This is a genomic window from Dactylosporangium sp. NPDC051541, from assembly GCF_044454505.1.
In the GTDB taxonomy this organism is placed as follows: Bacteria; Actinomycetota; Actinomycetes; order Mycobacteriales; family Micromonosporaceae; genus Dactylosporangium.
Map to the genome: position 1 here is coordinate 409,163 of NZ_JBITDU010000003.1, position 57,671 is coordinate 466,833.

Here is a 57,671-nt window from a genome sequence, read left to right on the forward strand (position 1 = left end):
GTTCGGCTTCGGTCCGCGCAGGTGGCTGTGCGTGTGTGAACGATCGTGCCCGTCGCATCATCGCGGCGGGCACGTACCGACTGAGAGGCAGTACCGATGAGTGACCTGTCCCGGTTCTCGTTGAACCAGGCCACGACCAAACGCTGGCCCATGGAGGAGACCGTTGCCGGGTGTGTGGCTGCGGGGGTACCCGGGATCGGGCTCTGGCGGGACCAGGTCGACGAGCTCGGGGTGGAGCGGACGGCGGCGCTCGTGCGGGCGGCCGGGCTGCGGGTGACCACGCTGTGCCGCGGCGGGTTCTTCACCGTGGACGGGTGGTTCGACGACAACCGGCGGGCGATCGACGAGGCGGTGGCGCTCGGGGCACCGGTGCTCGTGCTCGTGAGCGGGGGGCTGCCGGCCGGGAGCCGGGACGTCGACGGGGCGCGGCGGATCGTTGCCGACGCCATCGGGGAACTCGTGCCGTATGCGCGGGCGGCGGGAGTACAACTGGCGATTGAGCCTTTGCATCCGATGTTCGCGTCGGACCGTTGTGTGATCGCCACGCTCGGTAATGCTCTGGACATCGCGGAGGAGTTCCCGGCGGCGGCGGTCGGCGTCGCGATCGACACGTATCACCTCTGGTGGGACGACCAGGTGTGGGTGCAGTTGGCGCGGGCCGGTGCGGCCGGGCGGATCGCGTGTTTCCAGGTGGCGGACTGGATCACGCCGCTGCCGGAGGGGGTGCTGCTGGGGCGGGGGCTGCCGGGCACCGGGTGTGTGGAGCTGCGGCGGTTCCGGGAGGCGGTGGATGCGGCCGGTTACAGCGGGCCGATCGAGGTCGAGGTGTTCCACGAGGACGTGTGGTCGAGGCCCGGCGCGGACGTCCTTGCGGACAGCATCAAGGGGTACCTCGAGCACGTCGTCTGAAATGGCCCGTCCTGCACACGGCCGGCGAGAACCGCGCGCGACACGGGCCATCGATAAACCGGCGTGACGTTGCTCGCCACGCCGGCGGTCGGCCGAAAAGTGGCCGGCCGTTACGGGACCAGCGGGACCTGGTTGCCGTCCGGCGGGGTCTCCGTGGTGGGGCCGGCGGTGGTCGGGCCGGCCGTCGTCGGGTCGGGCGTGTCCGTGACCGGCGGCGGGCCGGTGGTCGTCGCCGTGGTGATGACCACCACCGGGGACGTGGTGGTCGGGTGGCCGACCGGGCCTTCGACCGTCTTGGTCGGGGCCGGGGGCTGGGCGGCGTTGGTCGGGTTGCCGATCCTGGTCTCGGTCGCGCCGCCGTTGGGGCGCCCGCCGTTGCCGCCGACGACCGACGTGATCGGGGCCGGCTGCTGGGACAGGTCGGTGGTGACCTCGCCGCCGGTGTTGCCGTGGTGAGTGTCGCCGCCGGGGTTGCCGCCCATCAGGTCGGACGTGGTCTCGGCGGCCGCGAAGACGAGGGCGAGGGCCATCGGCACGGCGATCGCCATCGACGTGACGCGGCGACGTGACAGCTGGGCGGGTCCGCGCAGCCATCGACGCTGGACCGGTACCGTCGCCGCTTCCAGGTCGTCAATGGCCAGGCCCAGGAGCAGCTGCCGCGCGTCCGGACGGTCCAGTGGGTCCCGGCTGAGCGCGGCCGCCACCAGGTCGCGGACCGGGTCGGGGATGCCGCTGAGGTCGGGTTCGCCCTCGAGGATCTTCCAGGCGCGGGCCGCGGCCTCCTCGCCGCCGTAGGGGTGCCGGCCGGTCGCGGCGAACGCGACGAGGCAGCCCCAGCCGAAGATGTCCATCGCGGCGGTCGGTTCCTCGGCCCGCAGCTGCTCGGGGGAGGCCCAGCCGAGGCTGCCGACGATGTTGCCGGTGCCGGTGATGTCGCTGGCCGCGTCGAGGGCGCGGGCGATGCCGAAGTCGATGATCCGCACGCCACCGAGCGTGACCATGAGGTTGCTCGGCTTGAGGTCGCGGTGGACGAGGCCGACGTTGTGGATGGCCGCGAGAGAGGCGGCGACGCCGAGCGCGACGCTGTGCAGCATGGCCGGGTCGAGGGGGCCGTCGTCGGCGACGAGGCGGGACAGCGGAATGCCTTCGAGGTATTCCGTGACCAGGTATGGCCGCTCCTCGAACACCCCCGAGTCGAGGACCCGGGCGGTGCAGAAACCGGGCACGCGCTGGGCCGCGCGGACCTCGCCGGCGAACCGCACCCGGAAGCGGGGGTCGCGGGCCAGGTGCTGGTGGACGAGCTTCACCGCGACGCGGGTGCCCTCGGGGGACTGGGCCAGGTAGACGGTGCCCATGCCGCCGACGCCGAGCTGGCCGAGCAGCCGATAGTCGTCGATGCGGATCGGGTCGTTGGCGTTGAGGTCGCCGACGGTGGCGCGCCGGGACGGCGTGGCCGAGCGCAGCGGCAGGTCCGGCGGGCCGGACTCACCGGCGTCGTCGTGCTTGCCTGCCTCGGTCATCGGGGTCCTTCCACGCTCGTCAGAGGTCGTCCGGGTCATGGCTGTTCCCCAGCAGTCTGGTCCCTTCGCCGAGCGTTGAAAAGACCGCGCTGTATGCATCAGTCGTGCCCGTTCGGACACCTTTCGGGGGACACAGGCCAGGTTCCGGCACCGACCCGAACATTAGTCCAGCGGAGCGCGAATCTCCGCGCCGGAGGTCACACCGTTATGCCACTGTTCCGGTGTTCTTCCAACGACTCGAAGCCGGAAAAATGACGTAAATACCGCACCCCGGCTAGCGTGATCGCTCCAGGTGATCGACCAGTCCACGCAGCGCAGTCGTGATCCGGGCGAGCTCGGCCGGCTCGAGGTATGACAGGGCGAACGACTCCGCGGTCTGCGAGTCCGGCAGCAGCTCCCGGATCAGGCGATGCCCCTTGCGGGTCAGCTGCAGCAGCACCAGGCGGCCGTCGTCGGGGTGGTTGGCCCGCTTCACCAGGCCCCGCCCGGACAGGGTGTCGACGACGCCCGTCAGCGTGGCCTTGGAGATCCCGGCCTGCTCGGCCACGTGCCGGGTCTCGATGCGGCGCGCGGCCCAGACGGTGCGCAGCACCACGAAACCGGTCCACGTCAGCTGGCGCGGGCGCAGGACCTCCTGCTCGACGTGCTGGCGGACCGCGTTGGCGGCGCGATGCAGGTGCAGCACGGCCTCGGTCGCGCCCGTGAACGCGGCTCCGTCCCGGCCCACCGTTGCGGTCACCGTGTCCCGCGCAGACGTGCCCGTGCCGACGCGACCCCGTGCTTGCCCATATGGGCGGCCCCCCTCCGGTCCCCACATCGAACACCCAGAATATCGGGAACGTGTCGGTTCCGTTGCCCCGCCATTACCCTGTGCAGTCTCATGACGACCCTCCGGTGCGTGCCTTTTCGGCATTCACCGCGTTTGTCCGGCTGTTCTGCCGGATATCCGATGAATTGAAACTGACGATCGCGGCTGGGGGTGCGGCGGGCGTGCGTCCGGTGTCGCGGCCGGCCGCAGGTCCGCTCGTCTCCCCCTGCACTGGACGAGAGTGGGGGTCCGGTCCGTCTGATACATCCATCGCGTCCGGTACCGTCTGGGCCGCGCTGTCCGGCCGGTCCTCGGCCCGCACCGAGGTGGCGGGTGTGATCGGCGGCACCGCGGCCGGTGGCCACCGGTGTTCCGTGGTCGGTGGCGACCACCGCAATACGGTGGAAGTCCTCGATGCGCGACCCGCGCGTGGACGGTCGGCCTGCGGCTGTCGCTCGCGGGCGGGCGCGGTCTCTGGTGTCTCTTGTGGTCGGCCCGGCCGTGGCGGTATGCGTCCACGGCGGACACTTCGCCGACCGCCGCGACCCGCGAACGGCCGCTGAACCTGCCGGTGTTTCTGCCGGTCGGTGGTGGCGCTCAGTAGCCGGCCCGCCGTCCGCACGCGCTGCGGGGGCATCCGCCGTGATCGGTGGCCAGCGCTACGCCTCGGTGCCGGCCGCGCTCAGTCGCGGTCCTTGCGGTTCATGAGGTGGCGGCGCTGCCAGACGAGCAGCGTCAGGAACGCGACGATCACGAAGGCGACGCAGCAGTACTTGGCCACGGGTGCAGCCTACGACCAGTCCGGCACGTGCTCGGGGGCGCGGCCGACGGGCCGGCCGCGGCGGGCGGCCAGGCGGGCGAACGCGACGGCGTCGGAGATCGCCGCGCATCCGGGGTCGTTGTTGAAGTACACATAGATGTCCTGGTTTGGGAAGACCTCGGCCAAGCGGTCCGTCCAGGCGCTGAGCGAGGCGCGGCCGTACCGGGGCCAGGGGTTCGCGCGGCCCTCGTGCATCCGTAGATAGCCCCAGTCGGCGGTGCGCCACAGCGGCGCCTGGGGTCGCCCTTTGCGGTCGGACCAGCACAGTGCGGCGTTGTGGCCGGTCAACGTCTTTCGTATCTCGTCCGTCCACCACGAGTCGTGCCGCGGCTCGACGGCGACCCGCACGTCACGGGGGAATGCCCGCAGGGTCCGGTCGAGGGCCTCGGGGTCGGCGTGGAGGGTCGGCGGGAGCTGGAGCAGGACCGGGCCGAGCTTGGGGCCGAGGCCGGCGGCCCGGTCCAGCAGGCGGGCCACCGGCTCCTCCGGGTCCTTGAGCCGCTTGACGTGCGTGAGGAAGCGGCTCGCCTTGACCCCGACGGTGAAGTCGTCCGGGGTGCGGGACCGCCACGCCTCGAACGTGCTGCGCTCCGGCAGCCGGTAGAACGCGTTGTTCACCTCGACGGTTCCGAACGCCGCCGCGTAATGCTCCAGCCACAGACGGTGCGGTACCTCGCGGGGGTAGAAGCGGCCACGCCAGTCCCGGTACTGCCAGCCCGAGGTACCTACGCACATCATGTCCCGGCCAGTTCCCTCTTTCACCTGCGGTTATGCGTTTTCGGCCGGGCATGACTAGACGACGGCCGACATACGTAGACGGTCCGGGGCCTCGTCTACGTATGTCTGGGCGGCCGGATTACGTAAGCGATACCGATGGAACGCGGGCCTTACTCGGACAGGATGGAGGCACGAGGTTGAGAGGGGTTCCAGTCATGAACATCCACGATGGTCTGTTGTCCGAGCTGGTCCGTCAGCGCCGCCACGACGTGTTCGACGAGAACCGGCACTGGACAAGCCGCGTGCGGCTGCGGCGTCGAAACCGGCGCGAGCACCTGGCTTGATCCGGCCGCACGGCGGCCCCAGATCTCACGCGACCGAACCGCGGGGGAGCGCAGCCCCGGCACGTCCTCGCCGACGTGCCGGGGCTGTTCTGGGTTTCCCGGGCTGTTCTGGGTTTCCGGGGCCGTTGCCCGGCGGCGGCGTGATGACTAGATCCCGGCGGCGATGACTAGGCCGGCCCGGCGCCGAAGATACGTAACAGGTGCAGATGGCAGCCAGGCCTTACCTCGCGAGGATGGAACCGACAACGAAACAGGTCTCCCGAGGAGTCGAGATGATGCACCCGGTTTTTCTCTACAGCCAGCTTCAGCACCGCCAGCAGGGCCTGCTCGGACTCGAAGCCCACCGCGGCGCGGCCGGGCGGGACGAGCGCCGCGTCTGGTGGCGTTGGTCGCGACCGTCACAGCCGGAGGAGCGCCCGCCCGCCGGTAGGCTGGTGACGTGCGGGCCAGCCGTAGCGGAATGAGCCAGGTGATGGTCGGCCGCGACGACGAGCTGCGCCGGTTGCGCCGGCTCGTCGACGGGTCCGAGCCTTCCATCGCCATGCTCGGCGGGGAGCCGGGCATCGGCAAGAGCCGTCTCGTCCAGGAACTGATCGCGGGCGTGCCCGAGACCGTTCCCGTCCTCGACGGCCAGGCCGACCCCGGCACCCTCAGCCGGCCCTTCGAGGTGCTCCTCGGCGCCATCGACAGCTGCCGCCGCTCCGAGCTTCTCGAACCCGAGCTGCTGCGGGTCGTCACCGACGCGTCCCGCTCGATGATCGACCGCATCCAGGCCGGCCTCGAGATCGTGCAGCAGCTGACCGTGCCCGGCTCGTCGATCGTCGTGTTCGAGGACCTGCACTGGGCCGACTCCGAGAGCGTCGCCCTGTTCGAGCGGATCGCCGAGCTGCCCGGGCCGCGGCTGCTCATCGGGACCTACCGCCCCGACGAGGTCACCCGCCGCCACCCCCTGGCCGACCTGCTGACCCGGCTCGAACGGCGCTACACGGTGACCAACGTGCGGCTCGAGCGCCTGAGCCTCGCCGACACGTCGATGTTCCTGAAGTCCGCGACCGGGCGCCCGCCGACCTACCGGACCGCGCTGTCACTGCACAACCGCACCGGCGGCAACCCGTTCTTCCTCGAGGAGCTGCTCAAGGCCAACGGCGAGGCCGACCTCGACACCCTCTGCGACCGGCCGCTGCCGTGGAACATCGCCGAGGCCCTGCGCCGTCAGCTCGACGACCTCGACGACGCCGAGAAGCGCATCGTCGAAGCGGCCGCCGTCCTCGGCCGCAAGGTCCCGTTCGACCTGCTCGCCGCCGTCACCGGCTTCGACGAGAACGAGCTCATCGACGGCCTGCGCGACCTCGTCCGGCGCGGGCTCATGGTCGAGACCGGCGACGACGAGTTCAGCTTCCGCCACGCCCTGACCCGCGAGGCGCTCGTCGACGAGATGCTCGCCCGCCAGCGCCGCCGCCTCCACGAGCTCGCCCTCGAGACGCTGCTGTCCACCGGCAGCAAGGACTACGCGCTCGTCGCCCACCACGCCAAAGGCGCCGGGCGCTACCTCGACATGGTGGAGGCGGCCCGCCGCGGCCTCGTCGTCTACCTCGAGATGGGCTCGCCCTACCAGGCGCTGCAGCTCGCCGAGATGGGCCTCGACGAGCTCCCTGACGACGTCGAGCTGCTCTCCTGCGGGGCCCGCGCCGCCTGGCTCGCCGGGCTCCTCGACGACGCCCAGGAGCTCGGCCGCCGCTGGCTCGACGCCGCCGCCACCGGCGAGGAGCGCGCCGACGCCCTGCGGCTGCTGGTCCGGCTCAGCTGGGAGGTCGGCAGCAGCGGCAGCATGCAGGAGCGCGCGGCCCAGCTGCGGCGCGAGATCGCCCACCTCGGCGACGGCCCGGCGAAGGCCCAGGCCTACGCGGCCATCGCACAGGCCTACATGCTCCACGACGACACCGAGCGGGCCGTCGCCTGGGCCGACATGGCGATCGCCCTCGGCGAGGAGCTCGGGCTCCCCGCGGTCTGGCTGGCCGGCAAGGTCGAGAAGGGCTCCGCCCTCGTCAACGTCGCCGCCGGGGTCGACGAAGGCGTCAAGCTGCTCAACGAGGCCGCCCAGGAGGCCGAGGAGGCCGGCGAGTGGCTGCTGGCCGCGCGGTCGCTCAACAACCTCTACAACCTCCTGCCCGGCGGGCCCGCCGACTGGGCCGCCGCACTGGAGCGGATGCGCACCTTCGCCGAACGGGCCGGGTTCGAGTCCCTGGCCGTCGCCGCCTACTTCCAGGGCCGCGCCCGCCTCGCCGTCCAGGAGGGCAACCTCGGCGCCGCCCTGGCCGAGCTCGAAGCCGCCCGCCGCCGCGACAAGGGCCTGCTGCGCACCCGCAACGGCAGCGACTACCACGGCGTGTTCTTCACCGGGCTGCTCCTCGAGGCGGGCGAGCTCGACAAGGCCGACATGGTCATCCGCGGCCTCGTCGAGCAGTCCACCGACGCCTACACGATGCTCACCCAGACCTCGGTGCCCGGCCTGCAGTTCCACCTGGCCTGCCGCCTCGGCCGCACCGACCTGGCCCGCGACCTGCTCCGCACCGTCCTCGAGGCCGTCCGCGTCACCGGCGTCACCGGCCGCGACTTCGCCCACGACATCATCTCCGCGGGCCTGTTCGCCGGCCTCGGCGCCGACGAGCTCCGCCCGATCGCCGCCGCCATCGACGACCCGCTCTTCGACGACGCCTACCGCTGGCTCGCCGACGCCCAGATCGCCGAGGCCACCGGCGACACCACCGACGCCCTGCGCCTCTACCGCGCCGCCGTCGCCGAGCCCACCATGCTCCTGCCGGCCCACCGCGGCACCGGCCACCTCGGCGCCGCCCGCAGCCTCATCGCCCGCGGCGACCTGGACGCGGCCCGCACCCAGGTCCGCGCGGCCGAACCCCACCTGGCCCGCTGGGCCGGCTGGCGCGTCGCCGAACTGACCGCCTTGCGCAGCCGCCTCGGCCTGACCGCACCGACCGCCGCCGGCGACGAGTCCCTGACCCCGCGCGAACGCGAGGTCGCCGTCCTGCTCGCGGAGGGCCTGACCAACGCCGAACTCGCCCGCCGCCTCTACATCTCCCCCCGCACCGCCGCCGTCCACGTCTCCAACATCCTGAGCAAACTGAACCTGGAGTCCCGGACGCAGATCGCCGCCTGGATCAAGTCTCGCGGCGCTTCGCAGTGAACCTTTCCCAGCTTCGCGCTTGAGCCTTTGCCGCTCGGTTTCCGGTTTCCGGCTTCAGTGCTCGGCTCTGACGTTCGGGGCTTTGCGCTCGACCGGCCTGGTCCTGAGCGTCCGCGCTCTGCTTGCGGAATACTCCCGTGGGCGGATGTGCGGCTTGGCGGGACTGCCTACCATCGGTCGCATGCTGTGGTCGATGACCACCCTGCTTACGGCGTGGGGCTTCGCTGGCTCGCCTGGTGACGTTGTCGCCGTGGCGACGGCTGTGCTGGCCGCGCTCGCCGTGGTGCTGGCCGCCCGGCTGGTGGCCGGGGCGCCGGCGGCGCCCGCGGGGCTGCAGGCTTTGCCGGCTCGGGCCCGGATCGGTCTTGGACAGGCCGTTCGCTCGGTCGACCCGGACGCGGCCGGTCGGCCTCGTCCCCGGGCGCCGGGCATCTGAGCCTGGCGATCGCCGCCGGCTCGCCGCCGGCCTGACGCATTTTCGCGCGTCATGGCCTTGTCCACCGCGGTTGTGGACTCGTTCACCGCGGTCGTGCGGCGTCGTCCACTGCGTTGCGAACCCTTCGCTGATGTGACCCTGCCCGCTGCGGTTGTGCGTTTCGCGCATCACGCTCGTGCGGTTGTGCGTCTCGTGCCGCGTGGTCGCGCAGGTGTGCGTTCCGCGCGTTCCGTGCATCGCGGTCGTGCGGTTGGGCGATCCGTGCAGCCTGGTTGTGCGTCCCGTGCGGTGCGGCGTGCGTCTCGTGCCGCGTGGTCGCGCAGGTGTGCGTTCCGCGCGTTCCGTGCATCGCGGTCGTGCGGTTAGGCGTCTCGTGCACCGTGGGTTGCGCGGTTGTGCGTCTCGTGCAGCGCGGCTATGCAGCTGTTCGTTCCGTGCAGCTGTGCGTCTCGTGCAGCGTGGCTGTGCAGCTGTTCGTTCCGTGCATCGCGGTCGTGCGATCGTGCGGTTCGGCGTCTCGTGCAGCGTGGTTGTGCGGTTGGGCGGCGTCGTGTGTCGCTGTCGCTCGGGTTCGTATCGCGTTGATCTGACTCGGCTTCTCGCTGCCTGAGCCCCTGTGCTCGGGAGCTGCTCCTCCATGACTGCCGCTTTCTGCTGCTTCCTGTGTGCCCGGCGGCGGCGGTGCTGATTCTTGCTGACGTTCTTGACCAGAAAGGTCGAGTCTGTGGTTCACCATGTTCTTCTCGCGTTGGCCGGGTTGCTCGGGTCCGTGCCCGCGGCGATCGTCGCGGCCACCATCCTGTTGCGGGCCGCGCTGCTGCCGTTGAGTGTCCGGGGGTACCGGGCCGAGCGGATCCGGGCGAAACTCGCGCCGGAGCTGGCCGGGCTGCGGGAGCGGCACAAGCATGAACCCGTCGTGCTGGCCGAGAAAACGACGGCGGTGATGCGGGAGGCGGGGTCGGGGCCGTTCGCCGGTCTGCTGCCGATGCTGGCGCAGGCGCCGTTCATCTGGGTCGTGTACCGGGAGTTCACCAACGGCGGCATGCACGGCTACTCGGTCCTCGGCGCCGATCTCACGCAGCGGCTCTACTCGCGTCCCGCACTGCTCGCCGGATGGCTGATCGTGGCCGCACTGACCGCGATCGCCGTGTGGAACGTGCGGCAGTTGCCGGCCGAGTCACCCGCATTCGTGCGCGTCCTGTCGTTCGGCACGGTGGCGTTCGCGGCGTTCGTACCCGTTGCGGCCGGCATCTACCTCGTGACTACCGGGCTGTGGACGGCGGCCGAACGGTGGTACTTCCGCCACCGCCGCTGATCGCACGGAATCGGAAGCGCACGTGCGGCGCGCATGGGCGAGTGGTGAGCGGTGACTGCTTGTCCGGAGGCGCACGGGTGGCAGGCACGACAGCGGCAGGCACGGGCGAATGGTGAGCGGTGACTGCATGTTCGGAAGCGCACGTGCGGCGCGCATGGGCGAATGGTGAGCGGTGACTGCATGTTCGGAAGCGCGCGTGCGGCGCGCACGGGTGAGTGGTGAGCGTTGACTGCATGCGGAAAGGCGGCGCATTCACGGTACCCCCGGAATGCGCCGCCTTTTGCCGTTGACTTGCAGTCAGTGGGACTGCGACTGGCGTGCAGCGGGCCAGTTGCGGTTGATGTGCGATCAGCCGGTTTCGCCGGCGATGGACAGGGTGCGGAGGCGCTGGATCGCGTACAGCGTCGATGCAATGGTGAACACCGCGGCCATGACGCAGCTGAGCGGTACCGCCACATTGCCGTGCAGGAGTTCGGTCGGGGCGAGCCAGTCGACGATCGCCTGGACGTACTGCTGGATCGACAGCTTCTGCGTGCCCGACAAGATGTTGCCGAGGACGCCCTCCCAGAGCACCACGTACGCCAGGCCGACCAGCACCGGGCGCCGGCTCATGACGCTGAGCAGCACGAACAGCGAGCAGTACGCGACTGAGCCGATGACGCCGCCCACGAACAGCGCGAACGCCAGCGGCGGCTCGCCCGCGATGAGGCCGACGACGAACAGCGGCACCCCGGCGAAGATGGCGGTGACGCCGGTGGCCACGGCCAGCTTCGTCAGGATGATCTCCGAGCGTGGCAGTGGCTTGCTCAGAATGTGCGTGATCGTGCCGTCATCGATCTCGGAGCCGAGGACGCCGGTGCCGATGATGAGAGCGATGACCGGGAGTACCGCGGAGAAGCCGAGGCCGCCGATCACGCCCTCGCCCCACTCGGCGGGTTCCGGGCCGAACGCCTTCACGATCAGCGTGAGGCCGATGAGCAGCAGCGGTAGCGGCACCAGGAGCCAGATCCGGCGGCGGCCGAGCAGGCCGCGCGCGGTGATCATCGCGACTGTGGCGTTCATCAGGCACCCACCAGGTAGGAGAAGACGCTTTCCAGGGACTCGTCGGCCGGGATGAGGCGGCGCACGCGGACGCCCTCTTTGAGCGCGACACGCGGCAACGCGCGGGTGAACGTGCCGTAGTCCGACGCGCGCACCTGCAAACCAGTCGCATCGATGTCGACGCCGGCCACGGAGTCCTGGGCCATGAGCGCGACCGCGAGGCGCCGGTCGTCGCTGGAGCGGATGGTGAACACGTGCGGACGGTTCGTCATCAGGCGGCGGATCGTGCGGAACTCACCCGAGGCGGCCAGGCGGCCGGCCACCATGACCTGCACGGTGCCGGAAACCTGCTCGACCTCTTCGAGAATGTGCGAGGAGAACAGCACCGTGCGGCCGTCGTCGCCCATTTTGTGCAACAGATCCATCATGTGGAAGCGCTGCCGCGGGTCCATGCCGTTGAACGGCTCGTCCAGCAGCAGGACGCTCGGCTCGTGGACGAGCGCGGCCGCGACCCGGATGCGCTGGCGCATGCCCTTGCTGTAGGTGTCGATGCGGCGGTCCTGGGCCGGCTCCATCTCCACCAGGGCGATGGCCCGGCGGGCGGCCTCTTCCGGGTTGCTGAGCCGGAAGAGCTTCGCACTGGCGAGCACGAATTCGTGTCCGGTCAGGAAGCCGTGCACACTTTCGCGCTCGGAGACGAGGCCGAGTGTGCGGTACACGTCGGGATTGCGCCACGTTGGTGCGCCGTCCACGGTGAGCGTGCCGCGCGAAGGCGCCAGGAAACCGGACATCATGTGCAGGAGTGTGGTCTTCCCGGCACCGTTCGGGCCAAGAAGACCCGTGACACCCGGCGCGAGCGTCATGGTCACATCGTTGACGGCGACGACATTGCCGTACCACCGCGAAACGTGCTGCAGGTCGACGGTGCTCATGTCAGGCGGCCACCTTCCGGTAACGCTGCAGCAGCAGGAGGAGCGAGCCGCCGAACAGGATCAAGGCTCCGACGCCGTAGGCCCAGCCGAGGTTGCCGATCGGCATGCCGCCGCCGGCGGGTTTGCCGAAGATCCACTGTTCCAGGCCCATCATCAGAAACATCGGGTTGACCAGGAACGCCAGGTGCTGGACGGTGTCGTTGCCGAGCGTCGCGAGGATGGCGGAGACCGGCGAGGTGATCAGGAAGACGCCGACGATGAACGCGGCGGCGAACGCGCGCCGGCCCGACAGCGAGGCGACCAGCAGCGAGATCGAACCCAGGATGAGCGCGCTGATCAGCGCGGCGGCCAGGCCGGGGCCGAGGTCGCCGAGTTCGTCCCAGGCGCCGGAGAAGCCGTCGGTGCGCGTGAACACCGCACCGATGTAGATCAGCAGCTGCGGCACCCCGAGCAGGATCAGCACCGCGGTGCCGATCGCGGCGAACTTCGCGAGGGCGTAGTCGGTGCGCGATAGCGGGCGCGAGAAGTACAGGGGGAGCGTGCGATCGCGCAGATCGCGGGAGACGAGCTCCGGCGCGACGATCGCCAGGAACAGCATGACCGGGTAGCTGAGGCCGTCGACGTAGTCACGATACGACATCAGGGTTTGCCCGGAGATGGACCGGTAGGCGATGACAACGACCGCTACGAGCAACACAATGCCAATGATCATCCAGGGGAAGATCTTGGCCTTGGCCCCGCGGCCGATGCCGAACGCCGCGCGGACGCTGTGCTCGTAGAGGGAGCGGTTGGCGTACCACCGGCCGAGCCGCGGTCCCTTGTATCGCTGATAGCCGATGTCATGGATGACACTAGTCTGCGGCGCCACGGCCGGCCTCCTGAGCGCTCAGCGCGGGTGCGGTGACGGAGTGGGTCTGGAACAGCTCGGCCACCCGGTGGCGGCGCTGGTCGAGCCGGTGCAGCGGCAGATCGAGCTCGGCCACGGCGACGAGGATGCGGTCGTACACGTCCTCGTTGTCCAGCGGCACGTTCAGCGCGGCACCGTCCCGGCTGGCCGGGATGCCCAGCTCCGCCAGGCGCGCGGTGAGCTGCTCGACCCCCTCGGACACCTCGACCATCAGCACGTCCCGGCTCGTCGTCATGTCCTCGACCGTCGCCGAGCGCAGCAGCCGGCCGCCGTCGATCGCGATGATCGAGTTGCAGATTCGCTCAACTTCGCCCAGCAGATGCGAGCACACGACGATGGAGATGCCGAACTCGGTGCCGATCCGATGCACGAGTTCGAGCATCGCGTCGCGGCCGGCCGGGTCGAGGCCGTTGGTCGGCTCGTCCAGCAGTAGCAGGTCCGGGTCGTGGGCCAGGGCCTGCGCGAGCTTGACCCGCTGCTTCATGCCGGTCGAGTAGCCGCCGATCTGGCGATACCGCTCCTCGTAGAGCCCGACGTGCCGCAACGCCTCCGATGCACGCTCGCGCGCGGCCGTGGCGGGCAGGCCGCTCATTCGCGCAAGGTGAGTGACGAACTCTGCCGCCGACACCTCACCCGGCAGACAGTCATGCTCAGGCATGTAGCCGACGCGCGAACGCACCTGTTCGGCCTGTGTGGTCGGGTCCAGCCCCAGGACGCGCAACTCGCCGTCGGAGGGCGGCAGGAGACCCAGCATGATCTTGATAAATGTGGACTTTCCGGCGCCATTGGCCCCGACCAGACCGATGATCCCCGGCTCAACGGCCAGGGTCAGCTCCGACAGGGCGGTGACGCCACCCCCGTAGCGCTTCGTCAGCGCACGCGTCTCGATGAGTGTCACGTCGCCGAGACTACGGACCGTGTACCCCCAGGACTATCCGGAACGCACCTGAAAGCCGCTCCTTAGGGGTTCTACCTGTGATTCTTCTCAGGTTCAGCCGGCCCTCAGATCAGGGTCGCTATCGCCGAGTACATGTCCATGGAGGTCGACGAGGCGCTGGTTCGCATGCGCCGCAGCCTGGAATGGGCCGGCATCATCAGCCGGACGGCCGCGGTGCTGTGGATCGTGGCGTCCCTCGTCCTGCTGCCCCGGGTGCCAGGTCTGAGCGTGCCGATCAGCATCGCATCGGTTCTCGCGGAAGTTTTTGTCAATTTCCTCGGGGGGTACGCCCTGAGGTCGGTCGGCCGCCGCCGGTACCGGAGGATCAGCACCGTGCTGCTCGCGGCGGACACAGCGGTCATCATCGCTCTGGTCTACGCCGCGGCCGGCGCCCCGCAGCTGGTGTTCTGGCCGATACTCATCATCCCGATCATCGTCGGCGCCTACCGACACGGCCTGTCCGGCGCATTGCTGGTCGCCACCACCGTCGCTTCGGCCGGTGTGCTGCTCTATGCCCTCGGCCCGCAGATCGCCGGCCGCGACATGCCCACCGACCTGATCGGCATCGCGCCCGGCCTGGAGTTCGTCGTCGCGATCATGACCGGACTGCTGTCCCGCGCGCACCACAACCACCTCGACCAGCTGGCCGCCGCCCGTGCGACCCTGCGTGAACAGGCGCTCGGACTGCGCGAACAGGCACTGCACGACCCGCTCACGGGCGTCGGCAACCGGCACTTGCTGCACGAACACGCACGCACGACGCTCCGCCCGGGCCCGCCGGCCTCGGTGCTGGTGCTCGACCTGGACGGGTTCAAGGAGGTCAACGACACGCTCGGGCACGCGGCCGGCGACGAGTTGCTGCAGATCACGGCGGCGCGGCTGCTGTCGGAGGTTCGAGACCAGGACCTGGTGGCCCGCCTGGGTGGTGACGAGTTCGTGGTACTGCTGTACGACACGGACGTGCATCGCGCGCACGAGGTGTCGGCCCGTCTGCGCGCGGCGCTGACCGCTCCGGTGCAACTCGGTTCCGGCACGGTGTCGGTGGACGCGAGCATCGGCACGGCTACCGCCCGCGACGGCGACCTGGACACCCTGATGCGCGTGGCCGACGCCGAGATGTACCGCGTCAAGTCCGCCCACCACTTGTTGCGGGCGGCGATCCCGGCAAGCCGTCGGGCCGACAACGACCGGGCGGCACACCTGACCGAGGCCAGCGCCGCATAGCGACCGCCGCGAGCACTCCAGCGCCCGACGCTCGCACCCGGCCAGGAACGCTCGCTTTCGCGGGCACCGCGCGCACACCGCTCGCACCCTGCGCGTGGTGTTCGCACGTTTCGTGCGGTGTTCATTTCTTGCACGGTGTTCGCTTTCGTGCGCACGGTGTGTGCGTGCAGTCGGCGGACGTCGTTTGCATTGTGCGGTGGCCGTATGCAGTCTTGCGCACTTCGTCCTTGCGCGATGTGCGCGATGTGCGTCGTTCGGGGCGTACATTGTGTTTGCGTACGTTCGTGCAGCGGAGGTCAGGGTGACAGGCCGGCGAGTCGCAGGAGCAGACCCTTCACGTCGGTTGCTTGCACTCGGGCCGGCGTCAGGGACGGGTCATCGCACAGCCACACCGGGCCGTCGGCCGGGTCGGTGGGCATCAGACCGTGCGAACCCCTGACCGCTCGTGCGCCGGCGTCCAGACCGATCGCGCTCATGCGGTACCGGAAACCGAGCTTTTTGCGCAGTAACGCCATCCCGGCCCGCGCCTTTGCCGCACCCGGTCCGGCCGGGTCGAAGAACAGCTCGGCGGGGTCGTAGCCCGGCTTGCGATGGATCTCGACGAGCTGCGCGAAGTCGGGCGCGCGGCGGTCGTCGAGCCAGTAGTAGTACGTGAACCAGGCGTCCGGTTCGGCCAGCAGGACGAGCTCACCCGAACGCTCATGGCCGAGGCCGTCGCGGATCTCGCCGACGCCGCTCAGCGTGGAGCAGAGCTTGCGAACAGTCGGAATGTCTTCCGGATCCCGCACGTACACGTGCGCGATCTGGTGATCGGCGACCGCGAACGCGCGTGAAGTCCACGGATCGAGGTACTCCATGCCGTCCTGCGTGTGCACGTTCAGCCAGCCCTCGCTGCGTAGCAGGCGGTTGATGTCGACGGGCCGCGACACGTCCGTGATGCCGTACTCCGACAGCGCCACGATCGTTCTTTGCTGCTCTCTGGCCGCGTCGAGCAGCGGCCCGAGCACCGCGTCGAGTTCGGCGGCGGCCGCGGCGGACCGCGGGTCGGACGGGCCGTAGCGCTGCAGGTCGTAGTCCAGGTGCGGGAGGTACACCAGCGTCAGATCGGGGTCCTTGGCCCGCATGATGTGCTCGGCGGCCCGCGCGATCCACGTGGTGGAAGGGATGCCCGCCGTCGGCCCCCAGTACGTGAACAACGGGAAAGGGCCGAGCGCGTCCTGCAACTCGTCGTGCAGTTCCGGCGGGAACGTGTAGCAGTCCGGCTCTTTGCGCCCGTCCGCGTAGTAGATCGGCCGCGGGGTGACAGTCCAGTCGACGTCCGCGCCCATGGCGTACCACCAGCAGACGTTCGCGACCGTGTATCCGGGTTCGGCCCGCCGCGCCGCCTGCCACAACTTCTCACCGCCGACGAGCGCGTTGTGCTGGCGCCATAGAAGCACCTCGCCGAGGTCGCGGAAGTACCACCCGTTGCCGACGATCCCGTGACCGGCCGGCGTCTCCCCGGTCAGGAACGTCGACTGCACGGAGCAGGTGACAGCGGGCAGCACCGGCTCCAGCGGCACCGCGGCTCCGACCTTGGCCAGGTTCGGCATGTGCGACAGCAGCTGCGGCGTCAACCCGACGACGTCGAGCACGACGAGTTTCCGGCTCATGCGAACACCTCCGCAAGCTCCGGTGCCGGCCGGGGCCCGGTCCTGAGTGCACAACGCGCGGCCGTTTCGCTTCGCTCTTCACCGCTCATGGCTTCCGCTCCACGGATTTGAGTCCCAGATCGTGCAAGGTGTCGCGCGCGAACGCCAATTCGGCGGCCATGCCGTGCGCGAGCGCGTGCGGACCGTCCGGCCGCTGGCCCGGTGGCAGCACATTCCACGTGTACGTCTCGACCTCGAGGTGGTCACAAGCCGCGATCGGCCCGCCGAGCAGCGCCTGGAGGCCCGCCCGCAGCACGGGCGTGGTCGATCGCAGCGGCGGCTCCGGCTCGGCGTGCAGCGGCACGTGGTAGTGCACCCGCCACGGTTGACCAGCCACTCGCTCCGCGTCAACGCTGGAGTCGGCCACGCGCGCGCCAGCACCCGGCCCGGCCATACGAGCGGCAACACTCGATGCAGCCATGTGCGCGGTTGTGCCGGGCACGGTTGTGCCGGGCACGGTTGTGTCGATGAGCGCGGGAGCACCAAACGTCGCCAGGTCGGCGGCGGCGAGGGCTTCGTCGAGGTCGTCGAACGAGTGGCGGCAGCCGGCGGTGCGCGTCTGGTGCAGGAACCGCGGCTCGGCGTACCCGGCCAGCACCTCGCGTGCGTCGCCCGGATCGGGCACCTCCAGCGCGGCCGAGACCTGGACTTTCACCACCGGCAGGCCGGCTCGGGCCAGGCGCTGCACGGCCACCGCCGGGTCCTCCCACTGGCAAGCCAGATGCGCGAGGTCGACACAAACGCCCAGATAGCGGCGATCCACTTTCGACAAGTGCACAGTCGCTTGCAGCGTGTTCTCGATGATGCAGCCCGGCTCCGGCTCGAACGCGACCCGGATCGCCCGGCCGGTCAGCACCTCCAGCCCGGCGAGCCCCTGCGCCAGCGCGTCCAGCGCCCGGCTGACCCGCGCCGCCTGCGGCCCGTCCCACGGGTCCCGCCAACCGAGCGGCAGTGTCGAAATGGACCCGCGCGCGGCGTCGTCCGGCAACAGATCTACCAAAATCCGAGCCAGATCGAGGGTGTACCGCAAACGCGCTGGATCGGACCAGTCCGGGTAGTACACGGCCCGCTTGACGACCGGGGCGTGGAACTCGCGATACGGAAAACCGTTGAGCGTCACCACCTCCAGACCGCGCACGTCGAGCTCGTGGCGCAGCCGGCGGCGGGCGGCCTCGTCGGCGGCGAGCTCGGTCGCCACCCCGGAGCTCAGCCACAGGCCGAGCCCGAGCACGTCGGTGCCCAGCCGTTCGCGCATCGGTGTCGCATAGGTGTCCAACTGCGCGACGATGCCCGGGAGATCCTCGGCGGGATGCACGTTCGTGCAGTACGCGAGGTGCACGATCTGCCCGTCCGGATGTCGCAGCCGCATCAGTCACCCCCGCGCTTGATCGAGTTGCCCGCGAACGTCGCCGTGCTGTCCGCGAACGCGTCCGTGCGGCCCGTGGACGTCGCCGCGGTGTCCGCGAACGCGTCCGTGCGGCCCGTGGACGTCGCCGCGGTGTCCGCGGCCGCGTTCGTGCTGTTCGCGAGCTTTCTCTTGCTGTGCGCGGACGTCTCCGTGTCGTCCGTGGACGTGTTCCTGCTGTGCGCGAGCGTGTCCGTGTCGTCCGCGAGCGTGTCCGTTCCGCCTGCGAGCTTGTCCGTGCGCTCTGCGAACGCGTCCGTGCTGTCCGTGGACGTCGGCGTGCTGGTCGCGGATGTGTTCGTGCTGTTCGCGGGGGACAGGTCCAGGCGTCCGGACTGTCCGTAGAACGCGATCGGGTTGCGCCAGAGCACCCGGTCGACGTCGTCGTCGCTGAATCCGGCGGCCAGCATCGCCTCGCCGGTGCGCCGGGTGAGCAGCGGATCGGAGCGTCCCCAGTCGGCGGCGGAGTTGACGAGCATCCGCTCCAGGCCGTACTCGCGCAGGATGTGCACCATGCGCTCAGCGGTCATCTTCGTGTCCGGGTAAATGGAGAATCCCATCCAGCATCCGGAGTCCACTACCGTCGCGACGGTGACCTCGTTGAGGTGGTCGACGGCGACACGGCCGGGATCGATCCCGGACTCGCGCACGACGGCGAGCGTTCGCTCAGTACCACGCGCCTTGTCGCGATGCGGCGTGTGCACGAGGGCCGGCAGTTCATGTTCGCGGGCGAGGGAAAGCTGCGCGGCGAACACCTCGTCTTCCTCGGGCGTCATCGAGTCGTACCCGATCTCGCCGACCGCGACGACCCCGTCCTTCTCGAGGTAGCGGGGCAGGACGTCGAGCACCTCCCGGCAGCGCGGATCGTTGGCTTCCTTCGGGTTCAGGGCGATCGTGGCGTGGTGGAGGATGCCGAACTGGCCGGCCCGGAACGGTTCCCAACCGACGAGCGCGTCGAAGTAGTCGACGAACGAACCGACGCTCGTGCGCGGCTGGCCGAGCCAGAACGCGGGCTCCACCAGCGCGCGGACACCGGCGGCGGCCATTCGCTCATAGTCGTCGGTGGTCCTGGACGTCATGTGAATGTGCGGGTCGAAAATGCGCATCACTGGACCCTCTCGTGTTCCGGCCTGAGCCGTTCGAGCAGCTCGGTCGCGTCGGCGGACAGCGACCGGCCCGCAGCCCGGCGCTCCGCGGCCAGCCCGGCGAGCATCGTGGCGAGTTCGGCGTCTGCGCGTTCGCTGAGGTCAGCGACTTCCGCGAGCGGCAGACCCATAAACACCGTCTTCAGTACTCCCTGACGCCACGCGGCCGCGTCGAGCGCCCGGGCGGCCGGGCCGAGCGCCGCAGCGACCAGCCGGGTGTCGTTGGTGCGCAGGGCGTCGAGCAGGATCGTGCGCACTGTTGTCGCAGCAAGAGCGAGTTGCGGCAGCGCCCGGAGCACAGCACGTTTCTCGGCCGCATCGCCGTGCCGGTACAACTGCGGCACTTCGCTCTGGTCCGGCAAACGGAGGAGCAGCAGCACCCGTGCGGCGTCGTCGACGCTCCAGCCGGCCGGTTCCGGCAGCATCCAGCGCCCGCAACGACGTCCCACGGCCGGGAAGAGGCGGACGATCGCCGACGGCTGCCGCGCAACCGTTTCGAGCGCGGTGTCCAGCCAGACGGTGTCGGTGAGCGCGTTTCGCAACACCATCTCGAGGTGCACGCTTCCACCTCCGCTGTGTTCCGGGCTGCTCATGTCGACACCTTCGTTGCGCTTCGAGCCGTCCATGCCTGCATCCCGGCTAGATCTGGCGCCGCCTGAATTTCGGTCGTGTGTTGATGGTTCGCGGGTCCTCCGTTGCGTTCCGGGTCGCTCATGTCGACACCTCTGTTGCGCTTCGGGCCGCCATGCCTGCATCTCGGCTCGACCTGGCGCCGCCCTGAATTTCGGCCGTCTGCTGATGGTTCGCCGGCCCTTCGCTGCGATCGGGGCCGCTCACAACGCTTCCTTCTCGCGCAGGAAGGCAAGGGATCTGCGGGCGACCTCGGGGGCGGCGTGGCTGTGGCGCGGCAGCTCGACCGCGACGAGGCCGCCGTAGCCGATTTCGGACAGCGCCCGCAGTACCGGTGGGAAGTCGATTTCGCCGGTGCCGAACTCCAGATGTTCGTGGACGCCGCGGCGCATGTCGTCGATCTGCACGTTCACGATCGAACCGGCCGCTTTGCGTACACATTCGTCTGCGGAAATCGGCTCCAGGCAACGGCAGTGACCGATGTCGAGCGTCAGGCCGAAGTGCACCGGCGCGCCGAGGTCGGCCCGCAGCCGTTCCCAGTCCGTGATGGATTCGACGAGCATGCCCGGCTCCGGCTCGAAACCGAGTTGCATGTCGGCACCCTCGGCCGCGGCCAGGACCTCGGCACATCCACTGACCAGCCGCCGCCACGCCTCGTCGCGAGCCAGGCCGGGATTTGGCACGCCGGCCCAGAAACTGACGGCTTCGGCGCCGAGATCGGCCCCGATGCGCACCGCGCGGCGCAGGAACTCCAGCCGGGGACCGGGCTCGTCGTCGAGCAGCGTGGGTGCGTGCTTGCGCCATTTGTCCAGGAGGTACCGCGCACCGGTTTCGATCACCACGGCGAGTCCGAGTTCGCCCAGGCGCTGGGAGACCGCTCGCACATGTCGCGAAACGTTCGCGTCGAACGGGTCGAGGTGATGGTGGTCGAGGGTCAGCGCGACGCCCTCATATCCGAGGTCGGCGATGACAGCGAGGGCGTCGTCGAGCCGGTGGTTGCTGAACCCGTTCGTGCCGTACCCGAACCGCAGCCCGCTCATGTCGGTGACACCTTTCGCGCGAGTTGGTGTGCGAGCGAACGGATGTCGGCTGTGGCCTGTTCGGCGTGCTGGTGCGTGAACGGGTGTGTGAGCGGATACGTGTCGGCGATGACGGGCGGTGTCTTGTCGAGGCGGTGGCGGGTGCGGGTTTGCTGCTGAATCGGGTGGTTGGCGGAACGGTCCGTGCAGGTTTCGATGCGCGGTTCGCTCATGTTGGTGACACCCTTCGCGCGAGTCGGCGTGCGAGCGGACCGGCGGCGGCGACGGCCAGGCCGAGCAGTGGTGCGCCGGCGCGGGCCGTGAGCGCGCCTTGCAGTGCGGGGAGGTTGAGGATGCCGGCGCCGACGGACGTGCGGATGTTCGTCGCGCTCGGCTCCTGCACCGCGGCCAGTTGCGGCCGGCCGTACTGCAGTGCGTACCAGGCCGCGAGGGCTCCGGACGCCGGTGCCCCGCCCGCGGCCGCCGCGATCACAGCCGTCCCCGCGAGCGTTCGTTTCGGCAACTCCGGAGTCGCTCCGTGCACTTCGGACCCGGAAAGCGCGGTCACGGTGTACGTGTGTGCAAACACCGTTGCCGCCGGCCACACCGCACGTCGGAGGTCGCCTCCGCTCGCGCCGAGCAGGACGTTGAGCGCGCGGCAGGCGGCCATGACAGCGGGGTGGCGGGCGCCCAAGTCGTATGCCCACACGGCACCGGCCAGGGGAAGTGCGACGTTGAGCGCTTTACGGCCGCCGGCCAATCCGGCCACGACGACACCGGCCGTGGTCAGCCCGGCGGCGATGGCGAGCGCGGCGGGCGCCGGGACGCGGCCGGACGGGATGGGACGCTCGGGCCGTTCCTTGAGATCGATCGCGCGGTCGGCCCAGTCGTTCGCCGCCATGCCGGCCCAGTACAACAGCACACTCGCCCCGGCCAGCCCGGCCGTGCCGACCCGGAGGTTCCTCGCCGCGGCGGCGCCGGCGATGACGTCTCCGGGCACGGACAGCGCGGCCGGTGCGCGAACAAGTTCGGCCACCGCGCGCCAGTTCCAATTCGAGCTTCGGTTCAGGCGCCGCCCGCGATTCAGGTGCCGGTTCATCGCAGGCTCGCGGTGCAGTCGGCGATGACGTGCCCGGGCACGAACAGTGCAGCCGGTCCGCGAACAGGTGCAGCTGACGCACGCCAGTTGCAGTTCTTGGCCGCATGCGCAAGTTGGTGCCGGTCTGCGCCAGCCTGCGCAAGTCGGTTGCGGTGCGGGGCCGCCTGTGCGAATCGACTTTGGTTTCGGTCCGCCGGCGCATGGCGGTTCATTGCAGGCTCGCGGTGAAGTCGGCGAGGGTTTCGAACTGGGCGGACAGGCTGTGGTCGGTTGCGCCGAGCGGGTCCTTGAAAAAGAAGGCCAGCTCCGGCAGCGGTCCGACGCGGCCGTTGCGGTGGGCGGCGGCGGTCAGCCGGGCCAGGTCCAGGACCAGCGGGGCGGCCAGGGCGGAGTCGCAGCCGTGCCACGTGAACTCCATGCGCATCGCGGTGCCGAGGAAGCCGTTGAACGTGACCAGGTCCCAGGCGGTCTTGAAGTCGCCGAGGCCGGGAACATACTCGATTCTCGTCGTGCCGTCCGGGACGTAGCCCAGGGTTTCGCCCAGCACGCGTTGCTTGCTGGCGGACTTCGCGGCGTTGGCGGCCGGCTCCGCGAGTGTTGCACCGTCGCCACCGCCGAGCAGGTTGATGCCGGACCAGGAAGTCGCCCGCAGTCTGCGCATCGCGAACATCGGCGCGAGCACGGACTTGACGAGCGTCTCGCCCGTCTTGCCGTCATGTCCGGCGTACGGCAGCCCGTTCGCGACCGCCAGCTCGTGCAACGCCGGCAGTCGCGCACCCGTGGACGGCGTGAAGTCCACATATGGGCAGCCGGCACTGAACGCCGCGTACGCCGCGATCGTGCTGGCGGGCAGCGGGAAGGCCGGCTGCGCCATCGCCTGCCGCAAGTCGAACAGCGCATCGTGCACGGGTTGGCGCGAAACGGCCGGCTCGGTGGAGGCCACGTTGACGACGACGACACGATCGAGGGCGTGTTTGTGCCGGAACGCGTCCAGATCCGCGCACATGCTGGCCGCTACCGCCAGAACGTTGTCGCCGTGCGGCACCGGCCGCACATCTTCGTCCACAGCGGACAGCTCACTATGGAGCGCGGCGACGAGGCGCGCGGGTACGACTCCGGCCGCAGCGAGCGCTTCTGCTCGTTTGACCAGTGCGGTGTTGACGACATCATGGCCGCCGAACACCAGGTCCCCGAACCCCGGCAGCGCACCGGTGCGCAATCGTGGATGTTCAGTCACGCACCCGACCGGCTCGGTCAGCCCGGCTCGCAGTGCAACGGCCCCGACAATGCTGGTGACGGCGACAGAACCGCGCGCGCCAGCCAGCCACACACCCGTACGCACGGGCTCCTCCTAGCGGTGAGGAACGTGACGATTGGGATCCATGGATGGGGCGACATCGCCGAATGTCGCTGGATTAGCAGCCTAGATCGATCACCACCGTTTCGCTAGGGGCTACCGAACTTTTGCACAAATCAAAAGAACTTCCTCGTGAGTACTGTGAAAGCCCGCGCCCTCCACCAGGAACTCACCACGCCGAGGACCGCCGCGACTCGAGCGGAACGCACAAACTCGCGCAGAACCGAACCCTCCCCTCCGCCCGCAAGACTCGAGCTGCAGCCGACGGCCGCGCCGGGCTGTATGACCTGAGCGGGCAACCTGTGTCAGCCAAAGCGGGCGACGTCTGACACGGAAACGGACAGATGCGATAAATACCGCGTCGGGGTATAAATCCGATAAGTCGAGCGAAGCGCGGCGCGGAGCGCCCGACTTATCGGTCCGCAGCTGGCGAGTCGCAGGCCGAGGTGGCGGACCTGCGGGGGCGATGATTGGGTGTGACCGTGCATCGGGTCTACAGCGTGGTCGTCTTCATCATTCTGGCCTCGCTCGACAACGTCGCCATCGGGCTCGTCCCCCCGTTGTACTCGCCCATCAGCCGGGCCCTCGGCGTCGGGGAGGGTGCGCTCGGCGTCGTCACCGCCATCAGTTATCTGGTGACGGCGGTGGCCGCGGTGCTGTGGGCGTATGCGGGGGATCGGACCGACCGGAAGCCCGTGCTCATGATCGGGACGCTGATCTGGGCGGCCGGGACCGGAGGGAGCGCGCTCGCCGGCGGCTACTGGGCGTTTTTCGCGACGCAGTTGCTGGCGGCGGTCGGGCTCGGGGCCGTCGGGTCGGTCGGGTTCTCCGTCGTCAGTGACCTCATCTCGCCCAAGCGGCGGGGTTTGGTCATGAGTCTCTGGGGGCTGTCGCAAGGGGTCGGCACGCTCGCCGGGGTGCTCATCGCCAGCCAGCTCGGGGGCGCGGACTGGAAGGCGCCGTTCTACGTGCTGGCCGCGCTGGGGGTGGTGGCCTCGGCCGCGTACTTCACCACCGCCGACATCCGCCGCGGGCAGAGTGAACCGGACCTCGCCGCGGTGTTCGCGGCGGGGGAGGAGTACGAGCACCGGATCACCACCGACGACCTGCCCCGGATCGCGGCCCGGCGGACGAACGTCTGGCTGGTGCTGCAAGGACTGACCGCGCAGGCCGCGTTCGGATCGCTCGTCTGGCTGCCGCGGCTCTTCCAGGCCCGGGCCGAGGCGCAGGGGTACGACGAGCGGACTGCCATCGCCGTCGGCGGGCTCCTCGCGACCTTGTTCCAGCTCGGGGGTGTGCTCTCGATCGTCGGCGGGCTGATCGGCGACCGCTACCAGCGCCGTGACAAGGGCGGGCGGGCCAAGGTGGCGGCCGTCGGGATTCTGGCCGGGATCCCGTTGTACGTCCTGTTGTTCTTCGCCCCGGTGGGTCTGCCGGCGCCGGAGAACAAGCCGGCGATCGAGATCGTGCTCGGCAGCCTGTTCACGTCGCCGTCGCTGCTCGCGGCGTTCCTGCTGGCCGTGGTCGCGCTCGCGCTCACCTCGGCCAACGCGCCCAACTGGTTCGCGCTGATCGCCGACGTGAACCCGCCCGAGCACCGGGGCACCGTGTACTCGCTCGGCAACCTCGTCAACGGGGTCGGCCGCGCCGCCGGCAACGGTCTCGTCGGGGTCGTGTTCGCGGCCCTGGCCAGGAGTTTCCCGCCGCCGGCGAACCTGGCGATCGGCCTGGCGGCGTTCCAGGTCTTCTTCATCCCCACCGGGATCATGTACTGGCTGGCCGCGCGCACCTCGCCGGCCGACATCGACGAGGTGCACGCGCTGCTGCGGCAGCGGGCCACGGCCGAGGTCAGTTCCCGAACGCCCGCTGGTGGCTCGGCGGGGTGAACTGCACGACCGGGAGGCCCTGCAGCGCCGCCTTCATCGTGTAGGCGACCGCGTTGTTGATGACCGGGTGCGACATCGTCTTGTTGATCTGCGGATTGTCCGGGTCGGTCAGGATGCCGGCGATCGCGAGCTGCTTCGTCATCGCCACGAACGTTGCGCTCTTGCCGCTGTCCGTCGTGCCGGTCTTCCCGGCGACGGGGCGCCCGACGGTGCCGCGGACGCCGGTTGCGGTACCACTGGGCGGGCAGGCGTTGAAGGCGGACTGGTCGCCGACCGGGCACCGGGCCATGTCGACGGCGGCCCGGGCGATGTCCGGATCGACGACCTGCTTGCACTGCGGCTGCCCGGTGTCGATCTTGTTGCCGGTGAGGTCGCGGATCTCGGTGATGGGGGTCGGGGCGCAGTACTTGCCGTCGGCGGCCAGGGTCGCGTAGGCGCCGGCCAGGTCCAGCGGGGTCGTGTCGGAGACGCCGAGCGTGAACGCGCCCCACTGTTTGGCGTTCTTGGCGAAGTCGGCGTCGGTCGAGGCGCGGAACTGGATGCCCAGCCGCTTGGCCACGTCGACGACGTGGTCGGCGCCGACCCGCTGCTCCAGGGGCACGAAGTAGGTATTGAGCGACATGCCGAAGCCCTGCCACATGTTGAACTGGCCCACCGCGTCGCCCTCGGAGTTCTTCGGGCAGTAGTGCGGGCCGTTGCAGGCGGCGGGGCTGTTGGGGTCGATCGGGTAGTCGGAGACGAACTGGGCCTGCACGTCCTCCTGGTGCGCGAGGGGCAGGCCGGACTCCAGCGCGGCGACTGCGGTGAAGATCTTGAACGAGGAGCCGGCCTGGTAGCCGGGGACCCCGGGGCCGCCGGTGATGAAGGGCACCGTGGTGTTCGGGTAGTTGCCCTTCTGGCCCTTGCGGTCGGGGTTGGTGCTGGCGCCGTTCTGCGACTGGTCGTTACTGAAGTTGCGGTTGGTGGCGAGGGCCTGGACGCGGCCGGTGCCGGGCTCGACCGCGGCGACCATCACCGCCTCGGAGTTGCCCATGCCCACGTTCGCGGAGCCGACCTCGGGCTGGTTCTTGGCGTACTTGAACGCGGCCGCCTGGGTCTGCACGTTGAGCGAGCTGATGATCGTGTAGCCGCCGGAGCGCAGTTTGTTCTCCCGGTCGTACGCGTCCGCGCCGAACGACGGCTGCTCGTCCCACCAGCGGCGCAGGTAGTCGCAGAGGAAACCGGCGCCGAGATCGGCCCGCTGCACCTGCTCGCAGCCCTCCGGGGTGCGCTGGCCCACGATCGTGAGCTTCTGCGCCTTGGCCTCGTCGCGCTGCTGCGGGGTGATGTACTGCATCGTGACCATCTGGTCCAGCACGTACGCCTGGCGCGCGATCGCCTTCGGCAGCCCGTCCGGCGTCGCCGGGTCGTTGGTCGACGGGGCCTTCACCAGGCCCGCGAGGAGCGCGGACTCGCCGAGCGTGAGATCTTTCGGGTCCTTGCCGAAGTAGACGTGCGCCGCCGCGTAGATGCCGTAGGCGCCGTGGCCGAAGGTCGAGATGTTGAGGTACCCCTGCAGAATCTCCTGTTTGGAAAGCTTCTTCTCGAGGGCCATCGCGAGCTTCATCTCTTTGAGCTTGCGGGTCGGCGTCTTCGCGGTGGCGTCGACGACCTCCTGCGGCGTCTTGGCCGAGTAGGCGATCACCTGGCGCACGTACTGCATCGTCAGCGTCGAGGCGCCCTGCTGGTCGCCGCCCTCCTGGTTGTTGACGAACGCCCGGGCGACGCCTTTGAGGTCGACACCGCGGTGCTCGTAGAACCGGTTGTCCTCGGCCGCGACCATCGCCTGGGCCATCACGGGGGCGACGTCGGCGATCGGCACGTCCCGGCGGTTCTCGTCGTACATCATCGCCAGCAGGGTCTTGCCGTCACTGGCGTAGATGTAGGAGATCTGCGGCGAGGGCAGCACGTCGAGGTCCGTGGGCAGATCCTCGAACGTGTCGGCCCCGGACTTCGCGGCCAGCCCGGAGAAGGCCAGGCCCGGGAACGCGGCCGCGGCCACCACCACCCCGGCGAAGAGACCGCAGAGCAACAACGAGGCGACAGCCCTCAGGGCCACATTGGGACGCAGACGCACTCTTCAAGCCCTACCCGGCCGGGCCCGATACGACACGTGAATAATGACACCGGGTCACATGACAACGAAATCGGCTCTTACAGAACTTTGAGGTGAAACCCCCCGTCGACGTCGATGACCTGGCCGGTGGAGAAGGGGAGCAGGTCGTCGGCGATCGCGACGACCGCCTTGCCGACGTCCTCGGGCGTGCCCCAGCGGCGGATCGGCGTGATGCCCTCGTCGAGGATCAGCCGGTCGTACTTCTCCTTGACCCCGCCGGTCATGTCGGTCGCGATGATGCCGGGCCGGACCTCGTACACGTTGATCCCGTGCTCGGCCAGGCGGGCCGCGTACAACTTGGTCAGCATCGCCAGGCCGGACTTGGTGATGCAGTAGTCGCCGCGGTTGGTGCTGGCGGTGTAGGCGCTCATCGACGAGATCGTGACGATCCGGCCCTGGGTGCCGGCGCTGATCATGCGGTTGGCGACCTGCTGGGTCAGGAAGTAAGGGCCCTTGAGGTTGATCGCGACGAGCCGGTCGAAGGACTCCTCGCCGGCTTCCAGGATGTCCGCCCGCACCGACGGCGCGACGCCGGCGTTGTTGACGAGGAGCTCGATGTCCCCGAACGCCTGGTAGGCCTCTTCCACCAGGCGGGTCCGGCTCGCGGAGTCGCCGATGTCGGCCTGCACCACCGCCGCCTTGGCCCCGGCCTGTTCGACGGCGGCCGCCACCTCCTGGGCGGCCGCCAGGTTGCTCGCGTAGTTGACCACGACGTCCCAGCCGGCCCCGGCCAGGGCGAGCGCGATGCCCCGCCCGATCCCGCGCGACGCCCCGGTCACCAGGGCCGCGCTCATGCCACACCGCCGAAGAACGTGTAGTAGGGCCCGCTGTCCAGGCGCAGCAGATACAGCCCGAGCTCCCGGAGGTGGTAGTCGCCCCACATGCTCGACTCGCCGTTGGGGACCTGCTGGCCGTCGTGGATCTGGTCCCAGCCGTTGGGCCGGTGGTAGACGGAGTGCAGGAGCAGTCCCTGGTGCTGCGGGTCGGTCGCGAGATACGGCTCGCGCAGCAGCGCCCGCGCGACCGTCAGCCCGGCCTGGGTGTATCGCTCGTCGCCGAGCTTGCGGCCCAGCCGGAGCAGGCCCTGCGCACCGATCGCGGCCGCGCTCGAGTCGACGGGCTCGTGGGCGTTGTAGGGGTCGGCGGGCGCGTCGAGGTCGAGGTGGACCAGGCCGGGGGCGCCGGTGTCCCAGTAGGGCACACCGTCGGCCGGGGCCGAGTCGATGTAGAAGTCGCAGGTGGCCCGGGCGGCCTCCCGGAAGATGTCGTCGTCCTCGAGCTCGAGCAGCTCCGCGAAGCCGAGCATGGCCCAGGCGAGGCCGCGGGTCCAGGTAGAGAAGGGCGAATACCCCTGCTGCGTGCTCGGCGCCCGGAACCGCCCGTCGTTGACGTTGAACAGCGCCTCGTGGACGGTGCGGCCGCGCACGTCGTAAAAGTCGCGCCCGGCGCCGTAGAAGACGTTGTACTTCGCGGTGTTGTACGCGTGCTGGCGCATCCGCTCGCGCAGGTCGATCCGCTCGTCGTGCTCACCCATGAGCACGTGCCCGAGCCGGTGGGCGACGGCCAGGGACCGGCACGACCGGATCGTGTCGACGAAGAGCGACTGGGGGCCGTTGAAGCTGTAGATGTAGCCGGTGCCGTCCTCGATCGGCTGCCACCGGGCCGCCTGCACGGCGCCCGAGACCTTCAGCGCCAGCTCGGCCGCGTCCCGCTCGCGCTCGTCGAGCCGGCCCTCCTTGACCAGCCGCAGGATCGCACCGTAGGTGCTGACGTTGTTGAACCCGTGGTCGTGCACCCCGATGTGGCTGACGTGCGCGGCCATGACCTTGCGGGTCTGCTCCAGGCCCAGGTCCCGGAACCGCTCGTCCCCGGTCGCGTCGAACTGCAACAGGGCCGAACCGACCTGGAACCCCTGCGTCCACTCGGTCCACCCGCGCGCCGTGTAGCGCCCGTCGACCGTGAACACCGGCGAGCCGTCCGTGCCGTAGGGGTCGAGCGCCAGGATCTTCCCGGCGGAGAGCTCGAACATCCGCTCGACGTCGCCCAGGAGGTCCTTGGCACCGAGTCCGTAGTCGATCCGCAACATGGTTCCGCATGCTACCCAGGAAAGCCCTTTCCTGGAACCCCCGCCCCGGTTTCCCGGGCCTGACCGGCAGCATGCGAGGATATGCGCGATGGACATCGCGGTGGAGGACGTGGCGGCCCGCTGGGTCCGGGCCTGGACCACAGGCCGCACGACCGACCTCTTCAAGCTGCTGGCCGCCGCCCCGGTGATCGAGACGAACCTGGACCCGGACGGCGACTTCATCGAGCTGCTGACCGACTACGCCGCGGCCCTGGAGTCGATCGCGGTCTTCTCGCAGACCGTCCTGGACCGCCGGGTCGCCATCGTCTACGACTGCACCCTGGCCGGCGAGACGTTCCGCCTGGCCGAGTTCCTGACCGTCAACGCCGCCGGCCTGGTCGTCGAGGTCCGCCGCGTGTATGACCTCAACGCCGTGGAGCGCCTCATGCCCCAGCTGCTCCTCGAACAGTAGAGCCGTACAAGGCGAGGAGCCGGGCCGGCCTGTGGGAAGGCCGGCCCGCCCCCGCCCGGACGGCTCGGCATCGGCCCTTCGCGGCCTGGCGCAACTCCGGCACGGTGCGGTTCCGTGCGTCCGGGTGCAGCCGTCCACGACGTCGACACGGCCTGAGCCGGCACCGCCCGGCGCTCCATTCCTCATGCCGTCAAGCCTGACCGCCGAAGAACCCGCCCGGAAGACAAACTTCTCGCCTGTGGATAACTTCGCGGCAGAATCCACAATGGACAAAGGCCGGGCCCCCCGAAGGAGGCCCGGCCCTGAGAAAACCCTGAGAAAAGCCAGGTCAGGCGACCGTAGTCATCGACGAAGCCGAGACGAAGGTGTAGCCGAGGCCCTGAATCCCCGAAACCGTCTGCTGCAGGTACGAGGTGCCGAGGTACGGGTGGTAGAAGAAGCTCGCCACCCCGTCCCGCACCGCCAGGTTCGCCTTGGCGTTGGCGATCAGGTCGGCCGGCAGCACGGCCGGGTGCTGGTTGAACGGCTCCGGCTCGATGTTGCCGATGTTCTCCGGGATGATCGTCGAGCCGTAGACGTCGCGCACCGTGTAGGGGAAGAACTGCCCGACCATGTGGGCGACCTTGTTGTCGACCGTGGTGCCGGACAGGACGCCGGGGAAGTACAGGCCGCGGTCGTAGCGGGTGCCGAACAGCGTGTTGATGGTCTTGTAGTCCAGCGCCGACGCCGCGTAGTGCGGGGGCTCGAAGATGGTCGGCTGGGAGAGGCCGGCCAGCATCCAGTCGGCGCGGGAGGCGGTGACGCGGGCGGTCACGTTCAGGGCCGAGTCGTTCTTGACCGGGCCGTCGTAGATGACCGCGTCGTTGGCGTCGACGTGGGCCAGGAAGAACTCGAAGTCGTTGGCGCTGACGCCGTCGTAGGGGTTGTTCAGCGCGTCGAGCTGGTGCGTGTAGCCGTGCATGAGCAGGGTGCCGCCCTTGCTCTGCATGTACTTCAGGGCGCTGACCACCAGTGGCCGCTGGCGCAGCGTGTAGTCCTCGGCCTTGCCATTGTTGTTCACGCCCTTCGGGTCGCGGTAGCGGCTGTAGACGGCGACGGTGAACGGGACCTTCTTGCTCGACAGGTAGTCGGCGACGGCGCGCAGCTCGGCCGGGTCGGCGTCCGGCCCGACGTCCTCGATGCGGACCAGAGCCCGGTGCCGCGCGGCGGTCTGCGGGGCGAGCACGTCGTAGAGCAGGTCCGAGAACGCCAGGTACCGGTCGTTGGACGTGATGTAGGAGAACGGGATCTCGCCGATGTACGTCAGGTTGCCGGACTTGATGCCCCACGGGAACTTGGTGCCGTCGGCGCGCACGGCGTCGGCCACGCTGACCGCCTTCGCGCTGTCGTAGACGGCGTAGTCCATGATCCCGGCGAGGTTACGCGTGTCCCGGGTGAGCGCGGTGCCCTTGTAGTCGACCTCCGCGACGGTCGAGACATCAAAGCCTTTCCAGGTGTACCCGTACTTCGTCGCGAAATCGGCGGAGCGCGCGGTCAGCTGCCAGATGTTGTCGTAGAGCCACACCACCGGCTTGGTGGTCGCCAGCACGTCGTCCAGGAACGCGGTCGGGATCGGCTCGTCGTAGGTGGAGCCGACGTAGACCACCGCGCTGTACTTGTCCAGCTCGCCCTTGGTGTAGGAGCCGACCGGGTGGGCGGTCCAGGCGCCGAAGTGCGAGACGAGGTTCGTGGCCATCATCCCGTAGTCCTCGCCGAGCCAGGCGTACTCGCCGGTGTAGTCGTAGAGGACGAGCGTCTTCGTCGACGCGGGAGCGCCGGCGGCACCGGCCCCGGACACCGTCTTGGCGGTCGCGGCGAGCGCGGGCGAGGCCGGAACGGCCAGGCCGAGCACCGCGACCAGCACGAGGCCGAGCAGAGCTGACAACTTACGCATGGAGCAAGACATCCAATCTCAGACGAGCGAGGCGGACGAAGGCATCGGGGAGGGGGCGGAGGTCAGGCCGAGCATGGCGGCGACGGCCTGCTCGGTGCGCTGCGAGGCGAGACCGTCGCCGTACGGGTTGCCGTTGGCGGTCATCGACTGGCGCAGCACCGGGTCGTCGAGCAGCCGGGCGGCCTCGGCGACGATCAGGTCCTCGTCAGTGCCGACGAGCTTGGCGCAGCCGGCCTGCAGGGACTCCACGCGCTCGGTGAGCTCTCGCAGTACCAATGCCGGCACTTTGAATGAAGGGGCTTCTTCCTGGATGCCACCGGAGTCCGTCAGGGCCAGGTAGGCCCGCGACAGGACCCGCGCGAGGGCCGGGTAGGGCAGCGGGTCGGTGATCGTCACCCGCGGCACGCCGGTCAGGCCGGCCTCGACCTGGGCGCGCACGGCCGGGTTGGCGTGGGCCGGGAGCACGACCCGGATGTCGGGGTACGCCTCCACGAGCCGCCGCACCGCCCGCAGGATGCGGTCCAGGGGCTCGCCCCACGACTCGCGCCGGTGGGCGGTGACCAGCACCAGGCGGGCCGCGCCGTGCTCGGCCGCGTCGACGGCGGCGGCGACCCGGGCGTCGTCGAAGGGCAGCTGCTTGGCCGCGATCTCCAGGGCCGCGTCGACGACCGTGTTGCCGGTGATGAGGACGTTGGCCGGGGCGATGCTCTCGTCGAGCAGGTTCGTGGCGGCCAGGGCGGTCGGTGCGAGGTGCAGCGCGGCGATCTGGCCGACCAGCTTGCGGTTGGCCTCCTCCGGGAACGGCGAGTCCAGGTCGCCGGAGCGCAGGCCGGCTTCCAGGTGCACGACCGGGATTCGGCGCCAGAACGCGGCCATCGCACCCGCCAGGGTCGTCGTGGTGTCACCCTGGACGATCACGGCGGCCGGCTGGCGGAGCTCCAGCAGCGCGTCCAGCTGCTTGATCATCTCGGTCAGCAGCTCCGGCTGGCTGCCGGTCACGCGCTGCAGGGGCAGGGTTACGTCGGCCTCGGTGCCGAACGCGTCCAGGGCCTGGGTGACCATCGCCGGGTGCTGGCCGCTGGCGACCATGACCGGGGTGAGACGGCCGGCGGCGCGCATGGCGGCGGCGACGGGGGCGAGCTTGATGGCCTCGGGGCGGGTGCCGGCGATGAGGAAGACTTCAGGAAGCATGTGTGCGTCACCTTGGGAGGAGAAGTGACCGCATCCGTGCGGAAAAATCCAGAAATTTCGGACAGCTACGCGGCGACGGGCTCTTCGACAGGCACCGCCGTGACCGGCAGGGGCACGATCGGCCCGGTCACGAGCAGTTCGCCCACCATCGGCTCTTCGGCCAGCCGCTCGGTCTTGGCCCAGGCGTTGCGCCGCGCCACCTGCCGGCCGATCGCCCGCCAGGTCGAGACCAGGCCGAGCATCAGGAAGAACGGGTAGGCCAGAGCTGCCCCGAAGAGCACCGACAGCTTCTCGTCGCGCAGCTGGTAGCGGTGCACGCCGGCCCAGACCAGGCCCGGGACCGTCATCCCGACGGCGAAGAAGAGCAGGACCTCGGCCAGCTGGCCCCACGAGTGGATCAGGAAGGTGTCGCCGTGGCCGGGCAGGAGCTGCCAGGCCGCGTAGCCCCACAGCCCGAACACCGCGGCCGTGCCGAACGCGTTCATCCACGGCGCGAGCAGGTAGTAGAGCATCTCCAGCAGCGCGTGGTTGCGGATCTTCCGCGACGCGATCAGGCGCGGGACATACGCGACGCACTGCAGGTTGCCCTGGGCCCACCGGGTGCGCTGGCGGAGCAGCCGCTTGACGTCCACCAGGCCCTGCTGCTTGACGTGGGCGATCGAGGTGTACCGGATGCGCTCGCCGTTGAGGTGCATCCGCAGGCCGAGCTCGAGGTCCTCGACCAGGCAGTGCGACCACGGGTCGTCGCCCAGCCGCATCAGCGACGACAGCCGGGCGAACTGCCCGTTGCCGCCCAGTCCGACCGTCCCCGCCGCGTCGCGCAGCAGCTGGCTGGCGTTGGCGATGGCCGCGAACTCGAGGTCCTGCACGGCGCCGAGGACCCGGTTGCGGTTGTGGATGCGCACGCGCACCTGGACCGCGCCGACCTCGGGGTCGCGCATGAGCTTGGAGATCTCGGCGAGCAGGTTGTCGCTGCCGCGCCCGTCGCCGTCGATGACGCCGACCGCGACCCGGTCCGGGTTCTCGCCGTTGGCCAGGGACAGGTCCCGGATGGCCCGGAACGCCGCGTTGAGCGCCTCGCCCTTGCCCTTGCGGGCGTTGGGGAAGTCCCGGCGCAGGACGGTCAGGCCCGGGTGGTCGATGGCGGCCAGTACGTCCGGGGTGCCGTCGTCCGATCCGTCATCGACCACCAGGACCCTGGTGCGCGTGCCGTCCGGGCCGCTCAGCGCCAGGGCGGCGCCGACGGTCCGGCCGACCACCCGCTCCTCGTTGAGGGCGGGCACGACGATCCAGAAGGTCTGCGGTTCGTTGCCGTTCGGCGCGATGGCGTCGCGCCGGCGGCGGCGTCCGGCGGTGGCCGCGTCGCCGGCGGAGAACGCCACCAGCGCGAGGTTGTATGCCGGCCACAGCGTCAGCAGCGCGAAGCCGACCAGGAGGATCGCCGTCATCGCTTAAGCGGCGCTGCGGTTGAAGCGGGACGCCCGAACCATCAGGAAGCCGGTGACCACGAGCGCGATCCCGGCGACGACGATGGCGAAGACCGGGCTTCCGGTGACGGGCAGCGAACCGGCGGTGGCTCCGCCCGTCACGACTACGCCGGTGACCTTCGAACCTGACATGACAGCTTCCCCTCGGCTATCCGGTGGTGGTGCGCGGCGGCTCCCTGCCGGCAACCGTCGTGCACCTTGTCCGAGAAGCTTGGCCCGGACCAGCGCCGATTACAACGGGTAATGGGGTGGCGAGGATCAAGTTCGACCGAGCACCTGACACTGCGCTTACGCTGGGAAAACCCGGCGATTACACAGCGTGTCGAGACGGTGTGCCGTAGCTCTCGGTGAAGTCCCGGGGCTGCCGCCAGCCGGGTGCGAACTCGGCCCAGAGGGAGAGCGCGACGGCGGCGCTGTCGGGCCGCTCGCCGGGGCGCTTGGCCATGCACTGCCGGCACAGCTCGGCCACCGAGCGGGGCAGCCCGGGCGTGAGCACGACCGGTGTCGGCGCGGCGGCCAGCAGTCGGGCCCCGGGCGCGTGCGGCGATCGGCCGGTGAGCATGTGGTACAGCAGCACGCCCAGCGCGTAGACGTCCCACGCCGGCGCGTGCTCGACCCGCGACGCCGACGGATGCGCGAACGGTACCGCCAGCCCGAAGTCGATGATCTTCACCCCGGCGGTGGTCAGCATGACGTTGTCGGCGGTCAGGTCGCGGTGCGCGATCCCGCGCCGGTGCGCGACGGCGAGCAGCTCGGCCACCGAGGCCGCGATCTCCACCGCCTCCTGCCAGGGCACCGGCCCCTCACCGAGCCGGGTCGCCAGGGGCACCCCGTTGAGGAGCTCCATCGCGACCGCCGGCACCGACACGCCCTCGGCCTCGACCTCGCCGAAGGCGAATACTTTCGGCACGGTCGGGTGGCGCATCCGCTGCATGAGGTGAGGCTCGCGTCGCGCCGCGTAACAGGCCCGGGTGTTGCTCGCGAACGCCGGCGCCAAAACTTTCACCGCGGCCGGACGGATCCGTTCGAGATCGACGGCCTCGTAGACCAGCGACATCCCGCCCCGGGCGATCGGGCGGACCAGCAGGTAGCGCTCGAGCACCCTGCGGCCAACCTCGATCCCGGACACAATCGACGACTATTCCCTATCCGGTCCGCCCAGCGATAGCCCCAGCGAACTTCGACACAAGACAGATTAGGGTGAATTGCTGCGCGGGTAAGTGTGATCGAAACCGATAGTTGACATCGCCGTAACTCTGACTGACGCTGACCGCAGGAATCGCTCCCACGGAGTACCTGATGCCTGAGCACGAAGATCACGAAGAGGCCGTCCAACCGACCGTCACCGAGGTCGCCGCCGCCGCGGGGGTCTCGGCCGCCACCGTGTCCCGGGTCCTCACCGGCCGGGTGCGGGTCAGCACGTCCGCGCGGGTGTCCGTGCACGACGCCATCGCGCGGCTGGGGTACGTCCGCCACCGGGCCCCGCGCCGCACCGACCACCAGGCCGCGGGCCTGCCGATGGCGGCCGTGGTGTTCGAGCCGGCCGCACGGCTGTTCCGCGACGGCTTCGTCGCCCGGCTGCTCGCCGGGGCCGAGGAGGAGCTGGCCATGCGCGGGGTGCCGCTGCTGACGATGTCGGCGACCCGCGGCACGGTGGCCGGCTCCACCCAGTTCCTGACCGCCGGGGCCGTGGGCGGGATCATGCTGGTCGGCGCGCCCGCCCGGCACCCCCTGGCCGTGTCCCTGGCCGCGTCCCGGGTGCCGCTGCGCTCGGCCGGGCGCCCGGAGCTGGCCATGCCGTTCGTCGATGTCGACAACCGCGACGGCGCCCGCCAGGCCGTCGAGCATCTGCTCCTGCGCGGCCGCCGGATCATCGCGACGATCGCCGGCCCGCCGGACTCGCCGGCGGCGGCCGATCGCCTGGAGGGGTACCGTCGCGCCATGCTCGCCGCCGGGCGCCAGCCCTTGATCGCATACGGTGACTTCACCACCCCGTCCGGTGGCCACGCCGCCGCCTGGCTGCTGGACCGCACCCCCCGCCTCGACGGCCTCTTCGTCGCCTCCGACGCCATGGCCGCCGGCGCGCTGCAGGCACTGCGCAAATCCGGCCGCCGGGTCCCCGAGGACGTCGCCGTGGTCGGCTTCGACGACGTCCCGTTCGCCGCCATGACCACCCCCGCCCTGACCACGGTCCGCCAGCCGGTGGAGGAGCTGGGTGCGGTGACCGCGGCGCGCCTGCTCGACCCGGCCGACGACAACCCGATCCTGCCGACCGAGCTCGTTGTGCGGGCCTCCACGTAGGATGCGCCGTGCTCAGCTGCGGGAGGGCGACATCCTCGCCCGCCGCTACATTCTTTTGCAGCCCGTCGGTGCGGGCGGTATGTCGGTCGTGTGGCGCGCCTGGGACTCCACCCTGGAGCGCACGGTCGCCGTCAAGGTCCTCGACGGCCCCATCGCGTCCGACGGCGGCCAGCGCGACCGCATCCGCCGCGAGGCCCGCGCGGCCGCCCGCATCGAGCACCCGAACGCGATCGGCGTCTACGACTACGGCGAGACCGTCACCCCGCGCGGGCGCATCGCCGCCTATGTGGTCATGCAGCTGCTCGACGGCGCCTCCCTGGCCGCCCGCCTCGACGAGGGCCCCCTGCAGTGGGAGGAGGCGGTCCGGGTCGCGGCCACGGTCGCCGACGTCCTGGAGGCCGCCCACCGCCGCGGCGTCGTGCACCGCGACGTGACCCCCGAGAACGTCATGCTCACCACCGACGGCATCCGCCTGCTCGACTTCGGCATCGCCGCCGACATCGGCCAGCGCGAGGAGGCGATGACGTTCGGCACCCCGCCGTACGTCGCCCCCGAACGCCTCACCGGCGCCCCCGCCAGCGGCGCGACCGACGTCTACTCCCTCGGCGTGCTGTTCTACGAGATGCTCACCGGCGCACCGCCGTATCCGGCCACGACCTGGGAGGAGCTGGAGCGGGCCCTGGCCGCCGACCGCCGCCCGGCCCTGAACGTCCAGGGCCTCCCGCCCGCCGCCGCCGCGGTGTGCCTGCGCTGCCTCTCGACCGACCCGGCCCGCCGCCCGACGGCCACGGAGGTGGCCGAGATCCTCGGCCAGAACCCCGGTCCGGGCAACCGCCTGACCAGACGCCTGACGCTGATCGCCGTCCCGATCGCCGTTGTTCTCGCGGGGGTACTGGCTGTGCTCTACCTGCTCCCCGACGCCCCCACGGGCCAGGGCGACGCCGCCGCCCCGGAGCCACGGGTGAGCATCCTGGTCTCGACCGTCCCCGCCCCGCCCAACGCCCAGTCCACGACCTCACCGCAGGCCCAGTCGAACAGGTCCGCCCGCCCGACGTCGGCCGCGCCCCCACCGGCGTCGATCGCACCACCCCCGAGCCCACTGACCCGCCAGGCCGCCGCGAAGGCCGTCTTGGACATCGTCGACCGCCGCTCCCAGACCAACGAGATCCGCCCCGACGTCGCCCAGGACATCCGCAACCAGATCAACAACCTGCAGTCCAACCCGAGCGACGCCGCCAACCGGGTCGAAAAGCTCCGCGAGCAGCTGATCGAACGCAACCGCCCGCCCGACAAGTCGATCAGCGACGCCGCCTACGCCGAACTGGACGCCGCGGTGACCCAGTTCGGCAAGGCCCTGTCCAGCTCGGCCGCCGCGTAGACGGGGCTCAGCGCTCGGGGGCGAGGCGGTGGCGCACGGCCCACAGCGCCGCCTCGGTGCGGGAGGCCGCGCCGGTCTTGCGGAGCAGGTTGGAGACGTGGACGGCGACGGTCCGGATGGAGATTCCGAGCGACTTGGCCACCTGCTGGTTCGTCATCCCGGCGGCCAGGCACCCGAGCACCTCGAGCTCCCGCACGGTCAGATCCCCGCCCGCCCGCAGGCTGTGCAGCAGCGTTTCCGCCTCTGCGAGCCGCCACCCGGGCCAGTGCGCGAGCAGCGCCACCGCCCGCTCGGCGTGCCGCCGGGCCTCCGCCGCCCGGCCCAGCCGCACCAGCGCGTGCGCGACCGCCGTGTGCACGGCCGCGTCCTCGGCCCGCCCACCGGCATCCGCCCGCCCGCCCGGCGCCACGGACACCTCCGCCCCGGCCTCGGGCTCGGCCGGGTCGCGGTCGCCGTCCGCGAACGCCGCCGGCAGGAGCGCCACCGCATCGGCGTCCCGGCCCGCGGCCACGGCCAGGAGCAGCTGGAGGCGTACCGGCCGATCGGGCACCTGCTCCTCCACCACGGTCGCCGGCACCCCGCCGTGCAGGGCCCACCGCGCCGCCTCGGCCAGCCGCGCCGGCCCGCACCGCCCGACGCAGTCGCGCAACGCCTCGGCCGGGTCCACCGGGTGCACACCCCTGGCCGCGACCGCGACCCGCAGCACGCGGACGAGCCCGGAGTCGCGCCCCTCGGCGTCGGCCCGGGCCAGCATCCGCACGGCCAGGGGATCGTCGCCGCGTTCGAGGGCGAGCAGCCCGGCCCGGGCGGTGAACCGGACCCGTTCCACCGGGTCGCCCTCGATCGGCAGCCGCGACCAGACCAGCGACTCGGCCCGGGCCAGGTCTCCGGTCCGCACGGCGTGCGCGACGCCGAGGGTGGTGGTCCGTCCGGCGCAGAACTCGAGGCCGTAGCGCCCGATCGTCGCCATCGCCTCGTCGAACAGCCGCCAGCCCATCACCTCACCCAGCCGCGGCAGGCTCACCGCGACCAGGTTGTGGACCGCGCGGCCGATGGTCACCGGGTCGTGCTCCCGCGCGGCCAGCTGGCGGGCGGCCCGCAGCAGGGCCACGCCCCGCTCGTAGTCGCCGGTGAGGGCCAGGGCGGTCCCGAGCGTCACGGATGCGGAGGCGATGCCCGTGCCGGCCCGCTCGGCGGCGGTCAGCGCGGTCTCGGCGAGCGGTAACGCGGTCGCGGCGTCCTCCATGCGCAGGGCGCTTTCGGCCTCGGCCGCCCGCTGCCGCGCGAGGGACGCGGCCGACCCGCCGACGGCCGCGGCCCGGTCCAGCGAGCGCCGCTGCCCGGCCGGGTCGCCGAGGCACCAGCGGACGGCCGCGAGCTGCCGGTGCGCATCGGCGGTTCCGTCCCGATCTTCGGTGTCTTGTACCTCATGCAGCCAGTCCGCCGCATGGTCGGCCGCGACCTCGAAGCGCGCACTGACGAAGGCGGCCGCGGCGCCGACGGCGGCGAGCGCCACGCGCGCGCCACGGCCGTTCTCGGTGACCGCGTTGTTCGTTTTATGGCCGTCAATGCCGTCGCCGGCCGACAACGTCGTCGCCGACGAGGCCGGTGTCGCCTGACTGTTCGTTCCGTGACTGTCCATATGCGCATCGCGCAGGCTCAGTCCCAATGCGACGAGTTCCACCGCCGCATCCGGCAACCCGGTGGCCAGACTGGCGGCGGCTCCGCGGGCGGCGGCGGCGCGGGCTTCGGCCGTACCCCCCAAAGCGGCCGCGTGCCGGGCGAGGGCCGCGTCATCGCCCAGCTCGACGGCCAGACGGCGGGCCAGGGTGTGCACGCGCTGGCGTTCCCGTGGCATGATCCCGGCCGCGAGGGCCTCGCGCAGCAGGGGGTGGCGGAACCGCAGCGTGCCGGCCGGGGCCCGGTCCGGCGCGATGAGCAGCAGCCCCAGGTCGAGCAGCCGGCGCAGCGCGGGCTCGACGTCACCGCCGCACACGTGGAACAGCAGGTCGCTCTCCACCGGGTCGCCCAGCAGGGCCGCGGCCCGGGCCACCCGCCCGACCAGGTCCGGCTCGCCGGACAGCGGCTCGACCAGCAGCCCCACGACGTGCGCGGGCAGGGGAGCGGCGGGCAGGGCGTCGGCGGTGTCGTACGCGGCGAGGAGCTCGGCCAGCCAGAACGGATTCCCGCCGGTGCGCCGCAGCGCGCCGCGGACGGCCTCGGGTGCGGGTGCGCTGCCGTAGGTGGCCTCGATCAGCTCGGCGGTCTCGCGCGCGTTGAACGGTGCGACATGCACCCGCAACACGGACGGTGAGCCGCCGAGCCGGCGTAACGTGCGCGCCGCCGCCGGGGCGAACGCCGCCTCCTGCGGTGGCCGGCTGGTCACGATGAGCAATGCCGGCAGGGACTCCGCGGCCGCCGCGAGCTCGGCCACCAGGGCCAGACTCGCGGGGTCGAGATCGTGCAGGTCCTCGACGAGGATGATCCCGAGCGCCCCGCCACCGTCCGCGCCGGGCACGTCCGGAGGGGTCACGTGGAGTAATGCCCGCACCACGTCCACCGCCGCCCGCAGTGTCGTGGCCGGGGCCAGGCGCGGCTCGGCGGCGTCGAGTGAGCGCTGGCCCAGCCGGTTGAGCAGCGCCTCGTCGACGGCGAGGGACGCGGCCGGCCGGCCGTTGAGGACCGAGGCCAGCCAGTCGTGCGGGGCGGCGCCCTGGGCCCGGGAGGAGCCCCGCAGCACCGTCGTGCCGGACCGGTCGAGACGCTGGAAGACCTCGGCCACCAGGCGGCTCTTCCCGCCCCCGCCCTCACCGGTGATCAGCACGACCCCGGGCCGGCGGGCCGCCCACACAGCCTCGATCTCGGCGAGCTGCGGAGCTCGTCCGATGAAGGGGGCGGCCGGCATGCGGTCACGATACGCACAAGTGCGTAGAGACGCCCGCCGTATCGATGCGGCACGCTGGCAGGCATGGCAGAGGGCGTGGCAGAAGGCGTGGCCGAGGGCGTGATCGACGGGGGACATCAGCCGCTCGCACTGCATTGGGCGGCGCGCACCGACGTGGGCCTGGTGCGCACCCAGAACCAGGACTCCGTCTTCGCCGGCGACCGCCTGCTGGCCGTCGCCGACGGCATGGGCGGCATGGCCGCCGGTGACGTGGCCAGCCGCCTGGCGATCGAGGCGATGGGCCCGCTGGACGGGGAGTTCGCCGGCAACGACCTGCTCACCGCGCTGCGCACCGCCGTCTCCGACGCCAACCGCCGCATCCGCGACGAGGTCGAGGAGGACCCGTCGAAGCTCGGCATGGGCACCACCCTCACCGCCATCCTCTTCTCCGGCGACCGGATCGGCCTGGTCCACATTGGAGATTCCCGGGCCTACCTGCTGCGCGGCGAGGAGTTCGCCCAGATCACCAAGGACGACACCTACGTGCAGCTCCTGGTCGACGAGGGCCGCATCACCCTCGACGAGGCGACCACGCACCCGCAGCGCTCCCTGGTCAGCCGGGTCCTGCAGGGCCAGCCGACCGACCCGGTCTACTCGGTGACCGCGGCCCGCGCCGGCGACCGCTACCTGCTGTGCAGCGACGGCCTGTCCGGCGTGCTCCGCGCGGAGACGATCGAAGAGGCCATGCGCGAATACGCCGACGTCGACGAGTGCGTGGAGCGCCTGGTCGACATGGCCCTGCGAGCCGGCGGCCCGGACAACATCACCGCCGTGGTGGCCGACATCGTCGGCGACGACGTCCCCGAACGCAAGGGCCTGCGCCACCGCCTGCGCTCCTGGCTGGGCCGCGACGAGATCAGCAACGCCCGCCTGCCCGCATAGCGGATGGCCGGGTCATAGCCCGCTCGCGCTCGCGGCCGGGGCGGCGACGCCTCCACCGCGTCCCCGCCGATGCCGCTTTCCGGCCGGCGCGACGATCAGCTGACCGTTCAGTGGTGTTCGTTTTTCGGCCCGGTCGATGAGCGGTGCAGTGGCGTGTGTTTCGGCGCGGGCGGCGGGTTCCAGGCGGCGATCCGTTCCGCACTGCGCACGGTGAGTCGTGCCGGCGTCACACGGGCCGCGACGTTGAACAGGGCGCCGACCAATGCGTTCCGTGACCCGGCAATCTGCCCCACCTGCCAGGAACGCCGCGCCACCATCGCCACCCGCGGCCGCCGGACCCGGTCGTACTCGGCCAGCGCCGCCGCGATTGATCGACCCCCAGCCCCAGGCTCGCCGGCCCTGGCCCCGCCAGTCCTAGGCTCAGCCCCGCCAGTCCCAGGCCCAGCCCCGCCGGTCCAAGCGGGCGACCGGCCGGCGACCGGACCCACCAACGCCGCCAAGGTGACCGCGTCCTCCAAGGCCTGACAAGCCCCTTGCCCGAGATTCGGCGTCATCGCGTGCGCCGCATCGCCGACGAGCGCGACCCGATCCCCGAACCGCATCGGGGCCACCGGCTGCAGGTCGAGCAGCGGATGGTGCAACAACCTGGCCGGATCGGTCGCTTTCAGCAGCGCCGCGATCGGGTCATGCCAGCCGGCGAACATCCGTCGCAGTTCATCCAACTGCTCACGCGCGGAGGTCGTTCGCAGCGGCCCGGGCACCGCCGCGTACCAGTAGACTCCGTGCCGCAAGGGCGCATAACCGAACCGCCGCCCGCCCGGCCCCACCGACTCGCCGCCGCCCATCACCTGCGCGCCGCCCGTCGCCTGTCCACCGCCCGTCGCCTGTCCACCGCCCATCAACTCCCCGCCGCTCATGGACGACAGGCCGGGAACGTGCACCACGGAACGCCACGAGACCTGGCCGCTGTCGCGGATGCGGATCTGCGGTGCGTACTCGGCGCGGACCACACTGCCGATCCCGTCCGCCCCGACGATCAGGTCGGCGTCGAGGGCTCGGACGTCCGTGACAGCGGTGGCAGTACCCACGCGAAGGTCTTCAGCGAGAATCTCGTGCAGATCCGCGCGGTGGATCGCCAGGGGTCCGGACGTGATGTGCGCGGACGGATCGACCCGGGACAGCCAGGTGCCTCGAGCCGTGCGCAGGCCGCCACCCGTTATCGGCGCACCCGCGGCCCGGACCCGGTCGCCGACGCCCAGCCAGTCGAGGGCCCGCAGCGCGTTCGGCCACAGCGACAGACCCGCGCCCGCCGCCTCGAGCACCGGCTGCCGCTCGAACACGGTGACGTCCCACCCCCGCAGCCGCAATCCACGTGCGGTGGCCAGCCCGCCGATCCCGGCGCCGACGATGATCGCGTGCATCGCGGGTTCCCCCATCTCGATCGCTCATGAGCGTTCCGCTACAGATGTAGTAACTCGACACGACGCTACACCTGTAGCATCCGGCGGGGAAGTGGACGATGCGCGCAGGAGTGGCGGGGGAGGACTGATCGTGACGGACAGGAAGCAGCGGCTCGCTGATGCGGCCATCGAGGTGCTCGGGCAGGAAGGCGTGCGCGGGCTCACTCACCGGGCCGTCGACACCTGGGCCGGGCTGCCGCAAGGAACGTGCAGCTACCACTGCCCAACCCGCAACGCCTTGCTCACTGCCGTCCTCGAGCGCATCTCCGAACTCGACCTCGCCGACCTGCACGAGCGTGACGTAGCCGACGTCCTCGATCAGTGGGCCGGCTCGACCAGGACGCGGGTGCGGTTCATGCTCATGCTCGACCCGCAGGCCCGCCGCGAACTCGGGGACGCCGCCGCCCGGCTCGCGGACGGGTTCGTCGACCGCGCCGAGCGGATCACCGGCGACCGGGAGCGGGGGCGGCTGCTCATCGGCCTCATCGACGGGCTGCTGCTCGACGAGGCCACCAGGGGTACCGTCGCCGAAACCGTGCGGCGCGAACGGCTCGACACCGTCCGGCGGATTGTCACAACCGGCCAGTAACCCCGGGCGGCTCTCGTCGTTGACCAGATGAGCACACCCCCAAGGCACAACCCAAGCGCTCCCCTCGCGAAAGCGGCATCGCAGTGGTCAGCAACCCGCGCACGTTCTGGCTCGCCATGCTCACCACGGCCGCGGCCCTCGGCGCCGCCGCCTGCATCGGGCCGGTCCTCGGCCTGGTCGCGGTCGCCGTCGCGGCCGGCGCGGCCGCCCTGCTGCACGCCGGGGCATTGATCCGCCTCGCGTTACGCATCCACCACGGGCGCAAGGACTTCGGTCCGTGCCGCGGCGCCGGCTTCCTGGGTATGGGTGCGCTGTTCACCGGGGCCGGGGTGCTGCTCACCGGCCTGCCGGGGCTCGACCCGGGCCCGGTCGCGGCCGTGACGACGCTGCTCGCGGCCCCGACGTACCTGCTCGGCCTCCTCCTGCTGCCCGGCACCGCGCCGACCCTCGCGGCCCGGCTGCGCCGCCTCCTCGACGGCGCCGGCATCGGCGTGAGCCTGTTCTACTGCGCGTGGGTCCTGGCGCTCGGCCGTGTCGTGGCCCCGGGCACCGGCCCCCTGCGCCTGGCCGTGGCCGCCACCGGGGCCGTGGCCGTCGCGGTCGCCGTCGTCACCGGCCTGCGCGCCGTCCGGCATCGTCCCGCGGCGCTGGGCTGCAGCGGCGGCGCGGTCCTTTCCATTGTTGGCGCCGATGGGTACTCCCTGTTGCTGCTCGGCCACGATCGCGCCTGGCCGCAGGCCCCCGCCGCGGTGACCGCCGGCCTCGTCCTGGCCGGCCTGGCCATGGTGGCGGGCCCGTTCCTCATCACCGCCGGTGCCCGCCGGGCCGGTGACGAGCCGACCCGCCCCGAGGCGTACGACGAGGACGGCACCCTCGCCGCCTATCCGCTGCTGATGGCGCCCGCGTTCCTGGCTGTCGCGGTGTCCGCCTTCCACCTGCTCACCGGCGGCCGCTTCGACCCCACCTCCGTCGCACTCGGCGTGGCCGCGCTCGCCGCCCTGGCCACCAGGGAACTGCTGGCGTCGCGCGACATTCGCCGATATGCCCGTACCCTCGCCGGTCGGGAAGCTCGTTTTCGCACGTTGGTGTCCGGCTCCTCCGATGTGACGATCGTGCTCGACGACGACCTCGTCGCCCGGTGGCAGAGCCCGGCCGCCGCGCGCCAGTTCGGCCTCTCCGACCAGGACGTCCTCGGCCGCGCCTTCACCGACCTGCTGCACCCGGACGACGCCGACCCCGTCGCGGGCGCCTTGCGCGACGTGCGGGCCGGTCGCCAGGACGTGCTGGTCCAGGCCCGCCTCCGGGACGGTTTCGGCCGCTGGCGGGAGACCGAGTCGACGGTGAGCGACCAGCGCACCGAGCCCGAGGTGGCCGGCCTCGTCGTGCACGTCCGTGACGTCGGCGACCGGGCCCAGCTCCAGCGCACCCTCGACGAGGTCACCTGGACCGACGACCAGACCGGCCTGGCCAACCGCCGCAAGTTCGTCGCCGCGGCGGGCGAGGCGGCTCGCGGCTCCCTGCTGGTCCTGGCGCTCGACCGCTTCGAAACGGTGGCCGACCTGCACGGCCAGAGCGTCGCCGGCGCCGTGCTCATCGAGGCCGCCCGCCGCCTGCGCACGTCGATCGCGCCCGCCGACCTCCCGGCCCGCCTGGGTGGCAACGCGTTCGCCGTCCTCACCGACGCGCCGCTGGTCCACGCCTTCGCCCTGGCCACCCGGCTGGCGACGGCCATCGCCGAGCCGTTCCACCTGCCCGGCCATACGGTGCACCTGTCCGCGGACGTGGGCGTGGCCGACCTGCGGGGCGCGACCGGCGCCGAGGAGGCGATCCGCCACGCCGACGTGGCCCGCCGCCGCGCCCAGCAGCTGTCCCGCTCCCGCGACGGCGGCCGCGTCGAGTGCTACGACAAGTCGTTCGAGGCGGCCCTGGTCCGCCGCACCGACATCGAGCAGCAGCTCCCCGGCGTCGTCGGCCGGGGCGAGCTGGACCTGGTCTTCCAGCCGATCGCCGACCTCGGCACCCGCCAGCCGGTCGGCGCCGAGGCCCTGCTGCGCTGGCGCCACCCGCGGCTCGGCAACGTCCCCCCGGCGGAGTTCCTCCCGATCGCCGAGGAGCTGGGCGGTGCCCTCCCGGAGGAGATCGCCGCCTGGGTACTGCACAGTGCCTGCCGCAACCTCTCCCGCTGGCGCCGCGACGGCCGGGACCTGTGGGTGTCGATCAACGTCTCCGCCCGCCAACTGGCCGCCGACGGCTGGCTCCGCACGGTCGCGACCGCCGTCGACACCCACGACATCCCGGCCGAGTCCCTCGTCATCGAGGTCACCGAGGCCGCCCTGCCCGACGACACCGTGGCCGTGGAGCAGCTGGCCGGCCTGCGCGCCCTGGGCGTCCGCACGGCCCTCGACCACTTCGGCACGGGCCCGACCGCCCTGGCCCACCTGCGCCGCCTCCCGATCGACGTGCTCAAGATCGACCAGTCGCTGTTCAACGAGCCCGCCGGCCGCCGCGGCCCGGCCACCCCGATCGTCGACGTGGTCGTGACCCTCGCCCGCCGCCTCGGCATCGACGTGATCGCGTGCGGCCTGGAGACGGAGTCCCACGTGGACGTGGTCCGAGCCGCCGGCTGCCCGCTCGGCCAGGGCTACATCCTCAGCCGACCGGACCACGCCGAGCACGTCGAGGCCTACCTGGAGCGCCACCGCACCCCGATGTTGTAGTCGCTGTCGCCTGCACACACCGCCTGCGGCCCCGCTGGCCTAGCGCGTCGTCGAGGTCGGCCCGCCGCCGCCGAGTCGCCGCGAGCACCGCAGCAAAGTGCGCCCGTTCATCGGCGTCGGCTGCTATCTGCCACTGCTCACATCTTTTCTCGAACGCCGGCCTTCCCTAGTGTGTGACTACGCCATGACGATGGGTGACAGGCCTTCGCTGTGCCATCAGCCTGCGGCCGGTCGATTTGGAGGCACCATGGGCGGTTCGATCACCGGCAAAGCCTTCAGTTTGAAGGATCTTTTCGAGAAGCCCTTCTACCGGATCGACTACTACCAGCGTGAATACGCGTGGTCGGCGGACGACGTCCGGACGCTGGTGAACGACCTCGTTGGCGCCTTCGAGGACGACTGGCAGGGTGGGCGGCGCCGCTGGCAACGCGCGGAACCGGACCGATTTTTCATGGGCCCGTTCGTCTACGTCGAAGAGGCCCGTGGCATCAGGTACCTCGTGGATGGACAGCAGCGGTTCACCACGCTGCATCTCTTGTTCCTGCACCTGCGTCGTATCGCCGAGTCGTATGGGCAGTCGACTGCGGTGGACAAGTTGAGCCGGGTGATCGGCGAGTTTCAGGGCAGTCGGCTTCGGTTCCGGATCGACATCGAGGAGCGACGGGAGTTCCTCGGGCGGCTGTACAAGGATGTCCGCTTCGAGGTCGACTCGGGCACGCCGATCTCTGTGCGGAACATGTCCTTCCGCAGTGAGCTGATCAAAGAACTGCTCGATCAGAGTCTCACTGCCGAATCGTGTTCGCCGTTTGTCGACTGGCTGTTGGGCGACGTCGTGTTGATCGGCATCAGAGCCGGCAACAAGGGCAGTGGCTTCAAGATCTTCGAGTCGATGAACGATCGCGGGGCTCGCCTCACATCGGCCGACCTCGTCAAGAGCTTCCTGATTTCGGAGGTTGGAGCCCACCAGGACGACCTCAACGAGCGCTGGCGCAAGATGCTCGCACGCGTCACAACTGACCGGGAGGACGCTGGCGCCCCAAAGGAGTTCCTGAAGGCCGCCCTGATCGCACACTATGCGTCGATGGGGGAGGAGAGCGGTAGCGACCTCCGCGAGATCGAGGAGGCGCTCAACATCTGGGTCCGCCGGAATGCGGAATCCCGCCTCGGTCTCAGGACGAGCGACGATTACTTCAGCTTCGTCGACAACCTCATCTACTTGTCGGAGCACTATGTCCGGTTCAAGAGGGCGCAGTCGAAGCCCTACTTGGAGGACAATCTAGAAGGCATCTACTACAACTCCGTGAACGGGTTGAGCAATCAATTGCATGTCGTGCTCGCGGCGGTGCGGCCGCGCGACACCGCCACAGATGCCAAGCGCAAGGCCCGCTTGGTCGCCAACTACCTGGACCGCCTCTATGTGTCCCGGATGCTCAACGACGAGCCTCTCGGCGTGCGTGACTTCGAGCCCGAGCTCAGGCGCCTCATCACCCTGCTTCGCCAGTGCGAGAACGAGCAGCAGGTCGCGAATGAATTGGCCGCCGCTCTTCCGGCGGAGGACTTCGAATCGATACATAATTTTCGTCTTCGCGGCAATAACAAGGGCCAGGTCCGTTACCTGCTCGCCCGCCTCACGTCCTTCGTCGAAAAGGGGTGCGGCAAGCGCGACATGAGCGCGGAATATCTGGGCGAGGATCGATCCTGGCAGGTCGAGCACCTCTGGCCGAATCATGCCGACTGGTATCGCGACGAGATTCCCGAGCCTGCGGACTTCGCCGTCCTCCGTTCGAGGATCGGGTCGCTCGTGCTGTTGCATCGTAAGGACAACGCCAGCCTGAACGACATGAGGTTCGATGAAAAGGTTGAGCGGTATGGGCGGCAGAACAATCTGACGGCCATCCTGAATGCGGGGCATCGCCGGAACAACACGTTCGTCCGCGACTTTCTCAAGGATGACGACCTTGGCGGGCACTTCCATGACTTCGGCCCGGACCCGAAGATGCAACAGGTCGTCCGGAGCCGGACTGAACTCTACCTGCGGTTGTGCCGGGCGATCTGGAACCCGGTCCGGCTCGGCTTCCCGCCCGTCGCCCAGCCGGAGCCGGAAGATCTCCCAATACGGGAGGCATTGCCGGAGCGTATTCGCCGCCGGCCGACGCCAAACTCGCGGACGGTCATCGCCCGACTGATGAAACGGGGGATTCTTCCGGACGGCGTTCAGCTCGTCGCGCAGACGAGCGACTACCGCGCCACCGTGGACGGAGATGGGATCATCTGGCTTCCGACGAGCGATGCCTTTGTCAGCCTGGATGAGGCGGGTAAAGCGGTGACCGGATCCGAGAAATGCGACGGTCTCGACTTCTGGCAGGTCCGTCAGCCGGATAACTCGTTGGTCTCCGTCAGGGCGGTCCGCGACAGAGCTCAAGCAGAAGGTCGTCTCAGCTCGAACCAACGACTTCGATAGGCCGCCGGACGCCGATCCCGAACGCATCGACCAAGTTGAACACGCCGTTGTGATATCCCGGTCAGGGTAGAAATCCGACATGTCGCGGCGCGGAGCGCCCGACATGTCGGGAAAGCCCAGCTCAGCGGCGGGCGTCGGGTGGCGGGGGTGTGCGCAGCGTGAGGATGAGGTCGAGGACCAGGGCGGTCCAGCCGGTCTGGTGGGCGGCGCCCAGGCCGGCGCCGGTGTCGCCGTGGAAGTACTCGTAGAACAGCAGCAGGTCGTGCCACTCGCCGTCGCGCTGGAAGAGCTCCACGTCGCCGAAGAACGGGCGGCGGCCCTGCTCGTCGTTGAGGAACAGTTTGACCAGGCGGTGGGACAGGTCGTCGGCGACCGTCGCGAGGGTGGCCATCTTGCCGCTCTTCGCCGGGTATTCCACCTGCAGGTCGTCGCCGAAGAACTCGGCGAAGCGGCGGACCGCCTCGATCAGGATGTAGTTGACGGGCATCCAGATCGGGCCGCGCCAGTTGGAGTTGCCGCCGAACAGGCCGCTGGTCGACTCGCCCGGCTCGTAGCCGACGGTGTAGGCGTGGTCGCCGAGGTACACCGTGAAGGGCTCCTCCTTGTGGGCTCTGGAAAGCGTCCGCAGGCCGTACGGTGAGAGGAACTCGTCCTCGTCGAGCATCCGCTGCAGGATGCGGATCAGCTGGTCCGGGCCGACCATCGACAGCAGGCGCAGCTGCTGGCCGCCGCGGCTCTTCTTCGCGCCGACCACGTCGCCGTATTCGGGCTTGTTGGTCAGGAACCAGCGCAGCCGGGCGGCCACGTCCGGCAGGCGGCGCAGCGTGGAGGAGCTGATGATCGTGGTCGCGGTCAGGGGAAGCAGGCCGACGACCGAGCGGACCTTCAGCGGGATCTGGTGGCCGTCGGCGGTGCGCAGGACGTCGTAGAAGAACGCCTCCTCCTCGTCCCACAGGCCGAACTCGTAGGCGGCGTCGGCGATGTAGGCGAAGTGCTCCAGGAACTTCGCGGCGATGTCCTCGTAGACCCGGTCGTGCACGGCCAGGGTCAGGGCCATGTCGAGGAGGTTGAGCGCGTACATCGCCATCCAGGCGGTGCCGTCGCTCTGCTCGAGGCGGCCGCCGACGGGCAGCGCGGCCGAGCGGTCGAACGGGCCGACGTTGTCCAGGCCGAGGAAGCCGCCCTCGAAGACGTTGTTGCCCTCGGCGTCCTTGCGGTTGACCCACCAGGTGAAGTTGAGCAGCAGCTTGTGCAGGACCCGGGCCAGGAAGTCGAAGTCGCGGGAGCCGTCGAGGACGAAGACGCGCAGCGCGGCCCAGGCGTGCACCGGCGGGTTGACGTCGCCGAACGCCCATTCGTAGGCGGGGATCTGGCCGTTGGGGTGCATGTACCACTCACGCAGGAGCAACAGCAGCTGCTCCTTGGCGAAACCGGGGTCGACGCGCGCGATGGCGACGCAGTGAAAGGCCAGATCCCAAGCGGCATACCAGGGGTACTCCCACGGGTCCGGCATCGACAGCACGTCGCAGCTGTTCATGTGCCACCAGTGGCTGTTGCGCCCGTAGCGGCGGCTGTCCGGGGGCGGCTCCGACACCGGGTCGCCCTGCAGCCAGCGGGCCACGTCGAAGTGGAAGAACTGTTTGCCCCACATGAGCCCGGCGACGGCCTGCCGGACGATCATCTTCTCCTCGTCGGTGGCGGCCGCGGGGACGAGGGCGTCGAAGTAGGCGTCGGCCTCGGCCCGGCGGCGGCCCATGGTCGACTCGAAGTCGGCCTTCAGGTCGGCCGGGGCGAGGTCCTTGGCGCCGGGCGCGTTCAGGTTGAGCCGCAGGCGGATCTCCCGGGTGCCGCCGGGCTCGACGGTCAGCCGGTAGTGCAGGGCGCCCTTGGTGCCGACGGCGTCCGGGTTGACGCTGTCGGTGCCGTGGATGATGTGGTCGCCGATGCCGTCCTTCGGGTACGGCTCGCCCTCCTTGCCCCAGATCCGCGGCCCGTTGGTCTCGTTGTTGCAGAAGAGCGGTCTGGGGGTACCGTCACCGGTCAGCGCCAGCCGCCCGAGCAGACGGTGCTCGGCCAGGAGGCCGTTGTCCTTGGCCCGGATCTCGGGGCGGTAGTCGCGGCCGGGCAGCCCCCAGGCCCACGTGTTGCGGAACCACAGGGTCGGCAGCACGTCCAGGGTCGCCTCGTCCGGCCCCATGTTCTTCACCGTGATGCGGATGCACATGTCGGTCGGGCCGGCCTTGGCGTAGTCGGCCTCGACCGCCCAGTAGCGGTCCTCGGCGAAGATGCCGGTGTCGGCGAGCTCGTACTCCGGCTCGTTACGCCCGCGCCGGCAGTTCTCGGCGACCAGGTCGTCGTAGGGGAACGCCTCCTGCGGGTAGTGGTAGCGCCACGTCATCCACGAGTGCGTCGGGGTGGAGTCGACGTACCACCAGTACTCCTTGACGTCCTCCCCGTGGTTGCCGAGGTCGCCGCCGAGGCCGAACATCCGCTCCTTGAGGATCGAGTCCTTGCCGTTCCACAGCGCGAGGGCGAAGGCGAACGTCTGCCGGTCGTCGCAGATCCCGGCCATGCCGTCCTCGTTCCACCGGTAGCACCGGGAACGGGCCTGGTCGTGCGGGAAGTAGTCCCAGGCATTGCCGTAGGGGCTGTAGTCCTCGCGGACCGTGCCCCAGGCCCGCTCGGACAGGTAGGGCCCCCAGCCCCGCCATGGGCGCTCCCCGCTGTCGGCTTCCGCGAGCCGTCGGCGCTCGGCGTTCCCATCGTCCTCGATCACGCGGCTATTCTCCGTCGTTCATGTTTCGGTCAAGTTGAGGCCGGCTGGGCCCGAGCCCATATGCGGCTTTCGTTCCTACACCACGATGCTCCTTGATCAATAATTTTGCGGGGACCCCCTCGTTGCCCGCCACCCGCAGCCACCAAGATTGTGCGCATGGTCATGTTCGGCGCGCAGGTATGTGGTGATTTGTCAGCCGGGGCGGCACGTGAGTGGCTCGTCCCGGATGGAACCGGCGGTTACGCCATGGGGACCGTCTCGGGACTGCGGACCCGGCGGTACCACGGGCTGCTCGTCGCGGCCGAGCCCGGGCAGCCGTCGCGGCGGCACCTGGCCCTGGCCGCCCTCGACCCGGTCGTCACGCTGCCGTCCCGGGCGCAGGTCGAGCTCGCGGTGCACGAGTGGGCCGGCGGCGCGATCAGCCCGGCGGGCCACACCCTGCTCGAACGCTTCGACCTGATCGACGGCCTGCCCCGGTGGCGCTGGCGGATCGGCCCGGTGGTGATCGAGCGCGAGCTGGCGATGGTCCACGGCCGCGCCCACCTCGGCGTCGTGCACCGGGTCGTCAGCGCGCCGGGCCCGGTGACGCTGTCCCTCAAAGCCCTCGTGACCTGGCGGGACGCGCACGGGGAACGCACCGCCGCGGGCCCGCCGCCGGTCGTGGAGGCGCACGGCACCGGGGCCGTGGTCGAGGGGAGCTTCCGGCTGCGGGGGCCGGGCTTCGAGCAGATTTCGCAGTGGTACCGCGATGCTCACGCGCGTGTCGAGTCCGACCGCGGCCTCCCGGCGTCGGAGGACCTGTGGTGCGCGGGCCGGTTCACGCAGACCCTCGAGCCGGGCGAGGCGATCGCGGTCGAGGCCTGGGCCGGCACCGGCGACGACGCCCGGGGCGCCGAGTGGATCGTCGAGCGGGCCCGGCGCCGCAACCGTTCCCTGACCCACGACGCCAGCGACGCGACGGACGCCGCCCTGGTCCTCGCGGCCGACGCTTTTGTTGTCGGGGGTACTGCCGGTGCGCCGGACGTCGTCGCCGGTTACCCGTGGTTCGGGGCGTGGTCGCGCGACACCATGACCGCCTACGAGGGGCTGTTCCTGGCCACCGGCTGGTACGACGAGGGCCGGGAGCTGCTGCGGAGCTATGCCGCCACCCTCGACGGCGGGATGCTGGCCAACACCGCCGACACCGGGCAGACCGAGCACAACACCGTCGACGCCACGCTCTGGTTCCTGCACGCGATCGAGCGGCATGTGGACGGTACCGGCGACGACGACCTCGCGGCCGAGGTCCTGCCCGCGCTCGACGAGGTCGTCGCGGCGCACCTGCGCGGCACCCGCTACGGCATCCGGGCCGACGGTGACGGGCTGATCACGCAGGGCGCTCCGGGCGTCGCGCTCACCTGGATGGACGCCCGGGTGGGGGAGATCCCGATCACACCGCGGGCCGGCAAGCCCGTCGAGGTGAACGCGTTGTGGATCAACGGGCTGGTCGCGATCATCGCCCTGAAGGAGCGCCTCGGACAGGATTCGGGGGCGCTGCCGGCGCTGCTGGACCGGGCCCGGGCGAGCTTCGAGCGCCGCTTCCCGATCGGGGGACCGTTGCACTCCGCAACCGGTCTGCAGGATGCAAGGCCCCTCTACGACGTGGTCGACGGCCCCGCCGGCGACGACCCCGCACTGCGGCCCAACCAGCTGCTGGCGTGGAGCCTTCCGCGCGGGCCGATGCGCGGACAGGCAGTACCCCCGGCGCTGTCTTCCCTGATCACACCCCTGGGGCCACGCAGTTTGGCGGTAGGCGAAGCGGCTTATGCCGGCGCCCACGCGGGCGGGCCGACCGAGCGGGACGCCGTCTATCACCAGGGCACCGTCTGGCCCTGGATGATCGGCCCATACGCCGATGCCCACTCGGCTGAATCTGCAAAAAATCACGGTGTGCTACTGGAAGGTATCGAAGCGCATCTGTGGGAATGGGGTGTAGGTTCGGTCAGCGAGACCGCCGACGGGGACGCACCGCACCGAGCCACGGGATGCCCATTTCAGGCCTGGTCGGTCGCGGAGGTCCTACGCGTTCGAAGGAATGTCGGCTGACCGTTACACCCTAGAAATGAGATTTGCCGCCGCGGTAACCCTGGCGGGGCAGGATGAGGTCTCAACCCACCCAACAGCTCACACGCAGGGGCGAGAGCGCGTGTGTATATCAGGCTGCCGTGGGTACATGGGCGAGCGTTTTGATCAAAAACATTTGTGGGGGCGGCCACGTGAACAAGACCGGCGGGATTGCCAACCGGCTACCGATGCGCATTCTGATGTTGTCGTGGGAGTATCCGCCGGTCGTGGTCGGCGGGCTCGGGCGGCACGTGCACGCCCTCGCGACGTCCCTGGTGGCGGCCGGCAACGAGGTGACGGTGGTGACGCGGCACGCGCCCGGCGCACCCCTGGAGGAGTATTCGGAGGGCGTGCGGATCGTCCGCGCGGCCGAGGACCCGCCGCTGTTCCCCCTGGCCACTTCGACGCTGCTGGCCTGGACGATGGCGTTCAACCACACGCTGACCCGGGCCGCGCTGCGGGCCGCCGCGACCGGCGAGTACGACGTGATCCACGCCCACGACTGGCTGGTCACGCACACGGCGGTCACCCTCAAGGAGAGCCTCGACCGGCCGCTCGTCGCCACGATCCACGCCACCGAGGCCGGCCGGCACCAGGGCTGGCTGCCCGACGAGATGAACAAGTGCATCCACTCCGTCGAGTGGTGGCTCGGGCACGAGGCCTGCCGGGTCATCGTCTGCTCCGAGTACATGCGCTGGGAGGTGACCCGCCTGCTCGACCTCGCGCCCACCCGGGTGTCGGTCGTCGCCAACGGGGTCGACGCCAGCGTGTGGCGGGCGCCGTCGCGGGCGGTCAACGCGGCCCGGGCCCGATTCGCGGGCGAGGGACCCCTGCTCGGGTACGCCGGCCGCCTCGTCTACGAGAAAGGCGTCCAGGACCTCATCCACGCTCTGCCCGAGCTGCGGGCCCGGCACAACGGGCTGCGCGTCGTCATCGCCGGCGACGGCCCCCATAAGGGTGAACTGCTCGAAGAAGTCCGGCGGCTGAAACTCCAGCGCGCGGTCAGCTTCGCCGGGTTCATGGGCGAGGGGGAGCTGCCCGCGCTCATGGCCGCCACCGACGCGCTCGTCGTGCCCAGCATCTACGAGCCGTTCGGCATGGTCGCCCTCGAGGGCGCCTCCGCCGGCGCGCCGCTCGCGGTCGCCGCGACCGGCGGCCTGGCCGAGATCGTCGAGCCCGGCGTCACCGGCGTCACGTTCCCGGCCAAGACCCCCGACGCGCTCGCCGCCTCGGTCGGCACGCTGCTGGAGGACGAGCCGTTCGCCCGCCGCGTCGCCAAGCAGGCCCGGTCGATGGTGTCCGAGCGCTACGGCTGGTCGACGATCGCCAACGACACCGCCGACGTCTACGGCACCGCGATCGGCGAGGCGCCCGGGTTCGCGGCGAAGCAGGCCGCCGCATTCCTCGAGAACGGCCGCCCGCAGATCGTCGTCCCGGACGGCAATTTGCTGACGATGTAAGGACCGCGCCCGTATTCATCCGGTTTCTGCGCACCCCGGCGAAGCAATTTGCCGGGGTGTTGTCATGAACTGCGTCATTTTGGGTCTCGCCATGCCGTTCCGCTCCCGGTACGGTTTCCCAGGAACAACGACCGGAATCGATCAGGACGGCAACTGGGTTGAGCGGCAGCGCCGACGAGGTACTCGGCAACAGGTACCGGTTGATCGCACCCGTCGGCAGTGGCGGTATGGCGGTCGTCTGGCGTGCCCGGGATCTCGTCCTCGATCGAGACGTGGCGGTCAAGCTCCTCGCCGGGGAGCTGGCCAACAAGCCCGGCAACCGCGAGCGGATCCGCTCCGAGGCCCAGGTCGTCGCCCGCCTGCAGCACCCCAACATCACCGCCGTGCACGACTACGGCGAGGCCGGGGACGCCACCGCCGGGCGCAACGGCCGCCGCCCCTACGTCGTCATGGAGCTCCTCGAGGGCGAGCTGCTCTCCGAGCGGCTGCGCAGCGGCCCGATGTCCTGGCGCCGGGCCACCCAGATCTGCGCCCAGGTCGCCGCCGGCCTCGCCGCCGCGCACGAGAGCGGCGTCGTGCACCGCGACATCAAGCCCAGCAACGTCATGCTCGTCGCGTCCGGCGCGAAGATCCTGGACTTCGGCGTGGCCGGTCTGGCCGGCTCGTTCGACCCCGACGACGAGCGCGACGGCACCGTCTTCGGCACCCCGGCCTACCTGGCCCCGGAGCGCCTCCTCGGCGGCGGCGTGGTCTCCGCCACCGACGTCTACACCGTCGGGCTGCTGGCCTACCGCTGCCTCACCGACCGGCTGCCCTGGCACGCGGACACCCCGACGCAGATGATCGCCAATCACGTCTACGAGCCGCCCAACCCGCTGCCCGACATCCCCGGCATGCCCGCCGAGGTGGCCCGGCTCATCACGCGCTGCCTGGCCAAGGACCCCGACAGCCGCCCGTCCGCGGCCGAGGTGGCCCGCATCCTGGCCGCCGCCACCGGCATCCACGTCGTGCTCCCCGGCGAGGACGGCTCGGCCACCCAGGAGGTGCACCCGCCGCCGCCGAACGAGATCACCCCGCAGTTCCGGCGGGCCGACTTAACCCGCCGGGCCGCCGGCGGGAGCCACCACCGGCCCCCGAGCCGAGCCGCCCGGCGCACCTGGACCGCGGTCATCGCCGCCATCGCCGTGGCCGGCGCCACCACCGGCATGATCATCTGGAAGCCGTGGGCGCCCAAGCCGGCGTGCAACGTCGACTTCTACATCCACCCGCAGTACAGCCCCGCCCACGAGCGCGCCTTCGAGGCTCGCGTTACTGTTGCCAACATCGGCAACCGCACGCTCGACCCCTGGTATCTGAGCTTCCTCTTCCGAGGCGGCCAGCAGGTCGAGCGCGTCGACGGCGTCGGCTCCTACGACCCCGGCGTCGGCGGGCCGAAAGTCACCGGCCAGTCCCCGCTCCCGCCCGGCAAGGCGGTCACGTTCGGCGTCTGGGGCTACGGCGGGCGCCCCCAGCCCCCGAGCGACTTCGTGCTCAACGAGACCGCCTGCAACCTGCGCGTCGCCCAGCGCGGCCCCGAGGAGCAGCTCCCGGCGATCACCGAGGTCGTCGACGCGCCCCCGGAGCCGTCCCGCCCGCCGGCCGGCCAGCCGCAGGGGCCGGGCCCCGGCGGAGGCGGCGGCGACCCGAACAACCAAGGCCCGCCGCCCGAGGACGACCCGAACAACCCGAACCCCCGCCCGAGCCGGGGCAGCCAGACCCCGCCGGCCTACCTGCAGTCCGGCAACCCGCCCGCGCAGCGCACCCGCCGCCGGCGGCATGCCTGACGTCAAGAGCCCCGTCGGCTTCGTGTTCGGCGGCGGGGGCGTGCTCGGCGCGTACGAGGTCGGGATGGTCCGCGCCGTCCTGCACCACGGCATCCGCCCCGACTTCGTCATCGGCACCTCGATCGGGGCG

At 70.7% G+C, this 57,671-nt stretch carries 42 protein-coding genes and 2 pseudogenes (1 of these 44 cut by a window edge); 18 read left to right on the forward strand and 26 right to left on the reverse strand.

Annotation, left to right across the window (positions count from 1 at the left end):
- Nucleotides 1–96 precede the first annotated feature (96 nt).
- Nucleotides 97–909 carry a sugar phosphate isomerase/epimerase family protein gene (locus tag ACIA8L_RS16030; RefSeq protein WP_395904926.1) on the forward strand — a complete coding sequence of 271 codons (813 nt, stop codon included), beginning with the start codon at nucleotides 97–99 and terminating at the stop codon, nucleotides 907–909.
- Nucleotides 910–1,019: 110 nt separating this feature from the next.
- On the opposite strand, the gene ACIA8L_RS16035 is transcribed toward ACIA8L_RS16030, so the two are convergent.
- From ACIA8L_RS16035 to ACIA8L_RS16045, 3 genes are all read right to left on the reverse strand, one after another.
- A complete protein-coding gene (locus tag ACIA8L_RS16035) occupies nucleotides 1,020–2,429 on the reverse strand; it encodes a serine/threonine-protein kinase (protein ID WP_395904928.1) in 1,410 nt (469 codons plus the stop codon).
- A 274-nt stretch (nucleotides 2,430–2,703) separates the two neighbouring features.
- On the reverse strand, nucleotides 2,704–3,156 hold the full coding sequence (locus ACIA8L_RS16040; protein WP_395904930.1) for a MarR family winged helix-turn-helix transcriptional regulator: 453 nt from the start codon (nucleotides 3,154–3,156) through the stop codon (nucleotides 2,704–2,706).
- An 871-nt stretch (nucleotides 3,157–4,027) separates the two neighbouring features.
- Nucleotides 4,028–4,819, reverse strand: coding sequence for a DUF72 domain-containing protein (locus ACIA8L_RS16045; RefSeq protein ID WP_395904933.1), 792 nt, complete (start codon nucleotides 4,817–4,819; stop codon nucleotides 4,028–4,030).
- A gap of 170 nt (nucleotides 4,820–4,989) precedes the next feature.
- Between ACIA8L_RS16045 and ACIA8L_RS16050 the strand changes: the two genes are divergently transcribed.
- The 4 genes from ACIA8L_RS16050 (at nucleotide 4,990) to ACIA8L_RS16065 (ending at nucleotide 10,071) form a co-directional block, all read left to right on the forward strand.
- Complete coding sequence (locus ACIA8L_RS16050; RefSeq protein WP_395904935.1) at nucleotides 4,990–5,118, forward strand: hypothetical protein; 129 nt, start codon at nucleotides 4,990–4,992, stop codon at nucleotides 5,116–5,118.
- Nucleotides 5,119–5,557: 439 nt separating this feature from the next.
- Complete coding sequence (locus ACIA8L_RS16055) at nucleotides 5,558–8,320, forward strand: ATP-binding protein (RefSeq protein ID WP_395904937.1); 2,763 nt, start codon at nucleotides 5,558–5,560, stop codon at nucleotides 8,318–8,320.
- Between the two features lie 193 nt (nucleotides 8,321–8,513).
- Nucleotides 8,514–8,756 (forward strand): DUF6412 domain-containing protein, encoded by a 243-nt coding sequence (locus ACIA8L_RS16060; RefSeq protein WP_395904940.1) that lies wholly within the window; start codon nucleotides 8,514–8,516, stop codon nucleotides 8,754–8,756.
- Between the two features lie 724 nt (nucleotides 8,757–9,480).
- Nucleotides 9,481–10,071: a YidC/Oxa1 family membrane protein insertase gene (locus ACIA8L_RS16065; RefSeq protein ID WP_395904942.1), complete on the forward strand. Its 591-nt coding sequence runs from the start codon at nucleotides 9,481–9,483 to the stop codon at nucleotides 10,069–10,071.
- 348 nt (nucleotides 10,072–10,419) lie between these two features.
- Here ACIA8L_RS16065 and ACIA8L_RS16070 read toward each other — a convergent pair whose 3' ends face one another.
- From ACIA8L_RS16070 to ACIA8L_RS16085, 4 genes are read right to left on the reverse strand one after another with little or no spacing between them, the layout of a single operon-like run.
- Nucleotides 10,420–11,133, reverse strand: coding sequence for an ABC transporter permease subunit (locus tag ACIA8L_RS16070; RefSeq protein ID WP_395904945.1), 714 nt, complete (start codon nucleotides 11,131–11,133; stop codon nucleotides 10,420–10,422).
- Nucleotides 11,133–12,044 carry an ABC transporter ATP-binding protein gene (locus ACIA8L_RS16075; RefSeq protein WP_395904947.1) on the reverse strand — a complete coding sequence of 304 codons (912 nt, stop codon included), beginning with the start codon at nucleotides 12,042–12,044 and terminating at the stop codon, nucleotides 11,133–11,135. The genes ACIA8L_RS16070 and ACIA8L_RS16075 overlap by 1 nt, the downstream gene beginning before the upstream one ends.
- 1 nt (nucleotide 12,045) lies before the next feature.
- Entirely contained in the window at nucleotides 12,046–12,912 is an 867-nt protein-coding gene (locus tag ACIA8L_RS16080; RefSeq protein ID WP_395904949.1) for an ABC transporter permease, read from the reverse strand.
- Nucleotides 12,896–13,849 (reverse strand): ABC transporter ATP-binding protein, encoded by a 954-nt coding sequence (locus tag ACIA8L_RS16085; RefSeq protein WP_395904951.1) that lies wholly within the window; start codon nucleotides 13,847–13,849, stop codon nucleotides 12,896–12,898. Before ACIA8L_RS16085 ends, ACIA8L_RS16080 begins: the two co-directional genes overlap by 17 nt.
- A gap of 132 nt (nucleotides 13,850–13,981) precedes the next feature.
- On the opposite strand from ACIA8L_RS16085, the gene ACIA8L_RS16090 reads away from it, so the two are divergent.
- A complete protein-coding gene (locus ACIA8L_RS16090; RefSeq protein WP_395904953.1) occupies nucleotides 13,982–15,112 on the forward strand; it encodes a diguanylate cyclase in 1,131 nt (376 codons plus the stop codon).
- Nucleotides 15,113–15,408: 296 nt separating this feature from the next.
- Here ACIA8L_RS16090 and ACIA8L_RS16095 read toward each other — a convergent pair whose 3' ends face one another.
- From ACIA8L_RS16095 to ACIA8L_RS16130, 8 genes and pseudogenes are all read right to left on the reverse strand, one after another.
- Nucleotides 15,409–16,764: a nucleotide pyrophosphatase/phosphodiesterase family protein gene (locus ACIA8L_RS16095; RefSeq protein ID WP_395904956.1), complete on the reverse strand. Its 1,356-nt coding sequence runs from the start codon at nucleotides 16,762–16,764 to the stop codon at nucleotides 15,409–15,411.
- Between the two features lie 85 nt (nucleotides 16,765–16,849).
- Nucleotides 16,850–18,172 carry a metabolite traffic protein EboE gene (gene eboE, locus ACIA8L_RS16100; RefSeq protein ID WP_395904959.1) on the reverse strand — a complete coding sequence of 441 codons (1,323 nt, stop codon included), beginning with the start codon at nucleotides 18,170–18,172 and terminating at the stop codon, nucleotides 16,850–16,852.
- A 332-nt stretch (nucleotides 18,173–18,504) separates the two neighbouring features.
- Nucleotides 18,505–19,314, reverse strand: a pseudogene (locus ACIA8L_RS16105) (TatD family hydrolase); the annotation flags it as partial.
- On the reverse strand, nucleotides 19,314–19,979 hold the full coding sequence (locus ACIA8L_RS16110; RefSeq protein ID WP_395904962.1) for an EboA domain-containing protein: 666 nt from the start codon (nucleotides 19,977–19,979) through the stop codon (nucleotides 19,314–19,316). The pseudogene ACIA8L_RS16105 and the gene ACIA8L_RS16110, both read right to left, overlap by 1 nt.
- A gap of 207 nt (nucleotides 19,980–20,186) precedes the next feature.
- Entirely contained in the window at nucleotides 20,187–21,023 is an 837-nt protein-coding gene (locus ACIA8L_RS16115; RefSeq protein ID WP_395904965.1) for a sugar phosphate isomerase/epimerase family protein, read from the reverse strand.
- Nucleotides 21,020–21,235: a hypothetical protein gene (locus ACIA8L_RS16120; protein ID WP_395904966.1), complete on the reverse strand. Its 216-nt coding sequence runs from the start codon at nucleotides 21,233–21,235 to the stop codon at nucleotides 21,020–21,022. Before ACIA8L_RS16120 ends, ACIA8L_RS16115 begins: the two co-directional genes overlap by 4 nt.
- Nucleotides 21,232–22,038, reverse strand: a complete 807-nt coding sequence (locus ACIA8L_RS16125) for an SCO3242 family prenyltransferase (RefSeq protein WP_395904969.1) — start codon at nucleotides 22,036–22,038, stop codon at nucleotides 21,232–21,234. Before ACIA8L_RS16125 ends, ACIA8L_RS16120 begins: the two co-directional genes overlap by 4 nt.
- A 271-nt stretch (nucleotides 22,039–22,309) precedes the next feature.
- Entirely contained in the window at nucleotides 22,310–23,443 is a 1,134-nt protein-coding gene (locus ACIA8L_RS16130) for an inositol-3-phosphate synthase (RefSeq protein ID WP_395904972.1), read from the reverse strand.
- A gap of 485 nt (nucleotides 23,444–23,928) precedes the next feature.
- Here ACIA8L_RS16130 and ACIA8L_RS16135 point away from each other — a divergent pair, with 485 nt between their 5' ends.
- Nucleotides 23,929–25,344 carry an MFS transporter gene (locus ACIA8L_RS16135; RefSeq protein ID WP_395904974.1) on the forward strand — a complete coding sequence of 472 codons (1,416 nt, stop codon included), beginning with the start codon at nucleotides 23,929–23,931 and terminating at the stop codon, nucleotides 25,342–25,344.
- On the opposite strand, the gene ACIA8L_RS16140 is transcribed toward ACIA8L_RS16135, so the two are convergent.
- The 3 genes from ACIA8L_RS16140 to ACIA8L_RS16150 form a co-directional block, all read right to left on the reverse strand.
- Nucleotides 25,307–27,442: a transglycosylase domain-containing protein gene (locus ACIA8L_RS16140; protein ID WP_395904976.1), complete on the reverse strand. Its 2,136-nt coding sequence runs from the start codon at nucleotides 27,440–27,442 to the stop codon at nucleotides 25,307–25,309. The genes ACIA8L_RS16135 and ACIA8L_RS16140 overlap by 38 nt on opposite strands.
- 95 nt (nucleotides 27,443–27,537) lie before the next feature.
- On the reverse strand, nucleotides 27,538–28,293 hold the full coding sequence (locus ACIA8L_RS16145; RefSeq protein ID WP_395904979.1) for a 3-ketoacyl-ACP reductase: 756 nt from the start codon (nucleotides 28,291–28,293) through the stop codon (nucleotides 27,538–27,540).
- A complete protein-coding gene (locus ACIA8L_RS16150; RefSeq protein ID WP_395904981.1) occupies nucleotides 28,290–29,585 on the reverse strand; it encodes a hypothetical protein in 1,296 nt (431 codons plus the stop codon). Before ACIA8L_RS16150 ends, ACIA8L_RS16145 begins: the two co-directional genes overlap by 4 nt.
- Before the next feature lie 88 nt (nucleotides 29,586–29,673).
- On the opposite strand from ACIA8L_RS16150, the gene ACIA8L_RS16155 reads away from it, so the two are divergent.
- Complete coding sequence (locus ACIA8L_RS16155) at nucleotides 29,674–30,036, forward strand: hypothetical protein (protein ID WP_395904982.1); 363 nt, start codon at nucleotides 29,674–29,676, stop codon at nucleotides 30,034–30,036.
- Nucleotides 30,037–30,364: 328 nt separating this feature from the next.
- On the opposite strand, the gene ACIA8L_RS16160 is transcribed toward ACIA8L_RS16155, so the two are convergent.
- The 5 genes from ACIA8L_RS16160 to ACIA8L_RS16180 form a co-directional block, all read right to left on the reverse strand.
- Nucleotides 30,365–31,969 carry a DUF2334 domain-containing protein gene (locus tag ACIA8L_RS16160; protein WP_395904984.1) on the reverse strand — a complete coding sequence of 535 codons (1,605 nt, stop codon included), beginning with the start codon at nucleotides 31,967–31,969 and terminating at the stop codon, nucleotides 30,365–30,367.
- Nucleotides 31,970–31,987: 18 nt separating this feature from the next.
- Nucleotides 31,988–33,160 (reverse strand): non-hydrolyzing UDP-N-acetylglucosamine 2-epimerase, encoded by a 1,173-nt coding sequence (wecB, locus tag ACIA8L_RS16165; RefSeq protein WP_395904986.1) that lies wholly within the window; start codon nucleotides 33,158–33,160, stop codon nucleotides 31,988–31,990.
- Nucleotides 33,161–33,225: 65 nt separating this feature from the next.
- The gene (locus tag ACIA8L_RS16170) at nucleotides 33,226–34,608 is read right to left on the reverse strand and encodes a glycosyltransferase (RefSeq protein WP_395904988.1); all 1,383 of its coding nucleotides are present in this window, start codon (nucleotides 34,606–34,608) and stop codon (nucleotides 33,226–33,228) included.
- A 3-nt stretch (nucleotides 34,609–34,611) separates the two neighbouring features.
- Nucleotides 34,612–34,779, reverse strand: a complete 168-nt coding sequence (locus tag ACIA8L_RS16175) for an LPXTG cell wall anchor domain-containing protein (RefSeq protein ID WP_223102416.1) — start codon at nucleotides 34,777–34,779, stop codon at nucleotides 34,612–34,614.
- 178 nt (nucleotides 34,780–34,957) lie between these two features.
- Complete coding sequence (locus ACIA8L_RS16180; protein WP_395904991.1) at nucleotides 34,958–35,749, reverse strand: serine/threonine-protein kinase; 792 nt, start codon at nucleotides 35,747–35,749, stop codon at nucleotides 34,958–34,960.
- Nucleotides 35,750–35,946: 197 nt separating this feature from the next.
- Here ACIA8L_RS16180 and ACIA8L_RS16185 point away from each other — a divergent pair, with 197 nt between their 5' ends.
- Nucleotides 35,947–36,948, forward strand: a complete 1,002-nt coding sequence (locus tag ACIA8L_RS16185) for a LacI family DNA-binding transcriptional regulator (RefSeq protein WP_395904994.1) — start codon at nucleotides 35,947–35,949, stop codon at nucleotides 36,946–36,948.
- Nucleotide 36,949: 1 nt separating this feature from the next.
- Nucleotides 36,950–38,326 (forward strand): serine/threonine-protein kinase, encoded by a 1,377-nt coding sequence (locus tag ACIA8L_RS16190; RefSeq protein WP_395904996.1) that lies wholly within the window; start codon nucleotides 36,950–36,952, stop codon nucleotides 38,324–38,326.
- A 7-nt stretch (nucleotides 38,327–38,333) separates the two neighbouring features.
- Here ACIA8L_RS16190 and ACIA8L_RS16195 read toward each other — a convergent pair whose 3' ends face one another.
- Nucleotides 38,334–41,231, reverse strand: a complete 2,898-nt coding sequence (locus tag ACIA8L_RS16195) for a LuxR C-terminal-related transcriptional regulator (protein WP_395904998.1) — start codon at nucleotides 41,229–41,231, stop codon at nucleotides 38,334–38,336.
- 63 nt (nucleotides 41,232–41,294) lie between these two features.
- Here ACIA8L_RS16195 and ACIA8L_RS16200 point away from each other — a divergent pair.
- Nucleotides 41,295–42,077 (forward strand): annotated as a pseudogene (locus ACIA8L_RS16200) (PP2C family protein-serine/threonine phosphatase); the annotation flags it as partial.
- Nucleotides 42,078–42,259: 182 nt separating this feature from the next.
- Here ACIA8L_RS16200 and ACIA8L_RS16205 read toward each other — a convergent pair.
- Nucleotides 42,260–43,588: an FAD-dependent oxidoreductase gene (locus tag ACIA8L_RS16205; RefSeq protein WP_395905000.1), complete on the reverse strand. Its 1,329-nt coding sequence runs from the start codon at nucleotides 43,586–43,588 to the stop codon at nucleotides 42,260–42,262.
- 115 nt (nucleotides 43,589–43,703) lie between these two features.
- Here ACIA8L_RS16205 and ACIA8L_RS16210 point away from each other — a divergent pair, with 115 nt between their 5' ends.
- The 3 genes from ACIA8L_RS16210 to ACIA8L_RS16220 all read left to right on the forward strand — a co-directional run bounded on the left by ACIA8L_RS16210 (nucleotide 43,704) and on the right by ACIA8L_RS16220 (nucleotide 49,379).
- Nucleotides 43,704–44,201 carry a TetR/AcrR family transcriptional regulator gene (locus tag ACIA8L_RS16210; RefSeq protein WP_395905003.1) on the forward strand — a complete coding sequence of 166 codons (498 nt, stop codon included), beginning with the start codon at nucleotides 43,704–43,706 and terminating at the stop codon, nucleotides 44,199–44,201.
- Nucleotides 44,202–44,284: 83 nt separating this feature from the next.
- Nucleotides 44,285–46,918, forward strand: a complete 2,634-nt coding sequence (locus ACIA8L_RS16215; RefSeq protein ID WP_395905005.1) for a putative bifunctional diguanylate cyclase/phosphodiesterase — start codon at nucleotides 44,285–44,287, stop codon at nucleotides 46,916–46,918.
- Between the two features lie 247 nt (nucleotides 46,919–47,165).
- Nucleotides 47,166–49,379, forward strand: coding sequence for a DUF262 domain-containing protein (locus ACIA8L_RS16220; protein WP_395905007.1), 2,214 nt, complete (start codon nucleotides 47,166–47,168; stop codon nucleotides 49,377–49,379).
- A gap of 121 nt (nucleotides 49,380–49,500) precedes the next feature.
- Here ACIA8L_RS16220 and ACIA8L_RS16225 read toward each other — a convergent pair whose 3' ends face one another.
- Complete coding sequence (locus tag ACIA8L_RS16225) at nucleotides 49,501–52,155, reverse strand: MGH1-like glycoside hydrolase domain-containing protein (protein ID WP_395905009.1); 2,655 nt, start codon at nucleotides 52,153–52,155, stop codon at nucleotides 49,501–49,503.
- Between the two features lie 156 nt (nucleotides 52,156–52,311).
- Here ACIA8L_RS16225 and ACIA8L_RS16230 point away from each other — a divergent pair, with 156 nt between their 5' ends.
- From ACIA8L_RS16230 to ACIA8L_RS16245, 4 genes are all read left to right on the forward strand, one after another.
- On the forward strand, nucleotides 52,312–54,240 hold the full coding sequence (locus tag ACIA8L_RS16230) for an amylo-alpha-1,6-glucosidase (RefSeq protein ID WP_395905011.1): 1,929 nt from the start codon (nucleotides 52,312–52,314) through the stop codon (nucleotides 54,238–54,240).
- A 206-nt stretch (nucleotides 54,241–54,446) separates the two neighbouring features.
- A complete protein-coding gene (locus tag ACIA8L_RS16235) occupies nucleotides 54,447–55,718 on the forward strand; it encodes a glycosyltransferase family 4 protein (RefSeq protein ID WP_395905013.1) in 1,272 nt (423 codons plus the stop codon).
- 200 nt (nucleotides 55,719–55,918) lie between these two features.
- A complete protein-coding gene (locus tag ACIA8L_RS16240; RefSeq protein WP_395905015.1) occupies nucleotides 55,919–57,541 on the forward strand; it encodes a protein kinase in 1,623 nt (540 codons plus the stop codon).
- Nucleotides 57,534–57,671, forward strand: the 5' portion of a protein-coding gene (locus ACIA8L_RS16245; protein WP_395905017.1) for a patatin-like phospholipase family protein. It continues 696 nt past the right edge of the window; 138 of the gene's 834 nt are visible here — the first part of the coding sequence; it begins with the start codon at nucleotides 57,534–57,536; its stop codon lies off the right edge, out of view. The genes ACIA8L_RS16240 and ACIA8L_RS16245 overlap by 8 nt, the downstream gene beginning before the upstream one ends.

Coding starts and splice junctions, on each gene's coding strand:
- ACIA8L_RS16120 (WP_395904966.1), bottom strand. CDS start 21,235: ATGAGCGAACCGCGCATCGAAACCTGCACGGACCGTTCCGCCAACCAC.
- ACIA8L_RS16030 (WP_395904926.1), top strand. CDS start 97: ATGAGTGACCTGTCCCGGTTCTCGTTGAACCAGGCCACGACCAAACGC.
- ACIA8L_RS16095 (WP_395904956.1), bottom strand. CDS start 16,764: ATGAGCCGGAAACTCGTCGTGCTCGACGTCGTCGGGTTGACGCCGCAG.
- ACIA8L_RS16220 (WP_395905007.1), top strand. CDS start 47,166: ATGGGCGGTTCGATCACCGGCAAAGCCTTCAGTTTGAAGGATCTTTTC.
- ACIA8L_RS16230 (WP_395905011.1), top strand. CDS start 52,312: ATGGTCATGTTCGGCGCGCAGGTATGTGGTGATTTGTCAGCCGGGGCG.
- ACIA8L_RS16170 (WP_395904988.1), bottom strand. CDS start 34,608: ATGACGGCGATCCTCCTGGTCGGCTTCGCGCTGCTGACGCTGTGGCCG.
- ACIA8L_RS16050 (WP_395904935.1), top strand. CDS start 4,990: ATGAACATCCACGATGGTCTGTTGTCCGAGCTGGTCCGTCAGCGCCGC.
- ACIA8L_RS16115 (WP_395904965.1), bottom strand. CDS start 21,023: ATGAGCGGGCTGCGGTTCGGGTACGGCACGAACGGGTTCAGCAACCAC.
- ACIA8L_RS16155 (WP_395904982.1), top strand. CDS start 29,674: ATGGACATCGCGGTGGAGGACGTGGCGGCCCGCTGGGTCCGGGCCTGG.
- ACIA8L_RS16035 (WP_395904928.1), bottom strand. CDS start 2,429: ATGACCGAGGCAGGCAAGCACGACGACGCCGGTGAGTCCGGCCCGCCG.
- ACIA8L_RS16205 (WP_395905000.1), bottom strand. CDS start 43,588: ATGGGGGAACCCGCGATGCACGCGATCATCGTCGGCGCCGGGATCGGC.
- eboE (WP_395904959.1), bottom strand. CDS start 18,172: ATGCGGCTGCGACATCCGGACGGGCAGATCGTGCACCTCGCGTACTGC.
- ACIA8L_RS16145 (WP_395904979.1), bottom strand. CDS start 28,293: ATGAGCGCGGCCCTGGTGACCGGGGCGTCGCGCGGGATCGGGCGGGGC.
- wecB (WP_395904986.1), bottom strand. CDS start 33,160: ATGCTTCCTGAAGTCTTCCTCATCGCCGGCACCCGCCCCGAGGCCATC.
- ACIA8L_RS16090 (WP_395904953.1), top strand. CDS start 13,982: ATGTCCATGGAGGTCGACGAGGCGCTGGTTCGCATGCGCCGCAGCCTG.
- ACIA8L_RS16235 (WP_395905013.1), top strand. CDS start 54,447: ATGCGCATTCTGATGTTGTCGTGGGAGTATCCGCCGGTCGTGGTCGGC.
- ACIA8L_RS16110 (WP_395904962.1), bottom strand. CDS start 19,979: ATGGACGGCTCGAAGCGCAACGAAGGTGTCGACATGAGCAGCCCGGAA.
- ACIA8L_RS16190 (WP_395904996.1), top strand. CDS start 36,950: ATGCGCCGTGCTCAGCTGCGGGAGGGCGACATCCTCGCCCGCCGCTAC.
- ACIA8L_RS16185 (WP_395904994.1), top strand. CDS start 35,947: ATGCCTGAGCACGAAGATCACGAAGAGGCCGTCCAACCGACCGTCACC.
- ACIA8L_RS16070 (WP_395904945.1), bottom strand. CDS start 11,133: ATGAACGCCACAGTCGCGATGATCACCGCGCGCGGCCTGCTCGGCCGC.
- ACIA8L_RS16175 (WP_223102416.1), bottom strand. CDS start 34,779: ATGTCAGGTTCGAAGGTCACCGGCGTAGTCGTGACGGGCGGAGCCACC.
- ACIA8L_RS16150 (WP_395904981.1), bottom strand. CDS start 29,585: ATGTTGCGGATCGACTACGGACTCGGTGCCAAGGACCTCCTGGGCGAC.
- ACIA8L_RS16195 (WP_395904998.1), bottom strand. CDS start 41,231: ATGCCGGCCGCCCCCTTCATCGGACGAGCTCCGCAGCTCGCCGAGATC.
- ACIA8L_RS16160 (WP_395904984.1), bottom strand. CDS start 31,969: ATGCGTAAGTTGTCAGCTCTGCTCGGCCTCGTGCTGGTCGCGGTGCTC.
- ACIA8L_RS16075 (WP_395904947.1), bottom strand. CDS start 12,044: ATGAGCACCGTCGACCTGCAGCACGTTTCGCGGTGGTACGGCAATGTC.
- ACIA8L_RS16060 (WP_395904940.1), top strand. CDS start 8,514: ATGACCACCCTGCTTACGGCGTGGGGCTTCGCTGGCTCGCCTGGTGAC.